Raw genomic sequence first — 55812 nt, 5'->3', positions numbered from 1 at the left:
GGTGTACTCCCGGGCTTCGCGGCCGAGACCGAACTCGAATGCGGTCGTCGCGGGGACGGAGAGCATCGCCTGTCCGAGGCGGGCTTCGATAGAGTCGAACCGGGGCGCACCGAGACCGCGGGGGACGCCGCGGGCCTCGAAGTAGATGCTGCCGCCGATGGAGTCGCCTTCCTCCTGATACGCCTCGATGCGCTCCTGCATCCGCTCGGCGGTCTCTGGATGGGCACAGCGCACGTCGTTCTCCTCGGAGTGGTCCTTGATCTGCTCGAAGGAGACCTCGGGGGCCTCGATGTCGCCGATCTGGTTGACGTGGGCCTTGAGTTCGACGCCCTCGCGGGCGAGCAGTTTCTTTGCGATCGCGCCGGCGGCGACCCAGTTGACGGTTTCGCGGGCCGACGAGCGGCCGCCGCCGCCCCAGTTTCGCGTGCCGAACTTCGCGGAGTAGGTGAAGTCGCCGTGGGAGGGGCGCGGTGCGGTGACGAACGGTTCGTACTTGCCCGAGCGGGCGTCCTTGTTCTGGATGACCATCCCGATGGGCGTGCCCGTCGTGTAGCCGTCCTGCAGGCCGCTCTTGATCGAGACGTCGTCGGGTTCGCCGCGACTGGTGGAGATCATCGACTGGCCGGGCTTGCGGCGGTCGAGATCCGCTTGGATGTCCTCCTCGGAGAGCTCGAGGCCGGCGGGGCAGCCACTGACGGTGACGCCCATCGCCTCGCCGTGGCTCTCGCCGAAGGTGGTCACCTGGAAGAGGCGACCGAAGCTGTTGCCGTTCATTGTCCGCCGGTCGGGTCCCCTGGCATTTGAATGTTGCAGTACGTGCAAGAACGGGCGGACGCAGGAGGCACGGATCGAGCGCGTCGCCCACACGAACCAGGGGTATCACGCGTCTCCATCGTGGAGTTCAGCGAGCCGCACCGCCGCGAACGGGACCAGCATCTCGTGGGGGTGGAGCCCGCCGTGCATCCCGACGAGGTCGAGTTCGCCGGGTTCGGCGTCCCCCCACCAGGTGCCCAGATCGCGGTGCGTGAGCACGAGGTCGCCGCAGCGGCGGCAGAACGTCTCGGACGCCTCCGCGTCGCCGAACAGGCCGCGGTTCAGCGCCGCATCGCGGGTGAACACGCGGGCGTCGAGGGTAGCGTTCAGGTCGTCCCGGACTGCCGTCACGCGGTCCGGCCGAAGCTGGAGGTGGACGTTCCGCGGACTCCCCGAGATCCGGATCGGCGTGCCGTCGGCGTGCTGGCGGAGCGAGTCACCGACGCCGTCGACCGCCGAGAGGTCGACGTTGCGCTCGGGGTCGGTGTCGACGTGGCCGTGGTCGGCGGTGACGAGGAGGAGCGTGTTCTCCGCCGCCGTGCCGTCGAGTCCGTCGACGAGGCCCGCCTGGAGCTGCTCGCAGACTGCCGCGACCGTCTCGTCGTAGGTCGCGGAGTCGGTGCCCTCGGCGTGGGCCGCGTGGTCGACGTGTGGGACGTAGGTGAACACGTACGACGGCGGATCGGCGGATTCGACCGCGTCACGGAGTTTCGGGCCGACCTCGTCGAGGCTCTCGTAGGGGCGCTCCCGGACGCTCGACTGCTGGGCGGCGTGGGGGTCGACCAGCGTCGACTCGATGCCGGCGTCGGCCAGCTCGGGGTACAGCGGCTCGGCGTCGGCCACGTCGTCGCGGGTTAGTCCGGTCGGCTCGTTCCCCGCCTTCGTCCGGAACGGGAGCGCCTCGAACGCCTCGTCGACCGTCGGCTCGTACACGTTCCAGCCGATCACGCCGTGTTCGGCGGGGAGACGGCCGGTGTGAAACGTCGTGACCGCGGCGGCGGTTTCGGAGGGGTAGATGGAAGTCAGCGGCGTCACGACGCCGCGCTCGGTGATGCGGGCGAGGAACTCGGTGTCACCGTGGTGGCGCTTCCAGCCGTCGAGGCCGAAGCCGTCGACGAGCGCGACGACGACGGTGTCGATCCCCGTGGTGTCGACGCCGTCGAAGACATCGGCCGGGAGCGACCGTCCGGTGTCGGCACCCAGTAGCGAGGCGACGGTGTGCGGGACGTTCGCGAAGCAGTAGTCCTCGTACGCCGGAAAGAGGAAGCCGTCCTCGCCGTGGTCGTCCCGGAGCCGTCGCTCGACTGACTCGCGGAGCATATCGATGGGGTCGTGAGAGCGGACAAAGTAGTTGCCGGTCCTGCGGTAACGACTGACACACCGTCGGCGTCGTCACTCGTCGTGCCGCTGCACCGGCGCACCGAGCCCCTCCAGCACGTCGAAGAAGCCGGGGAACGACACGTCGACGTGCTCGCCGCCGCGGATCGTGGTCTCGCCGTCGGCGACCAGCCCGGCGACGGCCAGCGACATGACGATCCGGTGGTCGGCCCGGCCGTCGACGGTCGCGCCGACGAGGTCGGAGTCGCCGCCGTGGACGACCAGTTCGTCCCGTTTCTCGGTCACCGACGCGCCCAGCGTTTCGAGTTCCTCGGCCATCGCGCTGACGCGGTCGGTCTCCTTGTAGCGGACGTGCTCGCAGTCGACGATGCGGGTGTCGCCGTCCGCGACCGCGCCCAGCGCCGCGATGGTTGGGAGCAGGTCGGGCGTGTCGCCGACGCCGACCGTCGTCCCGGAGAGGGCCGACTGCTCGATTTCGATGACCCCTTCGTCGCGGTCCCAGTCGACCGACGCGCCCATGTCCGCCAGCACGTCGACGATGGCGCTGTCGCCCTGTGCGCTCGGGCGTGCCCCCTCGACCCGGATCCCGTCCTCGGCGGCGACCGCGCCGGCGGCGAGCAGGTACGACATCGACGAGAAGTCGCCGGGGACGCGGTACTCGCCGCCCGTGGGGGCGTACGACTGCCCGCCGTCGACGCGAAAGCCGTCCGCGGTCCGTTCGGCGTCGACGCCGAAGTCGTCGAGCACCTCGACGGTGATGTCGACGTACGGCGCGGACTTCAGTTCGGTTTCGAGGTCGACCGCGATCCCCTCGTCGGTGACCGCGCCGGCCATCAGGAGGGCGGTGACGTACTGCGAGGACACGTCGCCGGGGATCGAGACGGTGCCGCCGTCGACGGGGCCGCCGACGACGAGCGGGGCCTGCCCGTTGCCGCGCGTGCTCTCGGCGCGCCCGCCGAGCTGTTCGACCGCGTCCAGCAGCGGCCCCTGGGGGCGGGACCGTAGCGACCCGTCGCCGGTGAGCACCGTCGCGCCGTCGGCCAGCGCCGCGGCGGCGGTGACGAGCCGCATCGTCGTCCCGCTGTTGGCGCAGTCGATCACGTCGTCGGGCACGTCGGGGCGGCCGGCAAAGCCCGCGACCGCGAGTTCGCCGCCGGTCCGCTCGACCGTTCCGCCGAACGCCTCCACGGCGCGGGCCGTCGCCCGGGTGTCGGCGCTCCAGAGGGGGTCCCGAACCGTCGCCTCGTCGGCGTAGCCGGCGGCGAGGACGGCGCGGTGCGTGTAGCTCTTCGACGGCGGCGCGCGGGCGACCCCCGTGACTGCCGACTGGGAGACGGTGACGTTCATGGACGGGCAGTTTCCCCGCACCGGTATCAGGCTACCGGAGGCGGCAGCGCTGGCGCGGCGGCCGACGCCGGCAACCCCCGCGGGGAAACCAGTCACGTTTTGTGGGTTCCTCCCGCAGGGAACCGCATGGAACCGGACCTCTCCGACCTCGACGCGCACCTCGCGGACGTCGACGCGGACGGCTACCTGATCTTCGCGGACGGCGACGAGTCCGACCAGCTCTACCTCGCCGGGTTCGGCGCGCCCGACCCGTTCACGACGCTGTACACGCCCGACGGCACCCACCTGCTCGTCTCCGGGCTGGAGTACGGCCGTGCGGTCTCGGAGAGCCGGGCCGACAGCGTCGCCCGCCTCGCCGAGTACGACGCCCGGGCGAACGTCGAGGAGTACGGTAAGCACGAGGGAGGCTGCCGGACGCGCGCCGCGTTCCTCGCCGACCACGGCGTCGAGCGCGTCGCCGTCCCCGAGGACTTCCCCGTCGCGATGGCCGACACGCTCCGGGACCTCGGCGTCGACGTGGTGCCGGAGACCGACGACGTGATCACAGAGATACGGGCGGTCAAAACCGACGAGGAGGTCGACCACATTCGGACCGCACAGCGTGCCAACGAGGCCGCGATGGCCGCCGCCGAGGAGCTCATCGCCGCGGCGGACGTCGAGGACGGCACGCTCGTCCACGACGGCGAGCCGCTGACCAGCGAGCGCGTGACCGAGGAGATAGAGGTGACGCTGCTGCGCCACGGCTGCGCGCTGGACGAGACGATCGTCGCCTGCGGCGCGGACGCGGCCGACCCCCACGACCGCGGCAGCGGGCCGCTCCGGGCCGACGAGACGATCGTCGTCGACATCTTCCCCCGGGACAAGGCGAGCAACTACCACGCCGACATGACCCGGACGTTCGTGAAGGGCGAGCCGTCCGACGCGGTGCGGGACTACTACGAGGTCACGCTGGACGCTCAGGAGGCGGCGTTCGACGCCATCGAGCCCGGCGTGACGGGCGAGGACGTCCACGACGCCGTCTGTGACGTGTACGAGGACGCGGGCTACCCGACCCTCCGGAGCGACGAGGCGGCCGAGACGGGGTTCATCCACGGCACCGGCCACGGGATCGGCCTCGACGTCCACGAACTCCCGACCGTCTCCCCCAACGGCGGCGAACTCGAACCCGGCCATGTGATAACGGTCGAGCCGGGCCTGTACGACCCCGAGGTCGGCGGCGTCCGGATCGAGGACTTCGTCGTCGTCACCGAGGACGGCTACGAGAACCTCGTCGACTACGAGAAGGAACTGGTCGTCGACTGAGCCGCCGGCACCGCAGTCCGTCCGTCTGAACGGCCAAACCCCTAGCGCCGGCCCGCTGATCGAACCCCTTTTAGGACCGTGCGGGCCTATGACATCGCCATGGAGACGCTGGTCGTCGGCGCTGGCGCGATGGGTCGCTGGTTCGCCCGGACCGTGGACGCCGACGTCGCCTTCGCCGACGCCGACGCGGCGGCCGCCGACGCGGCGGCCGGGGCGGTCGGCGGGCGCGCGGTCCCGCTCGACGCCGACGGTCGGTTCGACGCGGTCTGTGTCGCCGTGCCGATCTCCGCTGCCGAGGCGGCGATCGCCGAGCACGCCCCGCGTGCGACGCGGGCGGTGTTCGACGTGACGGGCGTCATGGCCGGGCCGGTCGCGGCGATGGCCGAGCACGCGCCCGACGCCGAGCGGGCGAGCCTGCACCCGATGTTCGCGCCGGGGAACGCGCCCGGCAACGTCGCCGCGGTGGTCGACGCGGGTGGACCAACCACCGACGCCGTCCTCGCCGACCTCGCGGCTGCCGGCAACGAGGTGTACGAGACCACGCCGGCCGAGCACGACGCCGCGATGGAGTCCGTCCAGGCGAGCGCCCACGCCGCCGTGCTCGCGTTCGCGCTCGCGGCCGACGACGTGCCGGCGGGCCTCCGAACGCCCGTGCACGAGGGCCTGCTCGACCTCGTCGGGCAGGTGACTGGGAACGAGCCGGGAGTGTACGCGGAGATACAGGCGACGTTCGACGGGGCCGACGCCGTCGCCGACGCCGCCCGCCGGATCGCCGAGGCCGACGGCGACGAGTTCGCGGCGCTGTACGAGGCTGCTGGCGAGGCCGCCGACTCGGAGGGGGAGCCATGACCGACCGCCGCGAGGCCGTCCGGTCGAACGCGAAGTACCTGCGGAACGTCCGGCCGGTCGACCCCGAGGAGGTCTGCGAGTACGTCGAGGGCCAGCCCCACCCCGCGGTCGTTCGGCGGATCCTCCGCGAGGAGGCGTTCGACCTGGGGCTAGTCGAGCGCGAGGACGGCACGTTCGTGCCGGTCGCGGACGGCGCGGTCCGGCCGACGTTCCGCGGCGTCGAGGCGTTCCCGGAGTCGTACGCCGGGGCGCTCGACGACCTCCTCGTCGAGCGGTACGGCGCGGACTGGCACGCCGGCGAGCGCGGCGACGAACTCCGGGAGACGATCCGCCGGCTCAAGGACGCCTACTACCGACAGCACCCCGTCGAATACGACGAACGGGCGGCGCTTGGCTACGCCATCTACCACCTGCCCGACTACTACGCCGCCGTCCAGTACGTGCTGGCCGAACTGGGCGAGGCAGACCTGCTCCCTCGCAAACTCCGCGTGCTGGACGTGGGCGCGGGCACCGGCGGGCCGGCGCTCGGGCTCCACGACTTCCTGCCCGACGACGCGCTCGTGGAGTACCACGCCGTCGAGCCGAGCGACGCCGCCGACGTGCTGGAGCGACTGCTCGACGGGACGGGGCGGAACTTCCACGCGACCGTCCACCGGGAGCGGGCGGAGGCGTTCGATCCCGACGGCGAGTTCGACCTCGTGCTGTTCGCCAACGTCCTCTCCGAACTCGACGACCCCGAGGCCGTCGCGCGGCGCTACCTCGACGCGCTCGCCGACGACGGGTCGCTCGTCGGGCTCGCGCCGGCCGACCGGAACACGAGCATCGGACTCCGCGAGGTCGAGCGCTCGCTGACGGACCGCGCGACCGTGTTCTCGCCGACGGTCCGGCTGTGGCCCGGCGCGGAGCCGAGCGACGAGGGCTGGTCGTTCAGGGTCGAGCCGGACCTGGCAACTCCACCGTTCCAGCGCCGGCTGGACGACGCCGCGACGGACCCCGAACACGACCCCGGCGAGTTCGTCAACGCCGACGTCCAGTTCTCCTACGCCGTCCTCCGGACCGACGGGGAACGCCGCTACGACTTCGCCCCCGACCCGGACCGGTTCGCGAAGATGGCCGAGATGGAGCGCCACGTGCCGAACCGCATCGACCTCGTGGCGATCAAGCTGAGCCACGACCTGAGCGAGGGCGACGCCAACCCCCTGTTCCGCGTCGGCGACGGGAGCGAGTCCGTCGACCACTACGCCGTGCTGACCCGGGAGACGACGCTGAACGCCGACCTCGCGACGGCCGACTACGGCGATCTGGTCATTCTGGAGGGTGTGCTGGCGCTGTGGAACGACGACGAGGGCGCGTACAACCTCGTCGTCGACGAGGAGTCGACCGTCGACCGCGTGCCGCCGTAGCCGAACCAGCGGTCTGCCCGCGACGCGGGGGAACGTCGCGGTAAGCGGTGGGCTTTTCGCCCGTGCCTCCTAGTCGGAGCGCATGGACGACCCGCCGGAGATCCTCCTGACGAACGACGACGGCATCGACAGCCCCGGGTTCCGCGCGCTCCACGACGCGCTCTCGGACGTGGGGAACGTCACCGGCGTCGCCCCCGCGACCGACCAGAGCGCGGTCGGCCGCGCCATGTCCGACGAGGTCGGCGTGACCGAACACGAACTCGGCTACGCCGTCGAGGGGACGCCGGCTGACTGCGTGGTCGCCGGCCTTCAGGAACTCGGACCGTATCCGGATCTGGTCGTGTCGGGCTGTAACACCGGCGCGAACCTCGGCGCGTACGTCCTCGGACGCTCGGGGACGGTCAGCGCCGCCGTCGAGGCGGCTTTCTTCGGCGTCCCGGCGATCGCCGCGTCGCTGTACGTCCCGGTCGGCGACGTGACCTGGTCCGAGTTCGAACCCGATCCGGACGACTACGCGGAGGCGGTCCGCGCGACCAGACACCTCGCGGAGGGGGCGCTCGGCGCGGGCGTGTTCGACGCCGCCGACTACCTCAACGTCAACGCGCCGATGCCGGACGGCTCGCCCGCGCCGATGGAAGTGACCCGGCCCTCGCACGTGTACGACATGGACGCGACCCGCGACGACGGCGTCGTCACGCTCCACGACCGGATCTGGGAGCGCATGGCCGAGGGCGACGTGCCGGACCCCGAGGGCACGGACCGCCGCGCCGTCGCCGAGGGCCGCGTGAGCGTCTCGCCGCTGACCGCACCCCACACCGTCGAACACCACCAGTTCCTCGACGCGCTCGCCGCGGAGTACCCCGGCAACGCGTAGGCGGCGTGAGGGCAGGACCGTATCGTTTTGCGGCTCCGGCCCGTACCGTCGCCCATGACACACGTCGAAATCGAGTACTGCGTCCCCTGTGGCTTCCTCGACCGCGCGGAAGACGTCCAGCACGCGCTGCTTTCGTCGCTCGGCGAGCATCTGGACGCCGTCACGCTCCGCACCGGCGACCACGGCGTGTTCCGCGTCGACGTGGACGGCGAGACGGTGTTCGACAAGGCCGACGACGAGTTCGACGTCGACGCCATCGTCCGGGACGTTCGCGAACGGGCCCGATAGCCGCGTTCGTTCCCAAACGGGTCGTTGAAGTGCAGGCGGTGTGACTCCCCTGCCGAACGCGATGCCTCCCGACCTCCCCGATGTCCCCGACGGGTACCGCGACCGGCCGCCGTTCCCCGCGGTGGCCGCCGAGACGGAGCGCTGGCTCGGCGACGACTCCTCCGGCCACGACATGGACCACGCGTGGCGGGTGTTCGACCTCGGCGTCCGCATCGCCCGGGCGGAGGGTGCCGACGACGCGACGGTCGGTGTCGCGGCGCTGTGCCACGACCTCCACCGCGCGATGGGCGACGACGGCGGCGTCCACCCCGCCGAGTCGCTGGAGACGGTACGGGACGTACTGACCACCGCTGGCGTCGACGAGGACCGGATCGGGGACGTGCTCCACTGCGTGAAAGTCCACGACGAGTACGAGTTCCGCGGGGTCGAACACGAGGCCAAAACCCCGGAGGCCGAGGTGCTCCGGGACGCCGACAACCTCGACGCGATGGGCGCGGTCGGCATCGCCCGCACGTTCGCGTTCAGCGGCGTCGCCGGTCACCGCCTCTGGGACCCCGACGGGACGGAGTACGGCGCGCTGGACCACTTCGCGGAGAAACTGCTCCGCCTGCGCGACGAGATGCACACCGACACCGGCCGGGCGCTGGCGGCGGAGCGCCACGAGTACATGGCCGAGTTCGTCGACCGGTTCCGGGCGGAGTGGCGCGGCGAGCAATGAGTCGGAGCGACGGAATCCGACGGCGACCGTCCGTCAGTGTTTGTGCGTGAACAGCAACACGTCGCCGTCGTGGGTCGTCACACAGAGGTCGAGTAGCATGCTGAGTTCGAGGCTGTTCAGCTCGTCCTCGCAGACGACCAGGTCGTCGAACGGGTCGTCGCAGGCCGGGCACGTGATGCTCACGGTGTTGCGGTACGTCGTCACCCCGTCGGCCGACTCGTGGGGCGTCAGCGACGAGACCATCTCGTCGAATTCGTGTTCGTCCATGCTCCCGCGTACCATGACACCCGTCGGGTATAAACGTACAGGCCGGTCGCGATGGCGTACCGACCGGTCCAACTACGTGGACCACGGTGGCGCGTTCGGGTGTCTCGGTTCCTCACAATAGTTCCTTGCTAATGGATAGCAAAGGCTTTAGTCCGGGTGTAGCCAATAATTCCAGTAGTCGTGGCCCACACGGGCCCGGGACCTGCAACTATGACTGACAACGAACTCATCTGGCGAATCGCGGGCGGTTCCGGAGACGGGATCGACTCGACGAGCCAGAACTTCGCGAAGGCCCTGATGCGCTCGGGGCTGAACGTATTCACGCATCGCCACTACCCCTCGCGCATCCGCGGCGGCCACACCTACGTCGAGATCCGGGCCGCTGAGGACGAGGTGAAATCCCGCGGCGACGGCTACAACTGTCTGCTCGCGCTGGGCGACTCCTTCGCACGGAACCCGCAGGAGAACGCCTACTACGGCAACGAGGAGACCAAGCCGCTGTCGGAGAACCTGGACGAACTCCGTGAGGGCGGCATCATCGTCTACGACTCGGGGCTGCTCGACACGGAGGAGATCCCCGACTTCGAGGAACGCGTCGAGGAGAACGACTGGCACGTGTTCGACATCGACCTCCGTGGCATGGCCAAGGAACACGGCCGCGAGGTCATGCGGAACACGGCCGGCGTCGGCGTCACCGCGGCGCTGCTCGACATGGACCTCGACCACATCGAGGACCTGATGGCCGACGCTATGGGCGGAGACATCCTCGAACAGAACCTCCAGATCCTCCAGGACGCCTACGATTACACCAAGGAGGAGTACGAGTTCGAGCACGACCTGCGCGTCCCCACTGGCGACCACGAGGAGGAACAGGTGCTCCTCTCCGGGTCGAACGCCATCGCGTACGGCGCGCTCGACGAGGGCTGTCGGTTCATCTCCGGCTATCCGATGACCCCGTGGACCGACGTGTTCACCATCATGTCCCAGAACCTGCCGAAGTTCGGCGGCATCTCCGAGCAGGTCGAGGACGAGATCGCGGCGGCGGCGCTCGCGGTCGGCGCGAGCCACGCCGGCGTGAAGGCGATGTCCGGTTCCTCCGGCGGCGGCTTCGCGCTGATGAGCGAGCCGCTCGGCCTCGCCGAGATGACCGAGACGCCGGTCGTCCTCGTCGAGGCGATGCGTGCCGGTCCCTCGACCGGGATGCCGACCAAGCCCGAGCAGGGCGACCTCGAACACGTCCTCTACACCAGTCAGGGCGACTCCAACCGCGTCGTGTTCGCGCCCGGCACCGTCGATGAGGCGTACGACCAGACGCGGATGGCGTTCAAGATGGCCTACGAGTACCAGCTCCCGGCCATCGTCATCTTCGACCAGAAGCTCTCCGGCGAGAACACGAACCTCGACGCGAGCTTCTTCGACCGCGAGCCCAACCCCGACCCCGGCAGCGTCATGACGGAGGACGAGATCGCCGAGGCGGCCCACGACGCCTCCGGGAAGTTCCACCGCTTCCAGCACGAGACCGACGACGGCGTCAGCCCGCGCTCGCTCCCCGGCCAGAAGGGCGGCCGCTACCTGGCGACCGGCAACGAACACAACCCGCCGGGCCACATCAGCGAGGACCCCGAGAACCGCGTCTACCAGATGGACCGCCGGATGCAGAAGCTCGAGTCCATCCGGACGGAGCTCGACGAGGAACACGAGACCCAGCAGACGTACCACGGTCCCGACGACGCCGAGTACGGGATCATCACCTGGGGCAGCCAGCAGGGTGCCGTCGAGGAGGCCGTCGACCGGCTGAACGACGCCGGTCACTCGGTCAAGTCCATCGGCGTCAGCGACATGATGCCGTTCCCCGAGGCCGAGATGACGGAGTTCCTCGAGAGCGTCGACGAGGCGCTCGTCGTCGAGATGAACGCCACGGCGCAGTTCCGCGGGCTGACCCAGAAGGAACTCGGCCTGTACGGCGACAAGATGACCAGCCTCCTCAAGTACAACGGCAACCCGTTCGAGCCGGGCGAGATCGTCCAGGGCTTCGAGGCGGAGATCGACGACAGCGCCACGGACCTTGCGACCGGTACCCGGGTCGAACCCGCAGCAGGTGACTAACCATGAGCGCATTCAACGCAATCGGCGACGAACGCGACATCGACCGCGACGAGTACACTCCCGGCCTCGAACCGCAGCCGACGTGGTGTCCGGGCTGTGGTGACTTCGGCGTCCTGAAGGCGCTGAAGCAGGCACTCCCCGAGGTCGGCCGCACGCCCGACGAGACGCTGGTCTGTACCGGCATCGGCTGCTCGGGCAAGCTGAACAGCTATCTGGACACGTACGGCTTCCACACGATCCACGGTCGCTCGCTCCCCGTGGCTCGCGCCGCCAAGCTCGCCAACCCCGGCGTCGAGGTCATCGCCGCCGGCGGCGACGGCGACGGCTACGGCATCGGCGGGAACCACTTCATGCACACCGCCCGCGAGAACCACGACATGACCTACATCGTGTTCAACAACGAGATCTTCGGGCTGACGAAGGGCCAGACCTCGCCCACCAGCCCGAAGGGTCACAAGTCCAAGACCCAGCCCTCCGGCAGCGCCAAGACGCCGATCCGGCCGCTGTCGCTCGGGCTGACCTCCGGCGCGTCGTACGTCGCCCGGACGGCCGCCGTCAACCCGAACCAGGCCAAGGAGATCATCACCGAAGCCATCGAGCACGACGGCTTCGCGCACATCGACTTCCTCACGCAGTGTCCGACCTGGAACAAGGACGCCAAGCAGTACGTCCCCTACGTCGACATCCAGGACAGCGACGACTACGACCACGACGTGACGGACCGCCGCGAGGCCGCCGAGATGATGCACGAGACCGAGGACCTGCTCTACGAGGGCACCGTCCTCACCGGCCGCTACTACGTCGACGACGACCGGCCGTCCTACCAGGAGGAGAAGCAGGCGATCGGCGAGATGCCGGAGGAACCGCTCGCCGAGCGGTACTTCGACGACGACTACGAGTGGGAGCGCAGCGCGGACCTGCTCGACCGCCACAAGTAAGCGCACTGACCGGTTCCGTAGACCGAGGCCGGCCGAACTGCCGAACCTCGACGCACTCTTGCGGTTTTCACGTCTCCGATCGACCGATCACCGCCGCGATCTGACTGTTTTTGGCTTCAAAAGATATTTTTCTGTTGGAGCAAAACATATTCACATGAGTACGCAGTCCACGGAAGACCGTATTCTCTCCGTCCTGGAGGAGGACGCCCAGGCATCCTACGCGGAGATCGCGGACCGGGCGGAGGTGTCGAAACCGACCGTCCGGAAGTACATCGACAAGCTGGAGTCGGAGGGGGTGATCGTCGGCTACTCGGCCGACGTGGACCCGAAGAAGCTCTCCAGCCAGAGCATCGCCATGGTCGGCATCGACGTGGAAAGCGAGCGCTACGTCGAGGCGACCCAGCGCCTCAAGGACCTGCCGGAGGTCGAGGCGCTGTTCACCTCCAGCGGCGACCACATGCTGATGGCCGAGGTGCGCGCCGCGGACGGCGACGAACTCGGCACGATCATCAGCGACGACATCCTCGACATCGACGGCGTGACCGCCGCGCATCCGTCGTTCCTGCAGGAACGGCTTAAATAGAAAGCCCTCGGCGCTCCTTGGCAGTCGCGCCTCGCCGTTTCAATGTCTACCGGAGGACGCTTCGCGTCCTCCGAGCCTCCGCTCACTTCGTTCACGGAGACGCCGCCAGAATCGCTGCGCGATTCTCGCTAAGGTACCGCCAGTTTGCGCGAGTCGCGGCGGTCGCCGCGACACGCTTCGAGCGCCTGCCCTTCCCCGTGCGCTCGGCATGAACGCCAAGCGCGGCCGCGTGGCAATGTCGGATAGCTTCGTCTCGGTGGCTTCCCTGCGAGCGCCGCGACTGTTTTACCGCTGTCGTCCGTAGGATGGGACATGTCCGTCTACCGTCGGGAGACGCGGGTCGCCGCGCCGCTGTCCGAGGTGTGGGAGTTCCACTCCCGAGTCACGGGGCTGGAGGCGCTGACGCCCGACTTCGCCAACCTCCGGGTCGAGTCGGTGACGGGGCCGGACGGCGACCCCGACCCCGACGTGCTGGAAGCGGGGTCGTCGATCCGGATGTCGATGCGGCCGTTCGGCGTCGGGCCGCGCCAGCGCTGGACCTCCGTCATCACGGAGCGCGAGGAGGGCGAGGGGACCGCGACGTTCCGCGACGCCATGGAGGACGGCCCCTTCGACCGCTGGGTCCACACGCACCGCTTTTTCGCGGACGGCGACGAAACCGTGGTCCGCGACCGCGTCGAGTACGAACTCCCCGGCGGGCGGGTCGGCGAGGCCGTCGGCCCGATCGCCTTTGTCGGGTTCGAACCGATGTTCCGGTATCGCCACCGGAAGACGCGGGAGCTGCTGGAGGGGTGACGATGCCCGGAGCCGACCCCGACGCCCGGACCGGCACGGCGCGACGGCGACGCGAGGCGCTCCGCTCGCTGGAGGGCCGCCGGTTCGGCTCCGCGCGGCGGACCGCGACGGGACTGACGCTCGTCGTCCACCTCCACGACGACTGTTCGATGGCCGACCGCCGCGCGGCGACCGTCGCCGCGCGGTCGCTCTCCGAGGGGTTCCGGGACCGGGTCGACGGCTACGCGCTCTCGTGGACGCTCGCCGCGCCGTCGGTCTGGCCCGCCGACCGGGCGACGCTGCGGCGGTGCTGGGCCGACGCGGTCCGGACATACGGCGGCGACGCCGTCCACCTCTTCCTGCTCAACGACCCGGGCGACTACGGCAACGGCTACGGCCACCGCATCGAGCGCGTCGGCGACGGCGACGGGGCGACCGTGGCCAACGTCGGCGCGGCCCGGTACTGGGACGGGTCGGCGGTCGCCCGCAATCTCGTCATTCACGAGGTGCTCCATGCGTTCGACGCCGACCACCGCGACGGCGCCGTCGCCTACGAGCGCCGGGGCGGCGACCGCGTGTACGCCGACGCCTCGCCGATGGCCACCGCCTACGTCCGGTACGCCGGGCCGGAGTGCGGTCAGGGCGTCCGGGCCTGCGCCGACACGACCTGGCCCGGAACCGGGCGGGTCCCGGGAACGTTCTCCGCCGGCACGGCGAACGGCCAGCCGGCCGAGCGCGTGACGGGACACACGGACCGAGTGGCCGACGCGGCGTGGGCGAGCGTGCAGGCGTGGCTCGACGGGAACTGACCGCCGACCGCAACCGGCAAGGGGGTCCAACGGGACCGTCGTGCCATGAACGGGTCGCTTGCGGACCGTGTCCCGCCGATGGGGGCGCTCGCCGTCGCCGTCGTCGCGGTCAGCACGAGCGCTATTCTCGTCCGGTGGAGCGCCGCGCCAAGCACCGTGGCGGCGTTCTACCGCGTCCTGTTCACCGTGGCACTGGTCGCCCCGATTGCGGCCGTTCGCCACGCTGGCGACTTCCGCCGACTGTCGTGCCGGGACGCCCTCTCGGCGGCCGTCGCCGGCGTCGCGCTTGCGGTCCACTTCGCGTCGTGGTTCGAGAGCCTGAACCACACCAGCGTCGCGGCCTCGGTGACGCTCGTCCAGACCCAGCCGGTGTTCGTCGCCGCCGGCGCTGCGCTGTTCCTGAACGAGCGCGTGGATCGGCGCGTCATCGCCGGGATTCTCGTCGCCGTCGCCGGCGCGGCCGCGATGTCGCTGACCGGCGGCGAAACGGCGACAGTCGGCGGGAACGCGACCCTCGGCAACGCCCTGGCCCTGGTCGGCGCTGTGGCCATGGCCGGGTACGTTCTGGCGGGGCGCTCCATGCGGCAGCGCGTCGCGCTGTTCCCCTACGTCACCGTCGTGTACGCCGCCTGTGCGGCGACGCTGTTCGCGCTGGTCGCGGCGGGCGACGCGCCGGTCGTCGACTACCCGCCCCGGGAGTGGTTCCTCTTTCTCGGCATGGCCGTCGGTCCGGGGGTGTTCGGCCACACGGTCCTCAACTGGGCGCTGGAACACGTCGAGTCCAGCGTCGTCAGCGTCTCGTTGCTGGGCGAACCGGTCGGAAGCACGCTGCTCGCCGCCCTGCTCCTCGCCGAGATCCCGACGGCCGCCACGGCGCTCGGGGGCGCGGTCGTGCTCGGCGGGATATACGTGACGACGACGGGCAGGACGGATCCCGGTGGCGGCTAATCGTCGATCTGGTCCTGGAGCCGGTTTTTCGCCTCGGAGCGCTCCTTCCGCGAGACGGTCGGCGCTTCGCAGGTGAGATCAACCGTGATCTCGTCGAGCGTTCGGCGGTACACGTTCGTCCGTCGCCCCTCCTCGGAGAGATTCCGGCCCTCACACTCCAGCAGTCCCGCGTCGACGAGTTCCTCGATCCGACGATAGCACGTCGCGATGGGCACGTCGAGTTCGTCGCTCAGTCGCTGTGCGGAGGTCGGGGTCCGTGTCGCATGCAGGATCTCGACGCTGTACTTGCTCCCCAGCGCCGCGAGAAGGTCACGCGACCCCGTGTCGTCCGGCTTCGATCGGCTGCTCGCCATCCTTTCGAAACCGTTTCAAATTATCACAGTTGAATCTTCCGGGCGACCGTCGTATCGGGACGCGGTCACGATCCGGTAACCGACCGGACCGCCTCACTATCCGTTTATCGAATCCGCGTCGATCCACATCGCGCGATCACCGTCGACGTGGAGGACCCCCTCGACGTGCGGGATCGGGCTCGACGGCCGATGCACGTCCCCGATGTCCGTGCTGACGGCGTCGTACACCTCGTCGACCAGCCAGGCGTCCACCTCGCCGTCGGTCCGCGAGTCGAAGACGACCACGTGTTCCCCCTGCTCTATCTCCTCGCTGTGTCGGACCGAGACGGTCGCGCCGAACAGGTCCTTGAGGTCGACGACCCGGAGTGACTCCCCGTCGACGTCCATTCGGCCGGCGACCGACCCCGACGCGTCCTCCGGGTCGAGCGTCCCGCTGTCGAGGACGTTTCGGACCCGGTCGAGCGCGACGCAGTACCGTTCGTCGGCAAGGTCGAACGCCAGCATCCGACGGTGTTCGCTCATGGCCGGGATTGAGCTGTGCGGTGCGGTTAAGTTTACTCAATCCCGAGCGGTCAACGAACCCCTCGACAGGTGAACGTTTTTGTGTCTGTCCGCGAAAGGCGAAGCAACGAATGTCTACGGAGCTGCCGGAGGAGTTACTCGGCATCGACGACGTCGGGTTCGACGAGGAGGGACGAGACCCGGAGGGTGACGGGGACGAAGAGGAGGAGCCGGAGGAACAGGAGCGCGTTCTCGTCTTCCGTCTCGGGGACCGGACGTTCGGACTCGACGTCGGCGACGTGCGAAGCATCGTCGAACAGGGCGACCTGACGCGACTGCCGCGCTCGGGCGACGCGATAGACGGCATCATGGACCTGCGCGGGGAGATCACGGCGGTGATCGACCCCCGGAAGCTGCTCCCGGTGCCGGTGGCGGACCGGGAGACGAAACAGCGCGTGATCGTCTTCGACCGCTCGTCGGACGACCAGAGCGCCGGCATCCGGGTCGACGCGGTCGAGGGCGTCAGGTCGTACCCGGTGAGCCAGATCAAGCGCGACGACCCGGCGTTCGAGATGCCCGCCGGGAACCTCGTGAAGGCGGTCGTCGAGGTGCCGGCCGAGGACGAGTCGGCCGACGAGGTGGCAGAGCGCACCTCGATCATCGACGTCGACACGCTGGTTCGTTCGGCGAACTGACGCGTCGTCTCCCCGGATTGGGGCGTGTGTCCTCCGCATACCCGCATTATCGCTGGTGATAACCGGGCGACAGCATTTATGGTCGTACTGTCTGTAGCGGTTGCTGGTGAATCAAATGTCGACAGGGGTGCTCATCGTGGACGACTCTCATTTTATGCGGAATCTACTCCAACAGATTCTCGAAGACGACTACCACATCGTCGGGGAGGCGTCCAACGGCGCGGAAGCGGTGAAACTGTACAAGGAGAAGAACCCGGACATCGTGATGATGGACATCGTGATGCCGAAATGTAACGGGATCAAGGCGACGGCCGCGATCAAGAAACTCGACCCCGACTCGCGGGTCATCATGTGTACCAGCGTCGGCCAGCGCGAGAAGATGAAACTGGCAGTCAAGGCCGGCGCCGACGGCTACGTCACGAAACCGTTCGAGGAACCGAGCGTCAGGAAGGCGCTCACGGACGTCGTCCCGGCATGACCAGCGTCCTCGTTGTCGATGACTCAGCGTTCGTGCGGACGGTGATCGGCAACGCCCTGTCGGACCACGGCTACGAGGTCCAGGAGGCGGCCGACGGCGAAACCGCAGTCGAGATGGCCCGGGTGCACGACCCCGACCTGATCACGATGGACGTCGTGATGCCGGGGATGGACGGGATCGAAGCCGTCGAGCGCATCATGTCGACCGCACCGACGCGGATCCTCATGCTGTCGGCCCACACCGAGGCCGGCGCGGACGCGACCCTCGAAGCGCTCTCGAAGGGCGCGGTCGACTTCCTCGCCAAGTCCGGCGAGTCCGTCCCCCGGGACGCCGCGGACCTCGCCGAGCGACTGGTCGAGAAGGTACAGGAGGTCGAGCAGGTCGACCTCTCGTCGGTCGTCGCACAGCGGGCGGCCGACCGCGCCGCCGCCGCGGCACAGCAGACTGCGGCCGCCGCGACCGGCGGCACCGTGACCGGCGGCGCAGCGCCGGTCGACGGGCCGACGGTCGACCCGACGGCGTCGCCGTCCCCGATCGACGGGGACCTGTCCGCGCGGCTGGGCGACGAGCATCCGGAGCACCCCACCGTCGTCATCGGCGCGTCGACCGGCGGGCCGAAGGTCGTCGAGCGGATCCTCCGCGAACTCCCGCCCGAACTGAACGCTCGCGTGCTCGTGGTGCAGCACATGCCCGCGAGCTTCACCAGCCGACTCGCGGCCCGGCTGGACGACCTCTCGCCGTACGACGTACGAGAGGCGGTCGACGGCGACAGCGTCGGTCCCGGCGAGGCCGTGGTCGCGAAAGGCGAGTACCACATGCGCGTGGCTCCGACGGACGGGGACGACCTCCGGGTCCGGCTCACGGAGGACCCCCGTCGCCACGGCGTCCGCCCCGCTATCGACGTGACGATGGAATCGGCGGCCGAGGCCGTCGACGAGGGGCTGGTCGGCGTCGCGCTCACCGGCATGGGCAAAGACGGCGCGGCCGGCATCGAGTCGATACACCGGGCCGGCGGAACGACGATAGCCCAGGACGAGGCGTCGAGTCCCGTGTTCGGCATTCCGCGGAAGGCGATCGAGACGGGAGCCGTCGACGCCGTGCTCGACGCGGCGTCGATCCCGGCAGGGATCGTCGACGCAACGACAGCGGACGGTGATACCAATGGATGAGTACGTCAGGGACTTCGTTCAGGAGAGCGAGGAGGCGATCACGACGCTGAACAACGCGTTGCTTGACCTGGAAAGCGACCCGGACGACGACGAGGCGATGGACGAGATATTCCGGACCGCCCACACGCTCAAGGGGAACTGCGGCGCGATGGGCTTTACCGACGCGAGCGACCTCGCCCACGCGATGGAGGACCTCCTCGACGCGGTCCGGGCCGGCGAGGTCGAGGTCACGCCGTCGCTGATGGACCAGGTGTTCGAGGGGGTCGACCGCCTCGAAGCGATGCTCGACGAGACCCGGCGGCACGGCGAACCCCAGTCGGACCCGACGCCGGTCATCGAGTCGCTCCGGGCGTACGTCCCCGACTCCGCCGACACGCGGATCGAGGAGCCGACCGACGACGCCGTCGAGTCGCTGCTGTCGGCGGCGGACCGCCCGACCGACGGGGCACACGACGTGTACCACGTCCGCCTCGACATCGCGGGCGGCGACGACGGTATCCTCGTCGTGGAGGCGCTCCGGGACGCGTTCGACCTGCTCGGCACGGACCCGCCCGAGGACGACATCGCCGACGGCGAGTTCGGCGGGGCGTTCGACGCCGCCTTCGCCAGCCCGGTCGGTGAGGCGGCGATCAGCGCCGCGCTCGAACCGGTCGACGCCGTCGAGGCCGCGATCATCACGGACGCGACGGACCTCTCGGACGGCATCGCCGAACCGACGGCCGAGCCGGCGACCGGGGAGCCGACCGCCGACCCGGAAGCCGCTTCGGCGGCCGCGGCCGACGCGGAACCCGACCCGGACGACGTCTCCGTCGACGAACTGCTGGACGACGACGAGGTCGACCAGTTCGAGGACCTCGATTCGATGGTCGACGAGGTCGACGACGTGGAGGGGCTGGACGACCTCGGCGACGCCGGCTCGTTCGAGGGGATCGAAGCCGAGCCGGAGGTGTCCTCGCTCGACGAGGCGGCGGACGACGACCCGTCCGTCGACGACGTCCTCGACGAGGCCGAGGACGCGGTCGACGCGGCCGAGACGGAGTCCGACTCCGGCGAGACGGCGGACGACGGCGACGAACAGGTCGAGGACGCGTCCAGCACGTTCGCGGAGCTACAGGACGAGGTCGACCCCGTCGGCTTCGACGAGTTGCAGGACGAACTCGACGAGCTGGAGTTCGACGAGTACGAGGACGAGGAGGAGGTCGGCTTCGACGAACTGCTCGGCGACGAGGCCGAGGCGGACGACGACGCGTTCGAGGACGCACTCGACGACGTCGACGCGGCGCTGGCCGAGGAAGAGGAGAGCGACGACACGGTCGACGCGACCGCGGAGGACGCGACCGCCGACTCGGACGACGCGCTCGAAGCCGAGAGCGACGCGTTCGACGACCTCGTCGCGGACGACGGCGAGACGGCCGACGACCCGTTCGGCGACGACGAAATCGACGGGGGCGACCCGTTCGGCCAGACAGCCGACGCCGCCGCTGATGCGGACACCGTCGACGCCGACAGTACCGCCGACCCCGATGCGGACACAGCAAACGCCGACACCGCTGCCGACGAGACGGTCGACGACGTGCTCGACGAGGTCGGCTTCGGCGAGGAGTCGACCGCGACGGCGGACGAGGCTGGTGTGACGGCCGACGAGGCGGAGGGAGAGGCTGCGAGCGCCTCCGCCGACGACGCGACCGACGACACGAGCACCGTCGAGTCCAGCGACTTCGGGGACGTCGACCTCGACACCGGGTCGACCGTCGACACGACGACCGACGTCGGCGAGTTCGAGGGGTTCGACGCGCCGGCAACGGAAGACGCCGAGGAGACCGACGAACCCGCCGAGGAAGCGTCCGCCGACGACGCCGCCGCAGCGGACGCCGTTGCAACGGCCGACGCGGCGACGACCGCCGACGCGACGGCGGACGACGCCGCGCCGTCCGACGACACGGCGGCGAGTTCCCGGTCGGCGATCGACCAGAGCGGTCCGACCGGGCGGTCCGAGGAGATCCAGTCCGTCCGGGTCGACGTGGAGAAGGTCGACCGGCTGATGAACCTCGTCGAGGGGATGGTCACCAGCCGCGTTCGGCTCCGCCGGGCGATCGAGCGGGGCGACTCGCTGGCCCTGCTCGACCAGGAGCTGGACGAACTGGAGGACATCACGACCGAACTGCAGGACACGGTGATGGACATCCGGCTCGTCCCCCTGTCGACGGTCGCCAACCGGCTCCCCCGGACCGTCCGGGACATCGCCCGCGAGCAGGGCAAGGAGGTCGACTTCGAACTGCTCGGCGGCGACGTGGAGCTCGACCGGAGCGTCCTCAACGAGATCGGCGACCCGCTGGTCCACATCGTGCGCAACGCGGTCGACCACGGGGTCGAGCCGCCCGAGGAGCGCGAGGCCGCCGGGAAGGACCCGGAGGCGTCGGTCGAGCTTCGGGCGCGCCGCGAGCGCGACCGCGTCGTGATCGAGGTCGAGGACGACGGGCGCGGCCTCGACGCGGAGCGGCTCCGCGAGACCGCCGTCGAGGAGGGGATCCGGACCCGGGGGGAGGTCGAGTCGATGGACGACGAGGACGTGTACGACCTCGTCTTCACCGCCGGCTTCTCGACCTCCGACGAGGTCACCGACGTCAGCGGGCGCGGCGTCGGGATGGACGTGGTCGCGAGCACCGTCGAGGACCTCGACGGCGACGTGGCGGTCGAGAGCGAACCGGGCGAGGGGACGACGGTCCGGCTGACGCTGCCGGTGACCGTCGCCATCGCCGACGTGCTGTTCGTCGCGGCCGGCGAGGAGGAGTACGGGATCCCGATCAAGGACGTCCAGGAGATCGGCCCGCTCGACGACGTGTCGACGGCCGACGGCGAACCGGTCGTCCGCCGGGACGACGAGGAGTACCCGCTGCTGGACCTTGCCGACGAACTGGACGCGCCGGGGCCGCGGCGGAGCGGCGAGAACATGCTCGTCCGGGTGCGCGACGACGTTCGCCCGGTCGCGATAGAGTGCGACGAAGTCCGCGGCCAACAGGAGGTCGTGGTCAAACCCTACGAGGGCGTCCTCGGCGACATTCCCGGGCTCTCCGGCGCGACGGTGCTCGGCGAGGGCGACGTGGTCAACATCCTGGACGTGGAGTCACTATGAACGGAGACAGACGGAGGCAACTATGAGTCTGATGGTCGACATCCGGAAGTTGAGCTTTATCAACGAGATGGCGAAAGTCGGGACGAACGGCGTCGCCGACAACATGAGCAAACTCACCGGCGAGGACGCTCAGATGGAGGTGACGAAGACGAACTTCGTCGACATCGAGGACATCACCGCCCAGCTCGACGAGGGGCGACGGGTCGGCGTCCGGGTCCGGCTCATGGAGCCGCCACACGGGCACATCCTCATCCTCTTCCCGGAGGCCAGCGCCAAGAAGATCACGGCGCTGATGCTGTCGGACATGGTCGACGACCTCTCGTCGGTCTCCGGCGAGATGGCCAGAAGCGCCGTCGAGGAGCTTGGCAACATGATGGCCAGCGGCTTCATCGACGGCTGGGCCGACGTGCTCGGGCGCACGATAGACATCGCAACGCCCCAGCTCGTCTACGCCGAGGCCGACGAGGTCGTCGAACGGACGGCCGGGCTCGGCGGGGACGACCTGGCGCTGTTTTTCGACTCGCAGCTACACGTCCCCTCCTACGAGGTCGAGGCGGAGATATACGCGTTCCCCGACCTGGAGGAGTTCGTCGAAATGATCAACAGCATCGAGGCACAACCCGCATGAAACTGGATGTCAACGCCCTCGGCACGTTCTACCGCATGGCTCGCGAGGGATCCGGGCTGGCGGCCGGCCGACTCACCAGCATGACCGGCGTCGGCACTCGCGTCGGCGTCACGAAGCTGAACTTCATGCGCGGGTCGGAGATCCGCTCGGAGATAGACGACGGCCGCGACAAGGTCGGCATCCGGGTGGAACTCACCGCCGGGCTGGAGGGCCACTCGGTCATCATCTTCGACCGCGAGGCCGCCGAGGAGGTCGTCCGGACGCTCATTCAGGACGAGGCGACCGGCGAGTTCACCGGGATGGACCAGAGCGCCGTCACGGAGGTCGGCCAGATCATGACCAACGGGTTCATCGACGGCTGGGCCGACGTGCTCGGCATGGTCATCGACGTGTCCACGCCGGAGTTCGTCGAGGGCCAGACCGCCGAGCCGTTCTTCGGCGACCTGGACACCGCCCCGAGCGAGGACGACCTCGCGCTCCTGTTCCGCAGCCAGATCGAGGCCGTCGACACGGAGATCGGCTACAAGCACTACCTGCTCCCCGACCACGACTCCATCGCCGAGATCCTCGACCGCCAGCGCGGCGACCGCGAGGGGATCGAGTACGACAAGCTCGTCGGCTTCGACAAGCTCGCACAGCAGGGCGCGACGGAGGTCGCAAACGCCGTCACGACGCTGACCGGCATCGAGACGACCGTCGAGATCCGGCGGCTCAACTTCGTCTCGCTGGAGACGATCCCCGAGGAGCTGGCCGACGAACCGCTCGTCGGGGTCGCGTTCTCGTTCGACGGGACGCCGTCGGGCTACCTCCTCTTCCTGTTCGACGAGGACTCGGCCCGGGAGGTCGTCGAGGCGACGGTGCCGTCGCCACCGGACGACGAGTTCGGGGAGATGGGCACGTCGGCGATCAAGGAACTGGGCAACATCATGGCCAGCGGCTTCCTCGACGGCTGGGCGAACGTGCTCGACACGACGATCGACCACTCGACGCCGGAGTTCGTCCACGACGTCGGGCCGGCCGTCATCGACCCCGTCGTCATCGACCTCGGCGAGAACCAGGACTACGCCTTCGTCTTCGACACGCAGATCGAGGCCGACGACCGCGAGTTCGACTGCGACATCTACGCCATCCCCAACGAGGAGGACCTGGAACGCGCGCTGAACGACCTCGACGTGGACCGGGTCGAGGACGCGAAAACGACCGCGGAGTTCCCGGTCGACGAGGCGAAGTCACAATGAAGACGTACGGCAGCGAGCCCGGCACGCCGACGACCGACCCCATTCAGGTCGGCATCTCGGAGTTCTACATCACCGAGGAGGACGTGACGCTGAAATCCTACGGGCTGGGGTCGTGTCTCGCCGTCGCGCTGTACGACCCCGAGTCGGGGATCGCCGGGCTCGCACACGTTATGCTCCCGGACGGCGACGCGAACGACTCCAGCGACGAAAACCCGGGCAAGTTCGCCGACACCGCGATCCGCGCGATGCTCCGCCAGATGGTCGAGGCGGGCGCGACCTACACCGGCGTCGAGGCGAAGCTCGCCGGCGGCAGCGATATGTTCGAGTTCGACAGCTTCGGCGAGGCGGTCGGCAAGCGCAACGTCGTCGCGGCCCGGGAGGAACTCGACAAGCTCGGCGTCCCCATCGCCGCCGAGGAGGTCGGCGGCCAGCGCGGACGAACCGTCGAGTTCGACGCCGGGACGGGGACGCTCAGCATCCGCACGTCCGACGAGGAGGCGGGCGGCGTCACCGAACTGTGAGCGCCGAGCCGTCGTACGACGAGCTCGCGACGTTCATCGAGGAGGAGATGGCGTTCGCGACGAGTCACTACAACGACAGCTACCTCCAGCGCCGGCTGGCCTCCCGGATGCGTCGGACCGGCTGCGACGGGTACGACGAGTACCTCGAAACCCTGCGGGGCGACCCCGACGAGCAGCAGGCGCTGCTGGACGCCCTGAGCATCAACGTCACCGGCTTCTTCCGGAACGAGGACGTCTGGGACGGTATCCGCGGCGTCCTGCAGGACCTCACCGAGGAGCAGGACCGGATTTCCGTCTGGAGCGCGGCGTGTGCCGACGGCCGCGAGCCGTACTCGCTGTCGATGCTCGCCGCCGACGACCCCCGGATCGACGAGTCGTCGCTGTCGGTACTCGCCACGGACATCAACGACGCGGCGCTCGACGCCGCCCGCGAGGGCGTCTACGAGAGCAGCCAGACCGTCGACATCGACGACCAGCTCAGCTACCTCTCGAACTACCACCGCTTCATCGACCGGAGCGGCGACACGTTCGCGGTGCGGGACTCGGTCAAGGACCGCGTCGCGTTCGAACACCACGACCTCATCAACGACGACCCGAAGGATGGGTTCGACCTCGTCGTCTGCCGGAACCTCTTCATCTACATCGACGGCGAGTACAAGCGTCCGATCCTCCGGACGCTGGCCGAGTCGCTCCGTGCGGACGGCTACCTCGTCATCGGCAAGGCCGAGACGATCCCGCCGCAGTTGAAGTCCGCGTTCTCGGTGCTCGACGGCCGGCTCAGGATATACCGCCGCGAGTAGCTCCCGCTGGATCCGCTTTTCGTCGCCAAAAACCGCTTGGCATCCGCCATCGACCCGAGAGAACGATTCATCGGGAAAAACGTTGGTTCGCGGCACAGTCCGAACAGGCCGCGAACCAGTACCGGACTACGGCGGCCGGTTCAGTCCTCGTTCGGCTCGTCCTGGACGAACGAGAACATGTCGTCCTCGTCGCCGTCGTCCGGCTGATCGTCGTCCTCGGCGTCGTCGGCGTCCGCGTCGGGTTCCGCGTCGCCGTCGGTCGCCTCGAACGACAGGCCGCTGGCGTCGTCGACTGCCTCGCCGTCCTCGGCCGCCCCACCCTCCTCAGCGTCGTCGCCGAGCGCGAGCGGGTCCTCGTCGCTGCCCGCCTCCTCGTCGGTCGCATCGCCGCCGGTCTCGGCAACTACCGCGTCGTCGTCGGTCCCGGACGCCGCTTCGTCGTCGAGGGCAGTCTCGTCGCCCGTATCGTCGTCGCTCTCGACCAGGTCGTCGGACTGGATGTCGTCGTCCGCGGCCGGCGGAGCGAGCGGGTCGTCTTCGGTCCCGCCATCGTCCGCCTCACCGGTCTCACTGTCGTCTCCCGCCGGCGGAGCGAGCGGGTCCTCCGCGTCCTCGGCAGCGTTGTCCTCGTCCGCGTCGGCGGTCTCGGCGAACGGCACGTCGTCGTCGCCGATGTCGAGGTCCGGCTGGGTGAGACCCTCGTCGGCGTCTTCCGGGCCGCCGGCGTCGGCGTCCCCGGTCGGCTCCGGCGCGGCGAGCGCGTCGTCGGCGTCCGCGGGCTCGTCCTCGTCGAACGTCGCCGCGTTGCTGCCGAGCGAGCCGTCGTCCCCGCCGTCGTCTATCTCGTCGGGGAACTCGAGGTCCGTGTCCTCGATCCCGTCGACGACCGCGGGGTCGTCGTCGATCCCGGTGTCGTCTAACGCCATGCCGTCTCCGGCGTCGGGTTCGTCGGTGTCGTCCAACGCCGCACTTTCGTCCTCGTCGGTCTCCGCCGCCTCGTCCGCGTCGCCGCCCAGCAGGCTCTCGGGGTCGGTCACGTCGAAGCTGGCGTCCGCGTCGGTGTCGAAGCGGTCGAGGGCCTCGGAGAGGCGGGACGCCTGTCCGGCGAGGTCGCTGGCGCTCCGGGACACCTCCGTCAGCGCGGTCGTCTGCTCCTCGGCCGCGGCCGCGACGTTCTCGGCCTCCGCCGTCGTCTCCTGGCTGATCGTCGCCGCCTCGTCGACCATGGCGACGACCTGCTGTGTCGAGGCGGCCTGCTGCTCGGTCGCCGCGCTGATCTCCTGAACGCCGGTGTTGGTCTCCTGAGCGTAGCCGGCGATCTCCTCCAGCGCGTCGACCGCGTTCTCGACGGAGTCGGTGTGTTCGGCCACCTGGTCGCTGGCGTTCTGCACCTCCGCGGCGGTCCGCTCGGTCTGCTCGCGGATCCGTTCGAGGCGTTCCTCGACCTCCTCGGCCGCCTCCTTCGTGTCCTCGGCCAGGTCCTTGACCTCGCCGGCGACCACCGAGAAGCCCTCGCCGGACTCGCCGGAGCGGGCGGCCTCGATGTTGGCGTTCAGCGCGAGCATGTTCGTCTGCTCGGCGATCTCGCCGATGAAGTCGATCAGTTCGTCGATCTGCTCCATCTCGGCCTCCAGCTGTTCGATCTCCTCGACGGCCTGCTCGGACTCGTCCTCGATCTGGCGCATCCCCTCGATGGCGGCCTCGGCTGCTTCACGACCTTCACGGCCGGTTTCGGCGGTGCGCTCCGCGATGTCGGCGACCTCGTTCGACGAGGACGCGATCTCCTCGACCGTCGTCGACAGGCCGGACATCTCGCTGGACACCGACTGGAGCTGGTCGTTCTGGCGCTCGGCCCCGTCGGAAATCTCCTGAATGGACTCCGTCACCTGTTCGCTGGCCGACCGGACCTCCTCGGAACTGGCCGTCACCTCCTCGCTGGAGGTGGCCACCTCGTTCGCGAAGTTCTTGAGCTGCTCGGTCGTCTCCTCTATCTGCCCGATCATCTCGTTGAACTCCGCCGCGATGTCGTCCATCGCCTCGTTCGCGGGGTCGGGCTCCATCCGCCGGGTGAAGTCGCCGTCGGCGGCGTCCTGCATGACCTCGCTGTACTCGTCGGCCTTCGATTCGAGGTGCTGGTTCATCTCCTCCGCACGGGCGCGTGCCTGCTCGGCCTCCTCGCGGGCCTCCTGTGACTCCTGTATCTGGTTTTTCAGGGCGTCACGCATGCTCCCAAACCCGGTGTAGAGACGACCGATGTTGTCGATACGCTGGGTCTCGAAGTCGACATCCAGGTTCCCCTGCTCCATCTGCTCGGTCTTGCTCGTCAGGCGGTCGATTGCGGTCGCCGTGTTCCGCCCCAGCACCGCGCCGACGAGACCGATGAGGAGGACTCCGCCGATCGTCGCCAGCGTCCCGTACTGGGAGACGCTGCCGGCGAACCCGTACGCGCTGTCGCTCGGCTCGTGAACGAGCACGACCCACTCGGTGTCGAGGTCGTCGACCTGTGCGTAGCCGACGACGTACTCGCCGCCGTCGCGGTTGTAGGGACCGGACGGTCCTTCCTCGTTCCAGTTGATGACCTCGGTGGTCCCGGACGTGGTCGCGTTCGCGATCAGCGAACTGTCCTGAGAGTATCGCTGGCCGAACGTGCTGGTGGCCGACTGACCCTGCACGTCGTCGAAGAGGATCCTTCCGTTCTGGTTGGTGACGACCGTCAACACGTCGTCGTTGTCCGCGCTCTGGAACCGACTGGAGTAGACGTCGAGGTTAAACGTGTACGCGATCGTGTGATTGGGATTGAGCGGGACCGAACGGAGGTAGGTCACCATCGTCGTCCCGTCGTTCGTGTACACCTCGGAGATTTTGACGTCCTCTCCCATATCTGAGGTCACGTTTGCGGTCCACGGTTCGTTGAGTTCCGAAAACGCTACGTTGCGCCGTTCGGCATCAGAACTCGCCTCAACCCGGTTATCAGCTGCGTTGACGTAGTCGATATTGACGACCCCTCTGATTTCGCTCTCACGGTTGTTGAGTTGTGTATTGATAAAACTCGGGTTCCCGTTCTGGACCGTGTCGGACGAGGCCAACGATTCGGTCAGGATCTTGTTCCGTTCGTTCCAGTTATTGAGGTTTTCGGCCTCCTGCTGGACGGTGTCGGCGTAGTCCTGGTTGATGTTCTGTGTGACCTCGCTCTGAATCTGTGCTGTCCCCACGTAGCCGATGGCACCGACGGAAAGACCGAGTATCAGGAGCGCGATCCCGAACTTGAGCGCGTATCGTTTCCTGATAAACGTCGGTACGATCCGCCGAAGACCGCCTATCATACCTTCGAAGCGAAGCTACCTTCACATAAATCCTCACCGACCGTTATCATCACTGATACCGACGGACTGAACGTGGATCGATGTGGCGGGTCCGAGAGTACGTGACGGACAGGTTACCTGTAGGGGAACTGTTTTGGTAGCCCGACACACAGCCCCGGAGGATGACGTTCGTCAACGGATCGGACTGCCCCGACTGCGGAACCGTCGTCGAAACCGCGAACGGCACCGATTACGAGTGTCCGGAGTGTGGCAGAGCCTTCGACCACGCCGACCTGTTCTATCCGTAGCTACTACTACGACTGACCGCAAAGCACAGTTCGATGACCGACCCGGACCTCGAGGCGTTCGTCGAGCGGGCGCGAGCGTCGGTCGCCGGATCCGACGACCTGTCGGTTCGGAACACGGAGCTACGGCTCGTCCAGCCGTTTCTCGCGGCGCTTGGCTGGGACGTTCACGGCCAGGAGATGACGGCCGGCGTCACCGTCGAAGCCGACCGCGACCCGGTGAACTACGCGCTCGCCGTCGACGGGCGGCCGGCGGTGTTCGTCGACGTCGTCGCCTGCGAGGACCCGCTCCGCGAGGCCGACGCCGACCGCCTCGCCGCGGCGCTCGACGCGGCCGGCGTGTCCCACGGAGTCCTCACGAACGGGCGGTCGTTCGTCTTCCTCGCCCGCGGCGACGACCGTCTCCAGTGTCGCCTCGACGAACTCCCGGACCGGACGGACGCGGTCGCGATGTACTCCCGCGCGGCCGCCGCCTCGCGAGTCGGGGACGAGGCGGAGCGCCGCACCGCGGCGGAACGGATCGCGGCACAGCGCGGGCCCGTGGCGGACGACGTGACCGCGCGTCTCGTCGCGGCGGCCGACGGCGCTGCGGCCGACGACATCGCCGCCGCAGTCGACGAGTTCCTCGACGACCTGACCGCCGCGTGGGGCGACGACGCCCCGGACGGAAGCCCGTCCGATCAAGACGGGGGTTCACGGGACGACAGTGGCCCCCCGGACGTGAACGCGGACAGACCGAAGGCGAGCGCCCCGGAACCGGTTGACGAGCCGGCGGAGGAGACCCGCGAAGACGGCCCGGAGGAATCGGACGGCGATGACGAGGGGCAAGGGCCGGACGACGACGGCGAGACGACAGCCCCCGACAGTACTGAGGAAGCGGACGACGACGGAGCAGGGGAGTACGTCGTCCGTTTCTTCGACGGTCGCACGTCGGTCGGGGCGATCGGGACGGACACACCCATCGGCGCGACTGCGGCCGCGGTCGAGTATCTGATCGAGCAGCACGCGCTCGACGCCGGTCTCTCGCTGCCGTGGCGGCCGGACGCCGCGGACGACGACGGCCGTGCCGTACTCGCTCACGACCCCGTCCATCCGAACGGGACGCCGATGCGGGCGGCCGAACCGCTCTCGAACGGTTCCCACCTCCTCGCGACGCTCGATGCCCCGTCGGCGAGGACGGTCGTCGAGGAACTCGCCGGAGAAGCCGGCCTTCGGACGATGTTCCAGGGGGACTGGTAGTAGGACCGTTGAAGCGGGTAGCTGGTGGTCGCTGTGTCCGGACTCCACCAGTCCGTTTCAGGCGAGCGCGATAACGAGAATGCCGATCATGGGCGCGAGCACCAGGAGCACGCCGATGATCGCTTTGAGGCTCAGCATCGTCCCGATCCATCCTCCACCGTGTCCCGGAATTGTTATTCGTCCTATAACTCGGGTGCCGCGAACGGTATTCGCTGTTTACCGCCGGTCTGGCCGGTGCTGAAGGACTGTCCCCTCGGGAACGGATGCCGGCCGTCAGTGCCGGCGTCACGGGGTATAACCGTCGTGAGCGCCAACTGCGGGTATGAACATGCTCGTCGACGGCGAGTGGCGCACGGACGCCTACGAGTCCACGAACGAGGAGGGAGAGTTCGAGCGACAGGAGACCGCATTCCGGGATTGGGTCGAGGCCGACCCGAACGCCGAGTTCCCCGCCGAGGCGGGCCGGTATCATCTCTACGTCTCCTGGGCGTGTCCGTGGGCACACCGGACGCTCGTCACCCGCGCGCTGAAAGGGCTGGAGGACGCCATATCCGTCGACGTCGTCGACCCCCACAGGAAGAACGACGGCTGGGAGTTCGCGCCCGAGAAGGCGGGCTGTACGCCCGACTCGATCCACGGGTCCGACTACCTCCGCGAGGTGTACACCGCGGCCGACCCCGTCTTCACCGGCCGCGTTACGGTCCCGGTGCTCTGGGACAGGGAACGCGAAACCATCGTCAACAACGAGTCCGAGGAGATCATGCGGATGCTGGACGTTGCCTTCGACGAGTACGCGACCAACGACGTGGATCTGTACCCCGAAGGGTACCGCGACGACGTGGACCGGATCATCGACGAGATCTACGACCCGATCAACAACGGCGTCTACCGCGCTGGCTTCGCGAGTTCACAGGCTGCGTACGACGAGGCCGTCACCGACCTGTTCGACGCGCTCGACCACTGGGACGACGTGCTGGCCGACCAGCGGTACCTCGCGGGGGACCGGCTCACCGAGGCCGACGTGGCGATGTTCACCACCCTCGTCCGGTTCGACGCCGTCTACCACACCCACTTCAAGTGCAACGTCCGGCAGATAGCGGACTACGACAACCTGTGGCCGTACCTGCGCGAACTGTACCAGCTCCCGGGGGTCGCCGACACGGTGAACATGGACCACATCACGGAGCACTACTACCGGTCCCACACCGACCTCAACCCGTCCGGGCTGGTGCCGGCAGGGCCGGACGTCGACTTCACCGCGCCCCACGACCGTGACCGGATCCCCAGCGATCCGCCGGTGTCACTATAAAAATGTGATACTACTGTTCATTTATGATCTGCGGTAAATTTATTATATATACCGTTGACTGACTTGTAAGAACTCGACATGCTGGCAGATTCAGGATCCGATAACCGGGGGGTGTCGAACACGGTGGGGATAATCCTGCTGTTCGGCATGGTCCTGACCGGTGCGACGCTCGTGTTCCTCGTCGGAGGTATGGCACTCGACGCAACCGAGAGACAGAGCGAGATGCGCTCGGCCGAGATGTCGATGCAGGAGGTCCGGTCCGACCTCTCCTCGCTGGCGGCCAGGGGCGAGGGGTCGACCCGGTTATCGGTCGGCGGGAGCGACGACGGCTCGATCCGAACGGACGGGTCGATGTCGTTCACGATCCGTGGACAGACCAAGGCCGGGACGACGCGGGCCTGTACGACGGATCTCACACTCAGTTCGCTCCGCCACGACGACGGCGACGGCCAGCACGTCGCGTACCAGGCCGGCGGCGTCTGGCGGATGAGCGAGGACGGCGAGAGCACGACGATAGTCTCCCCGCCCGCGCTCTCGTACCGGACCGAGGAGATAAACGGGGTGGAGTACCGGACGTTCGACTTCGACGTCGCCAATCTCACCGGCAGCGTCGACACCGACGGCGAGACGACCGCCTCGGTGAACCAGACGCGCTCACAGGAGCGTCGGAAGCAGATCACCGACGAGATGTTCTGCAGGGACGACGACGAGGGGGACCTCCGGCAGATCCGGAGCCTCACGATCGTCGTCCGGAACAGCACCTACTACGACGCGTGGGGACGCTACCTGCGGGACCGGATGGGCGACGCCGGGAGCGTCACCGTCTACGACAACCGGACCGTGGTCGCCAGCGACATCCCCCTCGGTCGACAGGTGAACGGCAGTACACCGCGGCTCGCGTCCGACGACCTGCTCATCGCCGTCAACGACACGGCGGGGGCCGAAACCAGCCACAAACTGCGGTTCGACGTCAGTGAGGATGCCGAAGGGGACACGCTGGAGTCGGTCAATATCACCTACAATGACGACGAGACCGACCTCTCGCGGCTCGCCGGCAAGGGATCGGGGGCCAGGGGCCATACCAACCCGGACCAGACGAAGGTCCACCGTGCGGACGGCGACGTGGTGGACCTGAAGAAGCATCTGGAGAGCTACGAGGTGGACACGGACGACGGCACGATCGAGTTCCAGTTCGACGAATCCGTCGAGCTCTACTCCAACGACACGGTCACAGTGGAATACGGGAGTCAGACCCGCAACGGCAAGGACGGGAAGGTCACGAACCCCGGCTCCCCCGGCCAGTACAACGTTACTGCGACGCTGAACGGCGACGATGACTCACGCCGAACAGGCACGCTGAGCATCGGCGACGTGAACGACGGCATCCCGGGGAACGGCACCGACAGCGACGACGACGGCGTCCCGGACCACGCCGACCGCTGTCCCGACACGGAAGGCGACGGCCGATACGGCTGCGGCGTCGTCTCCGAGGACGAGGACGCGAACGCGCTCCGCGTGAACAGCTCGTCGGCGACGCTGGAACTCGTCGGGACGCAGGTCGCGGAGGAGCGGATCGTCAACGAGAGCGTCGCGGAGCGACAGCCCCTCGACGTGATGTTCGTGCTGGACAGGTCAGGGTCGATGCGTGGGTCCTGTAGCATCGAGAACGTGGAGGGGAGCTGGCAGGAGGTCTCGGCCGATAGCTTCGACTGGGCACATGCTGACAGCACCGAGTACGTGGTTCCGAGGGGCAAACTGGTCCGAATCGAGACGTGGGGCGGTACGAACTACTACACTCCTGGTAGTGTAATCTCCCATCCAATAATCGGTGACATAGCCGCTATCGATGTCGAGCTGTCTTGTTCCGGGAGCGACCCCGACAACAGGCGAGTCGACGCCACCAGAAGCTTCGTCGGCGCGCTCAACGCCTCCGCTGGCGACAGAGCCGGCGTGGTCGAGTTCAATTCGGACTCGAAACTGCTGAGCGGACTCACAGACGACCTCGACGACGTGAACGACAGCGCGACAGGCGCGGCGGACGGCGGCACGGATATGGGGTCGGGTCTCTACGAAGCGGTCGACCAGTTCGACGACGACGCAGGGAACGAACGCGTCGCCGTCCTGTTGAGCGATGGGCGAAACGACGGGCCTGGCAACCTAAACAAACGGACCCGTCGGGCAGCCGAGGAGGCCGCCGAAAACAACGTCACCGTCTACACCATCGGTCTCGGATCGGGCGCGGACGAGGACCTGCTCACCGATGTCGCCGACGAGACCGGCGGGGAGTACTACTACGTCGACGACGACAGCGAACTGGAGGAGCAGTTCGAAGCGATCGCCGGGAACGTCACCAGAAACCGCGTCCGGCAGGTCGAGCACAAGGCAGTCGAAGCATCGGTCAAGATCGGCGGCAGCAGCTACCCGCTTAATCTGAGTGCCGGCAACAGCAGGGTCGACCCGAACGACACCGCGTCGGCGATAAACGACCCGACGACCAGTGACCCGGTGGCGTTCGACATCAGCGGGGTCACCCCCGGCTCGCTCCTGTCGTTCAACGCGACATCGGTCGACTGTACGAACTCGACCGCGAGCGGGACGCCGGCGGACAATCTGAACGCCACGCACGACGGCGAGACGTACGACCACACCAGTTGTACGGGGACGGCCGACGGCCGGATCGACAGCACCACCAACGCGACGAACGACCACGAGATCTACACCGACGGGGACGACCTGCCGACGCTCGACACGGCGTGGTGGCAGCCAGGCATCGAGGCGGTGCTCGACACCAGCGACGAGGACCTCTACAGCGGCGACGAGTTCACCCTGGACGACAGCCAGGCGGTCGTGGTCGTCGAACTCGACGGCAACGGGGACCATACCGACTACGCGGTGTTCCTGTACGACGCCGACGCGGGCGACCGCGGCGGCTACGGCGACCCCGACGAGGACGAGTCGACCGACGGGACCAACCGCTACGTGATCGACATCACGCCGACGCAGGTCGAGGTCGGCGACGAGGAGTAGCGGGGCGACATGCTGACTCCCGGGCGGGCGGCTACTCGGTGACGACGATCGTCCCGACCATACTGCTGTTCTCGTGGGGCAGGCAGACGTAGCCGTACTCGCCGGCGACCTCGAAGGTGTGCTCGTACGTGTCGCCGGACGTGAGCAGCCCCTCGCTGCTCCGCCAGCCGTCGCGGGCGGCGGACTCGGAGTCGAACCCGCCGGAGGCGAAGTAGTCGGCGTCGTCGGGGATCTGGTTCTCGTAGGCGGTGACGGTGTGGCCCTTCGAACTCGTGTTCTTCCAGACGACGGTGTCGCCGACGCTCACCTCGTACTCCTGTGGGTCGAAGTCCATCGCGGTCATCCCGATATCACAGTTCCCGTCACAGGACTCGCCGGCGGAGCCGAGGCTCGCGAGACAGCCCGAGAGGCCGGCAGCGCCTCCGGCGCTCAGGGTAGCGAGGTACGTGCGGCGCTTCATAGTCCCGACTCGGGACGGCGGGGACAAAGGCTCGCCGGTTCGGCGGCGGGGAGAACATAAAAACGTAAGGACGGCCCCTGCAACCCCGAGCATATGCAACCCCGGTTCGTCGGGCGACTCTCCCTCGCCGACGCGGTGACCGTGACGAACGCGATGGTCGGGTTCGTCGCCGTCGTCGTCGCCGGGGGGAACCCGGATCTCGCGGCGCGGCTCGTCCTGCTCGCCGCCGTCGCGGACGGGTTAGACGGCGTCGTCGCGCGGTGGGCCGGGAGCTCCGCCGCCGGCGAGTATCTGGACTCGCTCGCGGACGTGGCATCCTTCGCGGTCGCGCCGGCCGTCGTGGTCGTCGCCGTCGTCCGCGAGTCGTGGGGGCTGTCGCTCGGCGACCCGACCGCGCGGACCGCACTCACTGTCGGCCTGCCGGCGCTGTTCGTCGCCATGGCGGTGACGCGGCTCGGGATGTACACGGCGTACGACACCGCGGCGAAACACACCGAAGGGGCACCGAGCACGCTTGCGGCGACGATCCTCGCATCGACGGTGCTCGCTGGCATCACCGCACCGCAGGTGTTGCTCGCAGGGACCGCAGTGTTCGTCTACCTGATGGTGTCGACCGTTCGGTACCCGGATCTCCTCGCCCGTGACGCGCTGCTGATGGGCGTGGTCCACTCGCTCGCGGTTCTCCTCCCGAACGTCGCCGGTATGGCGTTTCCGTACGCGCTGCTCACGCTCGGCCTCGCGTACCTGACGCTCAGCCCGTGGTTCTACTGGCGGGACGACGACCCGGCCGCGAACGGAAACGCTTAGGGGGCGTAGGAACGCAGTTCCCGGTATATGAACCGGAGTGCGCCGTCGGCGGTCGCCCCGCGCCGCGAATTCGGCCGGAACGCCCGTCAGGAGGTGGAAGGATGAGCGAGGACGGTGACGACGAGACGTCCGAGGAGACGGAACTGACCGAGGCGGTCACCGTCGAATCGCTCCGCGAGCGCCTCGACGCGATCGAGGAGCGACTCGACGAGGCCGAGACCGAGGACGACCTGGACGAGGTCGAGGCCGAGATCGAGGAGCTGGAGGCCGACCTCGAGGCGGCCGACCTGCCGGAGCCGGACGACGAGGACGAGGAGCCGCCGGCAGAGGAAATCGCGGACGAAAAGGAGGACCTCGAATCCCATCTCGAGGAAGCCCGCGGCCCCTACGCCGAGGACGTCGTCGCGGAGATAGAGGACGCCGAATCCACCGTCGCCGACACCGAGTGGACCGAGGACGGCGAAGCGGCGGTCGCCGAGGCGGTCGAGTCGTTCGTCGACACGGTCGGCGAGACGCTCGACGAGTCGCTGAGCGTCGACGACGAGTCGATCGAGGGGCTGACCGACGCGCTGGCGGAGACCGCGACGGCCGTCGAGGCGGCCGACCTCGACGCCGACGACGACGCGGAGACCATCGCCGACCTGCTCGACGCGACCGGCGAACTGGCCGACGACCTGGAGGCCGCGGAGACGTGGGACGACCTCTCCGTGCGCGAACAGCTCCAGGCCCAGGGCTACTACGACGTGCTCGACCACCGGAAGGACTACCCGCCGGAGTGGGGTGCGATGAAGGTCTGGATGAAGCGCGGCCGCGCCGACATGGTGTTGCTCGCGCTGGAGACGTTCGACTCGGACTTCATGGAGGAGCACGCGCTCGACGCCCTCAAGCGCATGGCACCCGAGGAGGCCGTCGACCCGATGCTCCAGCGCGCCGGCAAGCGCGACCAGGACGCCATCGAGATCCTCGGCAAGATCGGCAGCGAGGAGCCGGTCGACACGCTCGTCGACTACGTCGACGACGAGGGCAACCCCGGGCTGCAGACGGTGACGATGAAGGCGCTCGGCGAAATCGGCAGCGAGGAGGCCACCCAGCCCATCGCGGACAACCTCGCATCCGACAACGAGACCATCCGGAGCCACGCCGCCCGTGCGCTGGGGCTGCTCGGCGACACCCGCGCGGTCGAACCGCTGGCGGACGCCCTGGAGAACGACGACTCCGACACCGTCCGGGCCAGCGCCGCGTGGGCGCTCAACCAGATCGGCACCGAGCGCGCGCTTGAGGTCGTCGCCGACTACGCCGACGACCGTGCGTACCGCGTGCAGTCCGAGGCGGAGAAGGCGGTCTGATCCTGCAGGTTTAAATCGGAGGGGGCGGCCAGCCCCGCTGTGTTCCGGCACGCGCTGGCCGTCGCCTGTGTGGTCGCGTTACTCACCCCGGCCAGCGGCGTCGCTGGCGTGGCGGCGTCGTCCGCCGCCCCGAACCCCGACCACTCTCCGGCGGCCGATCCCCGGATCGCCGCCGTCTACCCGAACCCCGTGCCGGACGGCGACCGCGGCGAGTACGTTGCGGTCGAGTTCCCCACCGAGACGGACCTGTCCGGCTGGTCGATCGCGGACGACGACGCGACCGTCCGGCTCCCGAACCGGACCGTCTCGGGCCGGGTCGCATTCAGCGCCGCCCCAGCAACGGCGCGGAACGTCACCGACACACCGGTCCTGCCGCTCCCGGACGGTCTCACCCTCGCCAACGGCGGCGAGACGGTCGAACTCCGTCGCGGGAACACCACCGTCGACAGCGCGGCGTACCGCGACGCGCCCGAGGGAGAGCGACGGATCGACGGGGAGTGGGTCCCGTTCGGCGCGACCGACCACGCCCCCGTCGGCGTCGGTGGGACGGCCGTCGAGGCGTTCGCCCTCCCCGACTCGCCGCGCGTTCCGCGCCGCGCGCTGACGAACGCCGACGACCGGATCCTGCTGGCGGGCTACACGCTCACCTCGGACCGCGTCGTTCGGACGCTCCGGCGTGCCGCCGACCGCGGCGTGGAGGTCCGCGTCCTCGTCGACGGCGCGCCGGTCGGCGGCACGTCCGCGCGGCAGGTTCGTGCGCTCGACCGCCTCGCCGAGAGCGATGTCACCGTGCGGGCGGTCGGCGGGGACTACGCTCGCTACCGGTTTTACCACGCGAAGTACGCGGTCGTCGACGACCGCGCGCTGGTGCTGACGGAGAACTGGAAGCCCGCGGGTACGGGCGGCGGTTCGAGCCGTGGCTGGGGTGCGGTGGTCCGGGACGGCGAGTTCGCAGCCGAACTGGCGACCGTGTTCCGGTCGGACTGGCGAGCGCGGGACGCGCGTCCGTGGACCGACTACCGCGACACCGTCGACCCAGTGGCAGGCGAGGCCGACCGCTCGTCGTATCCGGAGCGATTCGCGCCGCGGAACCTGACGGTGGACCGCGTGCGCCTGCTGACTGCGCCGGACAACGCCGAGTCGGGGATCACCGGCGAGATCGCGGCGGCCGAGGAGTCGGTACTTGTCCAGCAGGCGTCGCTCGGCGGGCTGGACACGCCGCCGGTTCGGGCCACGGTCGCGGCCGCGCGTCGTGGCGTCCGCGTCCGGATCCTGCTTTCCAGCGCGTGGTACGCCCGCGAGGAGAATCGGGCTACGGTCCGTCGGCTGAACGACCTGGCCGACCGTGAGGGACTGGATCTGGCGGCCCGGATCGCCGAGCCACGCTCGCGCTACGGGAAGATCCACGCCAAGGGCGTCGTGATCGACCAGCGGCGGGTGGTCCTCGGGAGCATCAACTGGAACAACAACTCGCTGCGGGCGAACCGGGAGGTCGCCGTCGTCCTCGTCGGCGACGAGGTCGGAGGGTACTACGCCCGGCTGTTCCGGGCGGACTGGCGGGGCGGCGCGTGGCGGCTCCCGGTCGGCGTTGCCGGCGGGGTCGCGGCGGCGACGCTGGGGGCATCGCTGTACGCGCGGCGAAAAGTCGAGTTCGGCTAGTCGCGCTGGAGCGTGCTCGACAGCTCCTCGTCGATGTCCGCGGCGGCCATCTTCTCGACGAGCGAATCCAGCACCTCCTCGCGACGGCCCTGGACGAACTTGATCGAGCCGACGACGAGGTGGCCGCCGCCGCTGACGCCGCCGCCGACGATCCCCTCGTCGAGTTCGGAGACCATCGTCGGGATGTCGAGGCGGACGCCGTCCGAGCGCAGGACCGCGAAGTCGGGGCCGTAGCCGATGGTGATGACGGGGTCGCCCGTCTCCTCGACCTTGCGGTCGTGGATCTCGCCGGTCGTCTTGCCGGGCGCGGGGTAGGTGAAGCGGTGAGCGTGGTTCTCCACGTCGACCCGGTAGAGGTGCGCGCCGTTGTCCAGCTCCTCGTGCTTGACGTGGGACATGGCGGCGTCTAGCTGGTCGGCCACGTCCTCGCGGGCGCGGTCGGCGAGGAAGTCGACCAGCTCGCGGTGGCGGTCCTCGTCGTCGCAGTCGACGTTCAGCACGTCGTTGATGAGGTGGCGGCCGTCGTCGTAGCGGAGCCAGTGGGCCTCGTAGTCCAGCGCCTCGCTGATGTCGCGCAGGGTGTCCTCGTCGTACCCCTCCTCGGCGGCGAGTTCGAGGTAGTCGTCCATCGCGTCGGCCTTCGAGCGGTCCGAGAGGCCGGCGACGGCGGGGACGTGGTTGAGTTCGTCCTCGATGTCCGGGTAGATCATCCGCGCGAGCTCGACGCACATCATCCCTGTCGTGATGCGGTAGTCCTCGTCGTGGAGGTACGGGTTGACGTGGGCGTCGAGCAGGTCCTCGACGGCGTCGGGGTCGGGATGGTGGTGGTCGACGACGGCGATGGGGATGTCGTAGTGCGCGAGGTTCTCGTAGGCGGGCACGTCCTCGGCGGTGCTACCGTTGTCCAGCATCAGGAGCAGGGGGAGCTTCTGCCCGTGGCGGGCGCGGTCCTCCAGCGCGAAGTTGAGGTCGCGGGTGGCGTCCTCCATCTCGTAGAAGGGAGCCTTGCTCGGCAGGCGCTTGAGGAGGTGGCGCGGGGCCTCGGGGTCCTCGTGAGTCTCCGCGATGAACTGCTCCAGGGCGTACTGGACCGGGACGGAGGCACACATCCCGTCGCCATCGGCGTGGTGGCGGACGCGGATGGGGCGGCTCTCCAGCACGGTTTCGCGGAGCAGCTGCGCGACCTCGCGGAGGTTCGGGTGGAGCTTCTCGAAGGCCGGCCAGTCGACGAGCGGGTCGACGTCGTGCGGTTCGGCGCGTTCGGCCATCGCGGCGTCGAGGCGGTCGCGAACGTCGGCGGCAGCGTCGCCATCGAGTTCGTCGAGTTCGTCGACCTCGACCTGAATCGCGTCCTCGCGGCGCTCCACGTCGCCGCCGACGCGGACGAGGTCGTCGACGTCGATCTCGGGGTGGGCGCGGACGCCCGCCTCCTCGAACGCCGCACAGGGGACGGTCCCGGTCTCGTCGCGCACGTGGAAGATCGTCGGGCCGCCGGTCTGTTTGACCTGGACGACCTCGCCCTCCAGCGTCACCGTCTCGCCGACGCGCTCCTCCAGCGACCCGGCGTCGGCCACGTCGTACTCGTGGTCGACGGACTCGACCTCGTACTCGTCGAGGGTGACGGCGTCGAACGCGACGTCGCCGTTCTCGCGGACCTGTTCGAGTTCGACGACGAGTTCGTCGCCGACTGCGAACGTGCCCGAGAGGTTCGACTCGTGGACGAGCCCCGAGACGTGGTCCGAGAGGTCGACGAAGACGCCGTAGTCGACGACCCCGTTGACGGTGGCGAGGTATCGGTTGCCCTCCTCGACATCCGCGATCGTACAGCCCGGCGCGAGATCGTAGACAGTGGTGCCGGCGGAATCGCCGGCGTCGTCGGTAGTCATCTTGCGACAACGTTCGGAACGGCCGGGTTTAACCCTTGTCAAGACACACGACGCCGTGCGCCGCCCCGCATCCGGAACGTTTAGCATCCGGAGTCCCCGAGTGGCGGACATGGGCCTGTTCGGGTCGCTGTTCCGGTCGAGCGAACTGCTCGGCATCGCGTCCGAGACGCTCGAGTTCGCGCTGGAGGCCTCGGAGGACGCGCACCCGAACGAGTACATGGGCTTTCTCCGGGGGACCGACGCCCGCGACCTCGGTCTCGACCGCGACGGGACCGTCATCACCGACGTGGTCGTTATCCCCGGCACCGAGTCGAACCCGGTCAGCGCGACCGTGAAGACGAGCATGAAACCGAACGACATGAAGTCGCTCGGATCGGTCCACTCGCACCCGAACGGCGCGCTCCGGCCGAGCGACGCGGACCTGGCGACGTTCGGGTCGGGCGACGTACACATCATCATCGGCGCGCCGTACGGCCGGACCGACTGGCGCGCCTTCGACCGCAACGGCGACCCCCGGGACCTCGACGTGCTGGACGTCGCGGTGCCGGACGCCGAGGACTTCTTCGATTTCACACAGATGGACATCGACGACGAACTGCGCCGCGACGACGACCTGAGACGATGAGCGCGCACACGACCACCGTGATCGCACAGGGCACGTTCGACGTGCTCCACCCCGGCCACGTCCACTACCTGCGGGAGGCGGCCGAACTGGGCGACGAACTCCACGTCATCGTCGCCCGCCGGGGGAACGTCACGCACAAGGAGCCGCCCGTCCTTCCCGACCGGCAGCGGCGGGACATGGTCGACGCCCTGGAGGTGGTCGACCGCGCCCGCCTCGGCCACCGCGAGGACATCTTCGTCCCCATCGAGGAGATCGCGCCCGACTACATCGTGCTGGGCCACGACCAGCACCACGACGAGGACGCCATCGCCGACGAACTCGCCCGACGCGGGATCGACTGCGAGCTCCGCCGGGCCTCCGCCCGCGAGCCGCGGTTCGAGGGCGAACTGCTGTCGACGGGCGACATCTACGAGAGGGTCGTCGAGGAGCGCGGGTAGCGCCGCGCGACGGGGCAACCGTGCGAACTGTTTTGTCGGCTCGCGGAGACGCCTGCCACGTGACTGAACATGGGGACGGAACGACGGTGGGACGGCGACGGCTCCTCGCGCTGACCGGCGTCGGTCTCGCCGGAGCCACGGCGGGGTGTCTCTCGGGGACGGACGACGACGGGGCAGAGACGCCGGACGAGGCGACGGTGACCGTCGGCATCAGGAACCGCGACGACGCCGAGCGCGAGTACGAGGTCGTCGTCCGGCAGGGCGGGCGCACGACGAACAGCTTCTCGGGCGTCCTCCCGCCGGAGTCGGACCGGTACGAGATGGTCGCGACGCTCCGCCCGACCGACGAGCAACACGAGGTCACGGTCAACACCCCGGCCGGACAGCGCGGCCGCACGTGGGACCCCCTGGAGTGTGGCGACTTCCTCGTGGAGGCGACGGTGGAGAACGGCGACCCCGCGTTCGAGGCGGAGTGCCGGAGCGGCTGACTCGTGGCGGCCGGCCGACCGGCGCGTTCTATTAGGCCGGCCCGACAGGTGACGCGCATGGACAAGCAGGAGCTTCGCGAGCGCGTCTGGGACGACCTGGAGGACAGCGGCGAGGCGCGGTTCCCGTTCCCGCCACACGGCCGGATCCCGAACTTCGCGGGCGCGAAGGAAGCAGCCGACCGCCTGACCGAACTGGCGGCGTGGCGGGATGCCGACGCGATCAAGGCGAATCCCGACTCGCCGCAGCGCCCGGTCCGCCGCCGCGCGCTGGACGCCGGGAAGACCGTCTACGTCGCGGTCCCGCGGCTGGCCGACGAGCGGCCGTTCCTCGAACTCGACCCGGACCGGATCGACGACTACGACGAGGCGACAACCATCTCGGGGGCCGACGAACTCGGCGTGCAGGTCCTGCCCGAGGAGATGGCTGCAGTCGACCTGATCGTCTCCGGCAGCGTTGTCGTCGACGATCGCGGCGCGCGGATCGGCAAGGGCGAGGGGTACAGCGACCTGGAGTTCGCGCTCCTGCGCGAGGTGGGGCTGGTCGACGACGACACGACCGTCGTCACGACGGTCCACGAGTTACAGGTCGCCGACGAGGGGCTCCCGCGGGACGCCCACGACGTGCCGATGGACCACGTCGTGACGCCCGAGCGGACGATAGCGACGGGGACCGGATACGAAAAACCGGACGGCGTGGACTGGGCGGCGCTGGACGACGAGAAGATAGCCGAGATACCGATACTGCAGGAAAAACGGCCCTGAGCCGGCGGCGTCGAAGCCTTACAGATACCCTTCCGCCGCCAGGCGGTCGACGGCCTCGCGGAGTCGCTCCTTGCTGTTCGCGTAGGAGATGCGGGCGTAGCCCGGCGTGCCGAAGGCGCTGCCCGGCACCGTGGCGACGTGGGCGTCCTCGATGGCACCCTCACACCACGCGGTGTCGTCGTCGTCCACGGGCAGCATCATGTAGAACGCGCCGTCGGGCGTGGCCACGTCGACGCCGTGGTCGGCGAACAGGTCGACCAGCATGTCCCGGCGCTCCTCGAACGCCTCGGCCATCTCCGCGACGGCCTCGTCGGTGTTTTCGATCGCCTCGACGCCGGCGTGCTGGACGAAGTTGGTCGCACACGAGACCGAGTGGGAGTGGAGCTTGCCGGCCTGGTCGATCAGCGCCTCGGGCGCGGCGACGTAGCCGAGCCGCCAGCCGGTCATCGAGTAGGCCTTCGAGAAGCCGTTTATCGTGACCGTGCGCTCGGCCATCCCGTCGAAGGTGCCGAGGCTGGTCGGCTCCGCACCGTACGTGATCTCGCGGTATATCTCGTCGGAGATGACCGTGATGTCGTGTTCGACGGCCAGGTCGCGGACGCCCTCTAACGCAGCGTCGGAGTACACTGCACCGTGGGGGTTGCCCGGCGAGTTGACGACGAGCAGTTCGGTGTCGTCCGACACCGTCTCGGCGAGGTCGTCGAGCGCGGGTTCGAGCTGGAAGTCGTGGGCGGCGGTGTCGACGCGGGAGACCGACCCGTCCGAGAGCTTCACCATCGCCTCGTAGGACACCCACGCCGGGTCGAGCAGGACGACCTCGTCCCCATCGTCGATCAGCGACTGGAACGTCTCGAACAGCGCCTGCTTGCCGCCGGGCGTGACGATGACGTTGTCCGCGTCGTAGTGCAGGCCGCAGTCGTCCCGCAGGTAGTCGGCGATCGCCTCGCGAAGCTCGGGGATGCCCTTCGAGGGCGTGTAGCCCGTGTGGCCCGCGTCCATCGCGTCCTTTCCGGCCTCGACGATGTTCTCGGGCGTCGGGAAGTCCGGTTCGCCGACGCTCAGGTCCACCACGTCGACGCCGTCGGCCTCCAGCGCGGAGGCCTTGTCGCTGATGGCGAGCGTCGCGCTCGGTTCGACTCGTTGTACTCTGCTGGCGAAGTCCATGCTCATAGTTCCTCGGCGAGTTGGACGGCGCTCTCGACCGCCTTCGCGCCGTTGTCGGTACGCGCTCGGGCCTCGTCGGCGCTCATGCCGGGACCGGAGACACCGAGGGCGACGGGCGTGTCGCGGTCGAGGCTCACGTCGGTGAGCCGCCCGTACGCCGCGTCGGCGATCTTCTGGTCGTGGTCGGTGTCGCCGGTGATGATCGCGCCGACCACCGCCACGGCGTCAACCTCGTCCCGGCGAGCCAGCCGGTCGGCGGCCAGCGGCGTGTCGTACGCGCCGGGGACGCGGAGCGTCTCCACGACCTCGGCGTCGGCCGCGTCGGCCGCCTCGCGCGCCGACCGCTCCATCTCCTCGGTGACGGGAGCGTTGAACTCCGCGACCACCAGTCCGAGCGTTACCATACCAACCGGTTCCGGGAGCACCGACTAAAGGACTGCCGTTCGGGGCGAGGCTGACGCCGGCCGGAAGATAAAGAATTTCAACCCGGGGCCACCGTGAGGGAACCGATGGCAGACGGATCCTCCGCCCGCGACGCGCTCCGCGACCGGACCGTGGGTGCGGTCGTCGGACTGGCCGCCCTCGCGCTGCTCGTCCGCCTCGTCGGCCTGGGCTCGCGGATCGCCCACTGGGACGAGGGACGACTCGGCTACGCCGTCCTCAGCTACGCCGACACGGGCGCGTGGACGTACGACCCCGCGCTGCACGGCCCGTTCCTCTTTCACGTCAACGAGTTCCTCTTCGGCCCCCTCGGCCCGACCGACTTCGCCGCGCGGCTCGTCGTCGCGCTGGTCGGCGGCCTGCTCCCGCTCGCCGCCCTGCTCTTTCGGTCGCGGCTCGACGACGACGAGACGGTCGCGCTCGGGCTGTTTCTCGCGCTGAACCCGGTCCTCGTCTACTACTCGCGGTTCATGCGCAACGACGTGCTGGTCGCCGGGTTCATGCTGTTCGCCCTCGGCTTTTTCGTCCGGGCGTACGACCGGGGATCGCCGTGGTCCCTCTACGCCGGCGCGCTCGCGCTCGGCCTCGGGCTGACGACGAAGGAGAACGCCCTGCTGTACCTGCTCGCCTGGGCCGGGGCGGGGCTGCTCGTGGTCGACCACCGGATCCTGCGAGCCACGGAGCCGACCGGATCGGCCGCCACCGACGGGGGCGAACCGGCCGACGCCGGCGAGCCGGCGGACGCGACCGACGCCCCGAGCGAGGCCGCCGGATCAACCGACCCGGTCACCCGCATCCGGGCGGCGGTCGAGGCCCGCGCCGACGACCTGCGGTACTGGAGCGGGCCGGTCGCGCTGGCGTTCGTGCAGGTGGTCCTCGTGCTCGTGCTGTTCTACGCGCCGCGGGGTGACGCCGCCGCGACGAATCTCGGCGACGCGCTGGCGAACCCGGCGCTGCTGCCCGCCGTCGTCGACACGGCGCTTTCCGGCACCTGGGACCGGGTCGGCTTCTGGACCAGCGGCGTCCAGTTGAGCCATCCGTACATCTCGTGGCTGCTGTACTACGTACGGACGCTTGCGGTCGCGGCCGCCCCCGTGACGGTGCTCGCGGTGGTCGGCTTCCTCGCCGACCGGTACGCCGAGAACGGCCCCCGTGCCCTGGTCGGACTCGGCGCGTACTGGGCCGGCATGAGCATCGTCTTCTACCCCATCGTCAGCGCGACGAAGGCCGCCTGGACGCTCGTCCACTTCGTCGTCCCGCTCGCGCTCCCCGCGGCGGTCGGCCTCGCGCTGGTGTACCGGAAGGGGTCGGCCGCGATCGCCGCCGACGACGCGGTCCGGACAGGGCTGTCCGCGCTCGTCCTCGTCGCCGTCGTGGTGGCGATGGTCGGCTCCGGCGTCCACTACGCTCACGCCGCCCCGCAGTCCGCGGACAACCCGATGGTGCAGTACGGCCAGCCGGCCGGCGAGATGCGCGGGACGCTGGCGGATATCGACGCGGTCGCCGGCGGAAACGACGGCGTCGACGTGCTGTACTACGGCGACTTCTTCCACGTCGATAACGAGAGCCGGACCGCCAGCCTCCCGGTCGAGAACGCTACCGACGAGAATGGGGTGCTGGTGGAGAACAACGCCAACTGGTACCACCGGCTGCCCCTGCCGTGGTACTTCGAGGCCGCGGACGCCGAGTCGACCAGCGTGGCGGAGGCGGACGCGCTCGAAACCGCGATGGCCGACGAGTCGCCGCCGGTCGTGGTCACGCGGGCGAACAACTCCGCGACCGTCGCCGAATACGCCGAGGGATACGACGCCCGGACGTACGAACTCACGGCCCCCGGGACCGAGGTCGTGGTCTTCGTCGACCGCGCGGCGCTGAACGAATCGACGTAGTTAAACGACGACGCGCGGAACCCCCGCCCACATGACTTCGCCGCTGTCGACGCCCGGACCGACGCTCGGGGTGGTCGGCGGCGGCCAGCTCGGCCGGATGCTCGGCGAGGCCGCCGCGCCGCTCGGCGTCGAGCTGGTCGTCCTCGACCCGACGCCCGACTGTCCCGCATCGCCGGTCGCCCGCGACCAGATCGTCGCCGAGTTCGACGACGAGGCCGCAGTCCACGAACTGGCCGAGCGGGCCGACTACCTCACCTTCGAGATCGAACTGGCCGACCCCGACCTGCTCGCCGCCGCGAGCGAGGCGGCCGGCGTGCCGGTCCACCCCGACCCGGGGACGCTGCGGACGATTCAGGACAAACTCGTCCAGAAGCGGACGCTCGCGGACGCCGGGATCCCCGTGCCGCCGTTCCGCGCAGCCGACGACGCCGACGACCTGCGGGCCGCGCTCGACGACCTCGGGACGCCCGCGATGGTGAAGGCACGGACCGGCGGCTACGACGGCCGCGGCAACGCGCCGATCGACGACCCGGACGACGCCGAGGACGTACTCGCCGCGGTGGGCGCGGACGACGGGGGTGCGATGGTCGAGTCGTTCGTCGACTTCGAGCGCGAGGTGTCCGTCATCGGCGTCAAGGGCGACGACGAGGTCGCGACCTTCCCCGTCGGAGAGAACGTCCACGAGGACGAGATCCTCCGGGAAACCGTCGTCCCGGCGCGGACGAGCGACGCCGTCCGCGAGCGCGCGCAGTCGGTCGCCCGCGACGTGCTGGAACTGCTCGACGGGCGTGGGACCTACGGGATCGAGCTGTTCGAGACCGAGGACGGCGACATCTCGGTCAACGAGATCGCGCCGCGCCCGCACAACTCCGGCCACTGGACGATCGAGGGCGCGCTCACCTCGCAGTTCGAACAGCACGCCCGGGCGGTCACGGGCCGGCCGCTCGGCGCGACCGACCTGCGCGCGCCGACGGCGATGGCGAACGTGCTCGGCGACGTGGCCGAGCGCCAGCGGGCCGAACTCCGCGGCGTCGACGACGCGCTCTCGACGCCCGGCGTCGGCTTCCACTGGTACGGCAAGCGCGAGGTGTACCCGCTCCGGAAAATGGGCCACGTGACGGCTGTCGGCGACGGCGACGACCCGGCCGAGGCGCTCGAACGGGCCCGTGCGACGCGCGACGAACTGACCTTCGAGTGAGTCCATCACCAATGACACAGGCAGACTCCGTCTCCGACCTGATCGCATCGCTCGAAGCCGAGGCCGAGCGGGACCGCGACCCCGCCGAGACGCCCGACGTGGGGATAATCATGGGGAGCGACTCGGACCTCGACGTGATGATGGGGACCGACGACGACCCCGGCGCGTACGACGCGCTCCGCGAACTCGGCTTCCAGGAACTGACCGACTACGACGACCCGCCGGACGTTCGGTTCACGTTCGAGACGTACGTCGTCTCGGCCCACCGGACGCCGGAACTGATGTACGCCTACGCGGAGACGGCCGCCGACCGCGGCGTCGACGTGATCATCGCCGGGGCGGGCGGGAAGTCCGCCGACCTCCCGAACATGACCGCCTCCATCGCCTACCCGGTCCCGACCATCGGCGTCCCGGTTCAGGAGAAGTCCGTCGACAGCGTCATCGGGATGCCGACCGGCGCGCCGCTGGTCGCCGTCGACGCGGGCAAGTCGTTCAACGCGGCGCTGTCGGCGGTCCAGATCCTCGCGCGCGAGCACGAGGTGCTCCGCGACCGCCTCGTCGCGTACCACGACGGCCTCCAGCAGGAGGTCGGGGAGGTCTCCCGGGACCTCCACGAACTCGGGACGCCCGGGTTCCGCGACCGGGACGGCTGATCGGCCTGCGACTCACGACCTCTGGGGGCCGGCGAACCGCACAGTACCCGGATCGGCCCGACACGAATCGCCGTGGAATCGAATCCCGGCAAAACGGCAAGAATCAACCCTTATATGGGTGCGTTTCTAACCTGCGCACGTTACGGAGAATGAACCAGTGGATAGCAGTCGGCGCGCTGGGTCTGGTGGGACTCCTCATTCCGCTCGGAATGATGGGCGTTTCGAGTCTCCTCCGGCCGAGCGTCCCGGAAGACAGCAAACGCGCCACCTACGAGAGCGGCGAGATCCCGACGGGGGGGACCAAGATCCGGTTCAACATCCAGTACTACATGGTCGCCCTGCTGTTTCTCGTCTTCGATATCGAGACCGTCCTCATCTTCCCGTGGACGGTCATGTACCGCTCGGCACTGGAGAACGGGGCGAGCCTGATGCAGGTGCTGGCTCCGATGCTCGTGTTCGTCGGTGTTCTCGTCGTCGCACTCGCGTGGGCGTGGCGCAACGGCGCAGTCGAATGGGCGCAAAGCCCTGAGCAAACACGGAGGGTAACCAATGAGCAGCGATAACCCGCGGGAGTCGATCGTCGACAGTACAGCCCCACAGACCAAGACGCGAGAGGCCCGCATGGGCGAGGGCGTCGACGACCGCTTCAACTCGAAGCTCCGCGAGGCGTTCGGTGCCTCCCCCTTCATCCTCACCAAGTTCGACAAGTTCATGAACTGGGTGCGGGGGTCGTCGATGTTCATGCTGCAGTTCGGGATCGCCTGCTGCAGCATCGAGATGATGCACACCTACGCGGTCAAGCACGACCTGGACCGCTTCGGCGCGGGCGTCCCCCGTGCCTCTCCGCGCCAGGCCGACGTGATGATCGTCCCGGGGACCATCGTCTCGAAGTTCTCGCCGCGGATGAAGCGCGTCTACGACCAGATGCCCGAGCCGAAGTTCGTCGTCGGCATGGGGTCGTGTACCATCTCCGGCGGCCCGTTCCAGGAGGGGTACAACGTCGTGAAGGGGGCCGAGGAAGTCATCCCGGTCGACATCCACGTCCCGGGCTGTCCGCCCCGCCCCGAGGCGCTCGTCTACGGCGTCGCGAAGCTGCAGGAGCGCGTCGCCAACGGCGAGTCCGCGCCGGTGACGGTCAAGCCCTACGAACTGGAGCAGTTCGCCGACCTCGAACGCGACGAGATCGTCGACGAACTGGCACAGGAGATAGACGAGGAAACCCTCGTCATGCGCTACAACTGGGCTGATTCACCATGAGCAAGCAGGAAGAGCCCCCCGCGCCGGTCACCGAGGGCGTCGACTACGACGCGCTCGCAGACCTGCTCGGGGAGACGGCGATCGACCGCGAGTCCCACCGCAACGCCGAGGGGTTCGTCGTCCGGCCCGACGAGGTGCAGGACGCGCTGTCGACGCTCCGGGACGAGGCCGGCTTCGACCATCTCGCCTGCCTCACGGCACAGGAGTACGAGGACCGCTACGAGTCGATCTACCACCTGCGGAAGTACGACGACCCGACCGAGGAGGTCAGCGTCGTCGTGCCGACGCCGCGCGACGACCCGGTCAGCGAGTCCGCCGAACCGGTGTTCCGGACCGCCGACTGGCACGAGCGCGAGGCGTACGACCTCGTGGGGATCGACTATCAGGACCACCCCGACCTGCGCCGGATCCTCCTGCCCGAAACGTGGCAGGGGCACCCGCTGGGTCGGGACTACGACCAGGACAAGCCCCAGATCGTCCCCTTCGAGGAGCACGCCAACCCGCTGGAGGAGGACCACAAGGATGCCGAGTCCGACACGATGTTCGTCAACATCGGCCCGCACCACCCGGCGACCCACGGCGTCCTCCACCTGGAGGCGACGCTCGACGGCGAGACCGTCGCCGACGTGAAGCCGGACATCGGCTACCTCCACCGCTGCGAGGAGCAGATGGCCCAGCAGGGCACCTACCGCCACCAGATCATGCCGTACCCGGACCGCTGGGACTACGCCTCGGCGGGGCTGCTGAACGAGTGGGCGTACGCGCGCACCGCCGAGGACCTCGCGGACCTGGACGTCCCGGAGTACGCGCAGGTCATCCGGACGATGGGCGCGGAGCTATGCCGCATCGCGGCCCACATGCTCGCGGTCGGCACGTTCGCGCTCGACGTGTACGGCGACTTCACCGCCATCTTCATGTACGCCATGCGCGACCGGGAGAAGACCCAGACGATCCTGGAGGACCTGACCGGCCAGCGCATGATGTTCAACTACTTCCGGCTGGGCGGCGTCGCCTGGGACCTCCCGGAGCCGCGCGACGAGTTCTTCGAGAAGACCCGGGACTTCCTCGACGACCTGCCGACCGCGCTGGAGGAGTACCACGACCTCCTGACGGGCAACGAGATCTTCCAGTCGCGCTGTCTCGACACGGGGATCCTCGACCCCGAGACCGCAAAGCAGTACGGCGCGACCGGTCCGGTCGCCCGCGGATCGGGCATCGACTACGACCTGCGGCGGGACGACCCGTACGGTTACTACGACGAACTCGACTGGGACGTCGTCACCGAGGACGGCTGCGACAACTACTCGCGCGTGCTCGTCCGCCTGCAGGAGGTCGAGGAGTCCGCGAAGATCATCGAGCAGTGCGTCGACCTGCTGGAGGACTGGCCGGAGGACGACCGCGAGATCCAGAGCAACGTCCCGCGGACGCTCAAGCCGGACCCCGACACGGAGATCTACCGCGCCGTTGAGGGCGCGAAGGGCGAACTCGGCATCTACATCCGCAGCGACGGGACGGACAAGCCCGGCCGCTTCAAGATCCGCAGCCCCTGCTTCCACAACCTCTCGACGCTGCCGGAGCTGGCAAACGGCGAGTACGTCGCCGACATGATCGCCTCGCTGGGTAGCCTCGACATCATCCTCGGGGAGGTGGACCGCTGATGTACGCGGTCGCACAGGTGGGCGACGGCCCGCTGCTCCCCCAGCGCGTCAGCGACCTGCTGGGCCTCGGCCAGTTCGGCGTCGCGGGCGACCTGCTCGCGGCGTTCCTGGCCGCCTTCCTCGTCGGCAACCTGATGCTGGCGATGACCGGCGTCGCCGGGCCGTGGGCAAAGCGGAAGATCACCGCCGCGTTCACGGACCGCATCGCGGTGAACCGACACGGGCCGTTCGGCCTGCTCATCATCGTGGCCGACGCGGTCCGCCTGCTGTCGAAGGAACTGATCGTCCCCGAGAACGTCGACCGCCCGGCGTGGGACCTCGCGCCCATCGTCGTCGCGTCGTCGGCGCTGCTCGGCTTCGCGGTGATCCCGATGGGCAGCGGCGTCCAGCTGGCCGACCCCGAGGTCGGCCTCGCGTACGTGTTCGCCGTGGCCGGTATCGCAAGCGTCGGGCTGGCGATGGGCGGCTACGCGTCGGCGAACAAGTTCTCGCTGCTCGGCGGTCTGCGCGCCATCGCGCAGAACATCGCCTACGAGATCCCGCTGGTCATCACTGCGGCGTCGGTCGTCATCTTTACCGGCTCGCTCCAGACCTCGGTCATCGTCGAGCAGCAGGCCGAGCCGCTGGTGACGCTCGCCGGGATCACGATCCCGTCGTGGTTCGCGTTCGTCAACCCCTTCGCGTTCGTGCTGTTCGTGGTGGCGAACCTCGCGGAGGTCGGCCGCAACCCGTTCGACACGCCGGAAGCGCCGACCGAGATCGTCGCGGGGTACCAGACGGAGTACTCCTCCGCGTACTTCGTGCTGTTCTACCTCGGCGAGTTCCTCCACATCTTCCTCGGCGGTGCGATCATCGCGACGGTGTTCCTGGGCGGTCCCGCAGGGCCCGTCCTGCCGGGACTCGTCTGGTTCATCATCAAGATCTGGGCGGTGTTCCTGTTCACGCAGTGGTGCCGCTCGGCGATCCCGCGCGTTCGTATCGACCAGCTCATCGAGATCGGCTGGAAGGGGATGCTCGTGCTCTCCTTCGCTAACCTGGTGCTCACGGCCATCATCGTGGGAGTGATAGCATGATCGGACTGCTCAAATCCATGGCGACGACGATGAAACACGCGCTCGACGGCAACACGTTCACCGTCGAGTACCCCGAGACCGCGCCCGAAGTCAGCCCGCGGTTCCGGGGCGTCCACAAGTTCAGTCAGGAGCGGTGCATCTGGTGTCGGCAGTGCGAGAACGTCTGCCCGAACGACACCATCCAGATCGTCACCGACGACAAGCGCAACGGCGAGCAGTACAACCTCCACATCGGCCAGTGCATCTACTGCCGGCTCTGCGAGGAGGTCTGCCCCGTCGACGCCATCCTGCTGACCCAGAACTTCGAGTTCACGGGCGACACGAAGGACGACCTGGTGTACAACAAGGAACAGCTGAAGAACGTTCCGTGGTACAAGGACATCGACCCGCTCGAATCGCGCGAACCGGACCGCGGTGCGTGGATCGGCGAGGGCGAGGGCGAACTGGACTACCAGTAGTCGGCTCCCGGTAACCGACTGCGTTTTTTGTTGTTCGGGGTCTGAGAGACCCTCGTCTCGTGATCGGGTTTTTTATCGCCCATGTAAATTCTGGAAGCATGGTCGATATTGATCGAATAACCCCCGATCGGATCGCACCGGGTGCTGTCGGAGCTACCGGCCTCAGTATAATCGTCTATACGCTCTACCGCAGGCAGGTGCTCATCGAACGAGCCCGCTGTGACGGGTGTGCGCCGAATCATCCGCTGTTTACGATCACGCCGCTGCTCGTCGGGACGGTACTCCTGCTGATATCACTCTATTTATACAAACGGTAGCGTCTTGCCGGCGTGGCGACTGAACCCCGCCCGGATCGCACCGATCTGCCTCGATGTCTCGCAACAGTCTCGAAATCTTGAAAGGGCGTCCGGAAAGAGAGTGTACCAATGGCACCTTACGAGACCATCGCGTTCGCGCTGTTTGCCGCCATCACGGTGGCGAGCAGTCTCGGCGTCGTGCTGATGCGGGACGTGTGGCACTCCGCACTACTGCTCGGCGTCGCGCTGCTCAGCGTCGCGGTGCACTACGTGATGCTGCAGGCCGAGTTCCTCGCAGCGATGCAGGTCCTCGTCTACGTGGGCGGGGTCCTCATCCTCGTCACGTTCGCCGTGATGTTCACGCGCGAGACCGACGCCCAGGAGGTGGTCGAGACATGACCACGAAGCCGGAGCTACGGCTGGGGAAGCACCTCCTGCCGGGGGTGGGGGCGGTCGCGCTGTTTGCCGTCCTCGCGTACACGTTCGTCACCGCCGAGTTCGGCGACCCGGCGGGGTTCCCCGGCGGCGAGAGCATCACCGAGAACATCGGGCTGGCGATGTTCGACCTCGCGTCGCTCCAGACGATCCCGGCCGAGGGCTTTCTGGTCTCGTTTATCCTGATCGCCGTCGCGCTGGACGCTGCGCTTGAGGGGTCGATCATGCTCGCCAAGCGCGAGGACGAGGGGGACGTGGTCAACCCGCTCCGCTCCGACGCCGAGGACGAGCCGACGGCCGCGGACGGCGGCCGTCAGGGGGGTGAGAACTGATGGCGGTTGCGGTCGAGTACTATCTGCTCCTGTCGGCCGCGGTGTTCTGTATCGGTCTCTTCGGCATCCTCACCCGCCGGAACGCGCTCATGTTCCTGATGTCGGTCGAGCTCATGCTGAACGCGGCCAACATCAACTTCATCGCGTTCTCACACTACCACGGCAACCTCACCGGCCAGGTGTTCAGCCTCTTTACGATGGCGCTGGCCGCCGCCGAGGTCGCCGTCGGTATCGGCATCATCCTCGTCCTCTACCGGAACTTCCGGGACGTGGACGTGACGAAGGCGACGACGATGAGGTGGTAACAGCATGTACGAATACGCACCCGCGATCTCGCTGCTTCCGTTCGTATCGTTCCTGATCGCCCTGTCGGTCGGGAAGTACATGCCCAAGAAGGGCGCGTTCGCCGGGATCGCCGCGACGGGCGGCTCCCTGCTGCTGTCGGTCTGGGCCTTCGTCACCGTCGCGACCGGCGACCCGTACAACGCGCCGGACCTGTACACCTGGGTCGCCGCCGACGGGATCAGCCTCCAGTTCGGCATCCTCATCGACCCGCTGTCGGCGCTGATGCTCGTCATCGTCAGCCTGGTCGCGCTGCTGGTCCACGTGTTCAGCCTGGGCTACATGAACGACGAGGGCGAGACCGGGCTGCCGCGCTACTACGCCGAACTCGGCCTGTTCACGTTCAGCATGCTCTCGTTCGTGTACGCGAGCAACCTGCTGATGGCGTTCATGTTCTTCGAGCTGGTCGGGCTCTGCTCGTACCTGCTCATCGGCTTCTGGTTCCGCACCGAGAGCGCGGCCAGCGCCGCCAAGAAGGCGTTCCTGGTCACGCGCTTCGGTGACTACTTCTTCCTCATCGGCGTCGTCGGGGTCATCGCGACGTTCGGCACGGCGCAGTTCGCCGGGCCGGAGTCGTTCCCCGTCATCGCCGAACAGGTGCTCGTCGACGGCGAGGGCTCGTTCACCACGTTCCTCGGCCTGAGCGAACAGGCCTGGGTCACGGTGCTGGGGCTGCTCGTGCTGGGCGGCGTCATCGGCAAGTCCGCGCAGTACCCGCTCCACACCTGGCTCCCCGACGCGATGGAGGGTCCGACGACCGTCTCCGCGCTCATCCACGCGGCGACGATGGTCGCTGCCGGCGTCTACCTCGTCGCGCGGATGTACGGCTTCTACGCGCTCTCGCCGACGGCGCTGGCGCTCATCGCCTTCGTCGGCGGCTTCACGGCGCTGTTCGCCGCGTCGATGGGCGTCGTCAAGGACGACATCAAGCAGGTGCTCGCCTACTCGACCATCTCGCAGTACGGGTACATGATGCTCGGCCTCGGCGCGGGCGGCTTCGTCGCCGGGACCTTCCACCTGATGAACCACGCGTTCTTCAAGGCGCTCCTGTTCCTCGGTGCCGGGTCGGTCATCGTCCTGATGCACCACGAGCAGGACATGTGGGAGATGGGCGGGCTGAAGTCGAAAGCGCCCGTCACCTACTACACGTTCCTCGCCGGCGCGCTGGCGCTCGCCGGCATCGTCCCGTTCTCCGGGTTCTGGAGCAAGGACGAGGTGCTGTACGAGGCGATCCACTACGGGCTCGGCAGCCAGCCGCTCCTGCTCGGCGCGTACGCGATGGGGCTCATCGCCGTGTTCTTCACCGGCTTCTACACCTTCCGGATGGTGTTCCTGACGTTCCACGGCGAACCCCGCAGCGACGACGCGCGCGACCCGCACCCGGTCGGCTGGTCGATCAAGCTGCCGCTGGTCGTGCTCGGCCTGCTGGCGACGTTCGTCGGCTTCGTCAACATGGTGCCGGTCGCGGAGCTAACCGGGGCCGACATCGAGTTCCTCCACCAGTGGCTCGATATGGGCCCGTCGTCCGTCTCGGTCCACCACTACGAGGCGCTGGTCCACGACGCCGCGGGCTACACGGCCGCCGACCTCGCTCCGTACCTGCCCGCCGCGCTGTCGCTCGGCCTGGCGCTTGCCGGGTCGGGGCTGGCGTACAAGCTGTACAACGTCCCCGACCCCGAGCCCCACACGGAGAAGCTCGGGAGCATCAAGACGCTGCTCGAACACAACTACTACCAGGACGAGTACCAGGTCTGGCTCGCGGAGGGCGTCACCCAGCCCATCTCGCGGGCGGCCAACAAGTTCGACCAGACCGTCGTCGACGGGGCGGTCAATGGCATCAGCCGCGCCAGCCTCGCCGCGGGGAGCCGCGTCAAGCGGATCCAGACGGGGGTCGTGTCGAACTACGCGGCCCTGATCACGCTGGGGCTGGTCGCCCTGCTCGTCATCGTCGGCATCCAAGGAGGGTGGTTCTGACATGTTGATAGAGACGCTCATCGCGGTCACGTTCGTCGGGTCGCTGGTCGCCTTCGCCGCGCCGAACCGCTACGCCGGCGAGCTGGCGGCGGCGATCAGCGTGCTCCCCCTCGTCGG

The 55812-nt window shown here is 68.7% G+C and carries 56 protein-coding genes (2 of these 56 running past the window's edge); 45 read left to right on the top strand and 11 right to left on the bottom strand.

The window, feature by feature from the left end; all coding sequences use genetic code 11:
- The 3 genes from aroC to aroA form a co-directional block, all read right to left on the bottom strand.
- Window positions 1-774, bottom strand: the 5' portion of a protein-coding gene (gene aroC / locus D8896_RS14225; RefSeq protein ID WP_121822777.1) for a chorismate synthase. 378 nt of this gene lie to the left of the window's left edge; the window shows 774 of its 1152 coding nt (coding positions 1-774); its start codon is at window positions 772-774; its stop codon lies beyond the left edge, outside the window.
- A 105-nt stretch (window positions 775-879) separates the two neighbouring features.
- Window positions 880-2133, bottom strand: a complete 1254-nt coding sequence (locus D8896_RS14220) for an alkaline phosphatase family protein (RefSeq protein ID WP_121822776.1) — start codon at window positions 2131-2133, stop codon at window positions 880-882.
- A gap of 72 nt (window positions 2134-2205) precedes the next feature.
- Complete coding sequence (aroA, locus tag D8896_RS14215; RefSeq protein WP_121822775.1) at window positions 2206-3498, bottom strand: 3-phosphoshikimate 1-carboxyvinyltransferase; 1293 nt, start codon at window positions 3496-3498, stop codon at window positions 2206-2208.
- Between the two features lie 126 nt (window positions 3499-3624).
- On the opposite strand from aroA, the gene D8896_RS14210 reads away from it, so the two are divergent.
- The 6 genes from D8896_RS14210 to D8896_RS14185 all read left to right on the top strand — a co-directional run bounded on the left by D8896_RS14210 (window position 3625) and on the right by D8896_RS14185 (window position 8932).
- Window positions 3625-4800 carry a M24 family metallopeptidase gene (locus tag D8896_RS14210; RefSeq protein ID WP_121822774.1) on the top strand — a complete coding sequence of 392 codons (1176 nt, stop codon included), beginning with the start codon at window positions 3625-3627 and terminating at the stop codon, window positions 4798-4800.
- 99 nt (window positions 4801-4899) lie between these two features.
- Window positions 4900-5649 carry a prephenate dehydrogenase/arogenate dehydrogenase family protein gene (locus D8896_RS14205; RefSeq protein WP_121822773.1) on the top strand — a complete coding sequence of 250 codons (750 nt, stop codon included), beginning with the start codon at window positions 4900-4902 and terminating at the stop codon, window positions 5647-5649.
- Entirely contained in the window at window positions 5646-7052 is a 1407-nt protein-coding gene (locus D8896_RS14200) for a small ribosomal subunit Rsm22 family protein (RefSeq protein ID WP_121822772.1), read from the top strand. The genes D8896_RS14205 and D8896_RS14200 overlap by 4 nt, the downstream gene beginning before the upstream one ends.
- Before the next feature lie 82 nt (window positions 7053-7134).
- Entirely contained in the window at window positions 7135-7926 is a 792-nt protein-coding gene (surE, locus tag D8896_RS14195; RefSeq protein WP_121822771.1) for a 5'/3'-nucleotidase SurE, read from the top strand.
- Between the two features lie 54 nt (window positions 7927-7980).
- Complete coding sequence (locus D8896_RS14190) at window positions 7981-8214, top strand: SelT/SelW/SelH family protein (protein WP_121822770.1); 234 nt, start codon at window positions 7981-7983, stop codon at window positions 8212-8214.
- Window positions 8215-8254: 40 nt separating this feature from the next.
- Window positions 8255-8932 (top strand): HD domain-containing protein, encoded by a 678-nt coding sequence (locus D8896_RS14185; protein WP_240452035.1) that lies wholly within the window; start codon window positions 8255-8257, stop codon window positions 8930-8932.
- A gap of 33 nt (window positions 8933-8965) precedes the next feature.
- On the opposite strand, the gene D8896_RS14180 is transcribed toward D8896_RS14185, so the two are convergent.
- Window positions 8966-9199: a DUF7385 family protein gene (locus D8896_RS14180; RefSeq protein WP_121822768.1), complete on the bottom strand. Its 234-nt coding sequence runs from the start codon at window positions 9197-9199 to the stop codon at window positions 8966-8968.
- Window positions 9200-9409: 210 nt separating this feature from the next.
- Here D8896_RS14180 and D8896_RS14175 point away from each other — a divergent pair, with 210 nt between their 5' ends.
- The 6 genes from D8896_RS14175 to D8896_RS14150 all read left to right on the top strand — a co-directional run bounded on the left by D8896_RS14175 (window position 9410) and on the right by D8896_RS14150 (window position 15357).
- Window positions 9410-11305 (top strand): 2-oxoacid:acceptor oxidoreductase subunit alpha, encoded by a 1896-nt coding sequence (locus D8896_RS14175; RefSeq protein ID WP_121822767.1) that lies wholly within the window; start codon window positions 9410-9412, stop codon window positions 11303-11305.
- Window positions 11306-11307: 2 nt separating this feature from the next.
- Window positions 11308-12243, top strand: a complete 936-nt coding sequence (locus D8896_RS14170) for a thiamine pyrophosphate-dependent enzyme (protein ID WP_121822766.1) — start codon at window positions 11308-11310, stop codon at window positions 12241-12243.
- Between the two features lie 154 nt (window positions 12244-12397).
- The gene (gene lrpA1 / locus D8896_RS14165) at window positions 12398-12826 is read left to right on the top strand and encodes an HTH-type transcriptional regulator LrpA1 (RefSeq protein ID WP_121822765.1); all 429 of its coding nucleotides are present in this window, start codon (window positions 12398-12400) and stop codon (window positions 12824-12826) included.
- Window positions 12827-13138: 312 nt separating this feature from the next.
- Entirely contained in the window at window positions 13139-13621 is a 483-nt protein-coding gene (locus tag D8896_RS14160; protein ID WP_121822764.1) for an SRPBCC family protein, read from the top strand.
- Between the two features lie 2 nt (window positions 13622-13623).
- Window positions 13624-14409 (top strand): hypothetical protein, encoded by a 786-nt coding sequence (locus D8896_RS14155; RefSeq protein ID WP_121822763.1) that lies wholly within the window; start codon window positions 13624-13626, stop codon window positions 14407-14409.
- Between the two features lie 45 nt (window positions 14410-14454).
- Complete coding sequence (locus tag D8896_RS14150; RefSeq protein WP_121822762.1) at window positions 14455-15357, top strand: DMT family transporter; 903 nt, start codon at window positions 14455-14457, stop codon at window positions 15355-15357.
- On the opposite strand, the gene D8896_RS14145 is transcribed toward D8896_RS14150, so the two are convergent.
- Together D8896_RS14145 and D8896_RS14140 are read right to left on the bottom strand one after the other, a co-directional pair.
- Window positions 15354-15710, bottom strand: a complete 357-nt coding sequence (locus D8896_RS14145) for a winged helix-turn-helix domain-containing protein (RefSeq protein WP_121822761.1) — start codon at window positions 15708-15710, stop codon at window positions 15354-15356. The genes D8896_RS14150 and D8896_RS14145 overlap by 4 nt on opposite strands.
- Before the next feature lie 96 nt (window positions 15711-15806).
- Complete coding sequence (locus tag D8896_RS14140) at window positions 15807-16232, bottom strand: chemotaxis protein CheW (RefSeq protein ID WP_121822760.1); 426 nt, start codon at window positions 16230-16232, stop codon at window positions 15807-15809.
- Window positions 16233-16342: 110 nt separating this feature from the next.
- On the opposite strand from D8896_RS14140, the gene D8896_RS14135 reads away from it, so the two are divergent.
- The 8 genes from D8896_RS14135 to D8896_RS14100 all read left to right on the top strand — a co-directional run bounded on the left by D8896_RS14135 (window position 16343) and on the right by D8896_RS14100 (window position 24873).
- Window positions 16343-16906, top strand: a complete 564-nt coding sequence (locus D8896_RS14135) for a chemotaxis protein CheW (protein ID WP_121822759.1) — start codon at window positions 16343-16345, stop codon at window positions 16904-16906.
- Window positions 16907-17021: 115 nt separating this feature from the next.
- Entirely contained in the window at window positions 17022-17384 is a 363-nt protein-coding gene (cheY, locus tag D8896_RS14130; RefSeq protein ID WP_121822758.1) for a chemotaxis protein CheY, read from the top strand.
- Window positions 17381-18553 carry a chemotaxis-specific protein-glutamate methyltransferase CheB gene (gene cheB, locus D8896_RS14125; RefSeq protein ID WP_121822757.1) on the top strand — a complete coding sequence of 391 codons (1173 nt, stop codon included), beginning with the start codon at window positions 17381-17383 and terminating at the stop codon, window positions 18551-18553. The genes cheY and cheB overlap by 4 nt, the downstream gene beginning before the upstream one ends.
- Window positions 18546-21686 (top strand): Hpt domain-containing protein, encoded by a 3141-nt coding sequence (locus D8896_RS14120; RefSeq protein ID WP_121822756.1) that lies wholly within the window; start codon window positions 18546-18548, stop codon window positions 21684-21686. The genes cheB and D8896_RS14120 overlap by 8 nt, the downstream gene beginning before the upstream one ends.
- Window positions 21687-21708: 22 nt before the next feature.
- Window positions 21709-22314: a chemotaxis protein CheC gene (locus D8896_RS14115; protein WP_121822755.1), complete on the top strand. Its 606-nt coding sequence runs from the start codon at window positions 21709-21711 to the stop codon at window positions 22312-22314.
- Complete coding sequence (locus D8896_RS14110; RefSeq protein ID WP_121822754.1) at window positions 22311-23552, top strand: chemotaxis protein CheC; 1242 nt, start codon at window positions 22311-22313, stop codon at window positions 23550-23552. Before D8896_RS14115 ends, D8896_RS14110 begins: the two co-directional genes overlap by 4 nt.
- The gene (locus D8896_RS14105) at window positions 23549-24073 is read left to right on the top strand and encodes a chemotaxis protein CheD (protein ID WP_121822753.1); all 525 of its coding nucleotides are present in this window, start codon (window positions 23549-23551) and stop codon (window positions 24071-24073) included. Before D8896_RS14110 ends, D8896_RS14105 begins: the two co-directional genes overlap by 4 nt.
- Window positions 24070-24873 carry a CheR family methyltransferase gene (locus tag D8896_RS14100; RefSeq protein WP_121822752.1) on the top strand — a complete coding sequence of 268 codons (804 nt, stop codon included), beginning with the start codon at window positions 24070-24072 and terminating at the stop codon, window positions 24871-24873. The genes D8896_RS14105 and D8896_RS14100 overlap by 4 nt, the downstream gene beginning before the upstream one ends.
- A 140-nt stretch (window positions 24874-25013) precedes the next feature.
- Here the strand turns inward: D8896_RS14100 and D8896_RS14095 are convergent, their stop codons facing one another.
- Window positions 25014-28196, bottom strand: a complete 3183-nt coding sequence (locus D8896_RS14095; RefSeq protein ID WP_205596834.1) for a methyl-accepting chemotaxis protein — start codon at window positions 28194-28196, stop codon at window positions 25014-25016.
- 161 nt (window positions 28197-28357) lie between these two features.
- Between D8896_RS14095 and D8896_RS20005 the strand changes: the two genes are divergently transcribed.
- The 4 genes from D8896_RS20005 to D8896_RS14080 all read left to right on the top strand — a co-directional run bounded on the left by D8896_RS20005 (window position 28358) and on the right by D8896_RS14080 (window position 34055).
- Entirely contained in the window at window positions 28358-28483 is a 126-nt protein-coding gene (locus D8896_RS20005) for a C2H2-type zinc finger protein (protein ID WP_259372648.1), read from the top strand.
- Between the two features lie 33 nt (window positions 28484-28516).
- On the top strand, window positions 28517-29719 hold the full coding sequence (locus tag D8896_RS14090) for an ICP22 family protein (protein WP_121822751.1): 1203 nt from the start codon (window positions 28517-28519) through the stop codon (window positions 29717-29719).
- A 322-nt stretch (window positions 29720-30041) separates the two neighbouring features.
- The gene (locus D8896_RS14085) at window positions 30042-31028 is read left to right on the top strand and encodes a glutathione S-transferase family protein (RefSeq protein ID WP_121822750.1); all 987 of its coding nucleotides are present in this window, start codon (window positions 30042-30044) and stop codon (window positions 31026-31028) included.
- Between the two features lie 78 nt (window positions 31029-31106).
- Entirely contained in the window at window positions 31107-34055 is a 2949-nt protein-coding gene (locus D8896_RS14080; protein ID WP_162991572.1) for a DUF7289 family protein, read from the top strand.
- A gap of 31 nt (window positions 34056-34086) precedes the next feature.
- Here D8896_RS14080 and D8896_RS14075 read toward each other — a convergent pair whose 3' ends face one another.
- Entirely contained in the window at window positions 34087-34515 is a 429-nt protein-coding gene (locus tag D8896_RS14075; protein ID WP_121822748.1) for a cupredoxin domain-containing protein, read from the bottom strand.
- Between the two features lie 93 nt (window positions 34516-34608).
- Here D8896_RS14075 and D8896_RS14070 point away from each other — a divergent pair, with 93 nt between their 5' ends.
- The 3 genes from D8896_RS14070 to D8896_RS14060 all read left to right on the top strand — a co-directional run bounded on the left by D8896_RS14070 (window position 34609) and on the right by D8896_RS14060 (window position 38327).
- A complete protein-coding gene (locus D8896_RS14070; RefSeq protein ID WP_121822747.1) occupies window positions 34609-35322 on the top strand; it encodes a protein sorting system archaetidylserine synthase in 714 nt (237 codons plus the stop codon).
- Between the two features lie 101 nt (window positions 35323-35423).
- The gene (locus D8896_RS14065; RefSeq protein WP_121822746.1) at window positions 35424-36668 is read left to right on the top strand and encodes a HEAT repeat domain-containing protein; all 1245 of its coding nucleotides are present in this window, start codon (window positions 35424-35426) and stop codon (window positions 36666-36668) included.
- 39 nt (window positions 36669-36707) lie between these two features.
- Window positions 36708-38327: a phospholipase D-like domain-containing protein gene (locus tag D8896_RS14060; RefSeq protein ID WP_240452034.1), complete on the top strand. Its 1620-nt coding sequence runs from the start codon at window positions 36708-36710 to the stop codon at window positions 38325-38327.
- Here the strand turns inward: D8896_RS14060 and D8896_RS14055 are convergent.
- Window positions 38324-40213 (bottom strand): DHH family phosphoesterase, encoded by a 1890-nt coding sequence (locus D8896_RS14055; RefSeq protein ID WP_121822745.1) that lies wholly within the window; start codon window positions 40211-40213, stop codon window positions 38324-38326. The genes D8896_RS14060 and D8896_RS14055 overlap by 4 nt on opposite strands.
- 109 nt (window positions 40214-40322) lie before the next feature.
- Between D8896_RS14055 and D8896_RS14050 the strand changes: the two genes are divergently transcribed.
- From D8896_RS14050 to D8896_RS14035, 4 genes are read left to right on the top strand one after another with little or no spacing between them, the layout of a single operon-like run.
- On the top strand, window positions 40323-40838 hold the full coding sequence (locus D8896_RS14050; RefSeq protein WP_121822744.1) for a Mov34/MPN/PAD-1 family protein: 516 nt from the start codon (window positions 40323-40325) through the stop codon (window positions 40836-40838).
- Entirely contained in the window at window positions 40835-41275 is a 441-nt protein-coding gene (locus D8896_RS14045) for an adenylyltransferase/cytidyltransferase family protein (RefSeq protein WP_121822743.1), read from the top strand. The genes D8896_RS14050 and D8896_RS14045 overlap by 4 nt, the downstream gene beginning before the upstream one ends.
- Window positions 41276-41334: 59 nt before the next feature.
- On the top strand, window positions 41335-41763 hold the full coding sequence (locus D8896_RS14040) for a hypothetical protein (RefSeq protein WP_121822742.1): 429 nt from the start codon (window positions 41335-41337) through the stop codon (window positions 41761-41763).
- A gap of 57 nt (window positions 41764-41820) precedes the next feature.
- A complete protein-coding gene (locus D8896_RS14035; protein ID WP_121822741.1) occupies window positions 41821-42525 on the top strand; it encodes a 5-formyltetrahydrofolate cyclo-ligase in 705 nt (234 codons plus the stop codon).
- Between the two features lie 18 nt (window positions 42526-42543).
- Here D8896_RS14035 and D8896_RS14030 read toward each other — a convergent pair whose 3' ends face one another.
- Window positions 42544-43695, bottom strand: coding sequence for a pyridoxal phosphate-dependent aminotransferase (locus tag D8896_RS14030; protein WP_121822740.1), 1152 nt, complete (start codon window positions 43693-43695; stop codon window positions 42544-42546).
- Window positions 43692-44093, bottom strand: a complete 402-nt coding sequence (gene ribH, locus D8896_RS14025; protein ID WP_121822739.1) for a 6,7-dimethyl-8-ribityllumazine synthase — start codon at window positions 44091-44093, stop codon at window positions 43692-43694. The genes D8896_RS14030 and ribH overlap by 4 nt, the downstream gene beginning before the upstream one ends.
- A gap of 105 nt (window positions 44094-44198) precedes the next feature.
- Between ribH and D8896_RS14020 the strand changes: the two genes are divergently transcribed.
- The 14 genes from D8896_RS14020 to D8896_RS13955 form a co-directional block, all read left to right on the top strand.
- Window positions 44199-46019, top strand: a complete 1821-nt coding sequence (locus tag D8896_RS14020) for a flippase activity-associated protein Agl23 (protein WP_121822738.1) — start codon at window positions 44199-44201, stop codon at window positions 46017-46019.
- Window positions 46020-46050: 31 nt separating this feature from the next.
- Entirely contained in the window at window positions 46051-47217 is a 1167-nt protein-coding gene (locus D8896_RS14015) for a 5-(carboxyamino)imidazole ribonucleotide synthase (RefSeq protein WP_121822737.1), read from the top strand.
- Window positions 47218-47228: 11 nt separating this feature from the next.
- Window positions 47229-47870 (top strand): AIR carboxylase family protein, encoded by a 642-nt coding sequence (locus D8896_RS14010; protein WP_121822736.1) that lies wholly within the window; start codon window positions 47229-47231, stop codon window positions 47868-47870.
- A gap of 149 nt (window positions 47871-48019) precedes the next feature.
- Complete coding sequence (locus D8896_RS14005) at window positions 48020-48433, top strand: NADH-quinone oxidoreductase subunit A (RefSeq protein ID WP_121822735.1); 414 nt, start codon at window positions 48020-48022, stop codon at window positions 48431-48433.
- Window positions 48420-49127, top strand: a complete 708-nt coding sequence (locus D8896_RS14000) for an NADH-quinone oxidoreductase subunit B (protein WP_121822734.1) — start codon at window positions 48420-48422, stop codon at window positions 49125-49127. The genes D8896_RS14005 and D8896_RS14000 overlap by 14 nt, the downstream gene beginning before the upstream one ends.
- Complete coding sequence (locus tag D8896_RS13995) at window positions 49124-50785, top strand: NADH-quinone oxidoreductase subunit D (protein ID WP_121822733.1); 1662 nt, start codon at window positions 49124-49126, stop codon at window positions 50783-50785. The genes D8896_RS14000 and D8896_RS13995 overlap by 4 nt, the downstream gene beginning before the upstream one ends.
- Window positions 50785-51858, top strand: a complete 1074-nt coding sequence (locus D8896_RS13990; RefSeq protein WP_121822732.1) for a complex I subunit 1/NuoH family protein — start codon at window positions 50785-50787, stop codon at window positions 51856-51858. Before D8896_RS13995 ends, D8896_RS13990 begins: the two co-directional genes overlap by 1 nt.
- Window positions 51855-52316 (top strand): NuoI/complex I 23 kDa subunit family protein, encoded by a 462-nt coding sequence (locus tag D8896_RS13985; RefSeq protein ID WP_121822731.1) that lies wholly within the window; start codon window positions 51855-51857, stop codon window positions 52314-52316. The genes D8896_RS13990 and D8896_RS13985 overlap by 4 nt, the downstream gene beginning before the upstream one ends.
- A gap of 98 nt (window positions 52317-52414) precedes the next feature.
- Complete coding sequence (locus D8896_RS13980) at window positions 52415-52633, top strand: hypothetical protein (RefSeq protein WP_121822730.1); 219 nt, start codon at window positions 52415-52417, stop codon at window positions 52631-52633.
- A 108-nt stretch (window positions 52634-52741) separates the two neighbouring features.
- A complete protein-coding gene (locus tag D8896_RS13975; protein WP_121822729.1) occupies window positions 52742-53011 on the top strand; it encodes an NADH-quinone oxidoreductase subunit J in 270 nt (89 codons plus the stop codon).
- Complete coding sequence (locus D8896_RS13970) at window positions 53008-53379, top strand: NADH-quinone oxidoreductase subunit J (protein ID WP_121822728.1); 372 nt, start codon at window positions 53008-53010, stop codon at window positions 53377-53379. The genes D8896_RS13975 and D8896_RS13970 overlap by 4 nt, the downstream gene beginning before the upstream one ends.
- Window positions 53379-53684 carry an NADH-quinone oxidoreductase subunit NuoK gene (gene nuoK / locus D8896_RS13965; protein ID WP_121822727.1) on the top strand — a complete coding sequence of 102 codons (306 nt, stop codon included), beginning with the start codon at window positions 53379-53381 and terminating at the stop codon, window positions 53682-53684. Before D8896_RS13970 ends, nuoK begins: the two co-directional genes overlap by 1 nt.
- 4 nt (window positions 53685-53688) lie before the next feature.
- Entirely contained in the window at window positions 53689-55695 is a 2007-nt protein-coding gene (gene nuoL / locus D8896_RS13960; RefSeq protein WP_121822726.1) for an NADH-quinone oxidoreductase subunit L, read from the top strand.
- A 1-nt stretch (window position 55696) separates the two neighbouring features.
- Window positions 55697-55812, top strand: the 5' portion of a protein-coding gene (locus tag D8896_RS13955; protein ID WP_121822725.1) for a complex I subunit 4 family protein. It continues 1423 nt past the right edge of the window; the window shows 116 of its 1539 coding nt (coding positions 1-116); its start codon is at window positions 55697-55699; the stop codon falls past the right edge of the window.

It is taken from the genome of Halostella salina, from assembly GCF_003675855.1.
GTDB lineage: Archaea > Halobacteriota > Halobacteria > Halobacteriales > Natronoarchaeaceae > Halostella > Halostella salina.
The sequence above is the reverse complement of the archived record's forward strand: the minus strand, read 5'-3'. Positions and strand labels throughout refer to the sequence as shown.

Bases quoted from the DNA above. Each gene is read 5' to 3' on its own strand.
- D8896_RS14220 (WP_121822776.1), bottom strand. From the start codon at position 2,133: ATGCTCCGCGAGTCAGTCGAGCGACGGCTCCGGGACGACCACGGCGAG.
- aroA (WP_121822775.1), bottom strand. From the start codon at position 3,498: ATGAACGTCACCGTCTCCCAGTCGGCAGTCACGGGGGTCGCCCGCGCG.
- D8896_RS14210 (WP_121822774.1), top strand. From the start codon at position 3,625: ATGGAACCGGACCTCTCCGACCTCGACGCGCACCTCGCGGACGTCGAC.
- D8896_RS14205 (WP_121822773.1), top strand. From the start codon at position 4,900: ATGGAGACGCTGGTCGTCGGCGCTGGCGCGATGGGTCGCTGGTTCGCC.
- D8896_RS14200 (WP_121822772.1), top strand. From the start codon at position 5,646: ATGACCGACCGCCGCGAGGCCGTCCGGTCGAACGCGAAGTACCTGCGG.
- surE (WP_121822771.1), top strand. From the start codon at position 7,135: ATGGACGACCCGCCGGAGATCCTCCTGACGAACGACGACGGCATCGAC.
- D8896_RS14190 (WP_121822770.1), top strand. From the start codon at position 7,981: ATGACACACGTCGAAATCGAGTACTGCGTCCCCTGTGGCTTCCTCGAC.
- D8896_RS14180 (WP_121822768.1), bottom strand. From the start codon at position 9,199: ATGGACGAACACGAATTCGACGAGATGGTCTCGTCGCTGACGCCCCAC.
- D8896_RS14175 (WP_121822767.1), top strand. From the start codon at position 9,410: ATGACTGACAACGAACTCATCTGGCGAATCGCGGGCGGTTCCGGAGAC.
- D8896_RS14170 (WP_121822766.1), top strand. From the start codon at position 11,308: ATGAGCGCATTCAACGCAATCGGCGACGAACGCGACATCGACCGCGAC.
- lrpA1 (WP_121822765.1), top strand. From the start codon at position 12,398: ATGAGTACGCAGTCCACGGAAGACCGTATTCTCTCCGTCCTGGAGGAG.
- D8896_RS14160 (WP_121822764.1), top strand. From the start codon at position 13,139: ATGTCCGTCTACCGTCGGGAGACGCGGGTCGCCGCGCCGCTGTCCGAG.
- D8896_RS14155 (WP_121822763.1), top strand. From the start codon at position 13,624: ATGCCCGGAGCCGACCCCGACGCCCGGACCGGCACGGCGCGACGGCGA.
- D8896_RS14150 (WP_121822762.1), top strand. From the start codon at position 14,455: ATGAACGGGTCGCTTGCGGACCGTGTCCCGCCGATGGGGGCGCTCGCC.
- D8896_RS14145 (WP_121822761.1), bottom strand. From the start codon at position 15,710: ATGGCGAGCAGCCGATCGAAGCCGGACGACACGGGGTCGCGTGACCTT.
- D8896_RS14140 (WP_121822760.1), bottom strand. From the start codon at position 16,232: ATGAGCGAACACCGTCGGATGCTGGCGTTCGACCTTGCCGACGAACGG.
- D8896_RS14135 (WP_121822759.1), top strand. From the start codon at position 16,343: ATGTCTACGGAGCTGCCGGAGGAGTTACTCGGCATCGACGACGTCGGG.
- cheY (WP_121822758.1), top strand. From the start codon at position 17,022: ATGTCGACAGGGGTGCTCATCGTGGACGACTCTCATTTTATGCGGAAT.
- cheB (WP_121822757.1), top strand. From the start codon at position 17,381: ATGACCAGCGTCCTCGTTGTCGATGACTCAGCGTTCGTGCGGACGGTG.
- D8896_RS14120 (WP_121822756.1), top strand. From the start codon at position 18,546: ATGGATGAGTACGTCAGGGACTTCGTTCAGGAGAGCGAGGAGGCGATC.
- D8896_RS14115 (WP_121822755.1), top strand. From the start codon at position 21,709: ATGAGTCTGATGGTCGACATCCGGAAGTTGAGCTTTATCAACGAGATG.
- D8896_RS14110 (WP_121822754.1), top strand. From the start codon at position 22,311: ATGAAACTGGATGTCAACGCCCTCGGCACGTTCTACCGCATGGCTCGC.
- D8896_RS14105 (WP_121822753.1), top strand. From the start codon at position 23,549: ATGAAGACGTACGGCAGCGAGCCCGGCACGCCGACGACCGACCCCATT.
- D8896_RS14095 (WP_205596834.1), bottom strand. From the start codon at position 28,196: ATGATAGGCGGTCTTCGGCGGATCGTACCGACGTTTATCAGGAAACGA.
- D8896_RS20005 (WP_259372648.1), top strand. From the start codon at position 28,358: ATGACGTTCGTCAACGGATCGGACTGCCCCGACTGCGGAACCGTCGTC.
- D8896_RS14090 (WP_121822751.1), top strand. From the start codon at position 28,517: ATGACCGACCCGGACCTCGAGGCGTTCGTCGAGCGGGCGCGAGCGTCG.
- D8896_RS14085 (WP_121822750.1), top strand. From the start codon at position 30,042: ATGAACATGCTCGTCGACGGCGAGTGGCGCACGGACGCCTACGAGTCC.
- D8896_RS14080 (WP_162991572.1), top strand. From the start codon at position 31,107: ATGCTGGCAGATTCAGGATCCGATAACCGGGGGGTGTCGAACACGGTG.
- D8896_RS14075 (WP_121822748.1), bottom strand. From the start codon at position 34,515: ATGAAGCGCCGCACGTACCTCGCTACCCTGAGCGCCGGAGGCGCTGCC.
- D8896_RS14070 (WP_121822747.1), top strand. From the start codon at position 34,609: ATGCAACCCCGGTTCGTCGGGCGACTCTCCCTCGCCGACGCGGTGACC.
- D8896_RS14065 (WP_121822746.1), top strand. From the start codon at position 35,424: ATGAGCGAGGACGGTGACGACGAGACGTCCGAGGAGACGGAACTGACC.
- D8896_RS14055 (WP_121822745.1), bottom strand. From the start codon at position 40,213: ATGACTACCGACGACGCCGGCGATTCCGCCGGCACCACTGTCTACGAT.
- D8896_RS14050 (WP_121822744.1), top strand. From the start codon at position 40,323: ATGGGCCTGTTCGGGTCGCTGTTCCGGTCGAGCGAACTGCTCGGCATC.
- D8896_RS14045 (WP_121822743.1), top strand. From the start codon at position 40,835: ATGAGCGCGCACACGACCACCGTGATCGCACAGGGCACGTTCGACGTG.
- D8896_RS14035 (WP_121822741.1), top strand. From the start codon at position 41,821: ATGGACAAGCAGGAGCTTCGCGAGCGCGTCTGGGACGACCTGGAGGAC.
- D8896_RS14030 (WP_121822740.1), bottom strand. From the start codon at position 43,695: ATGAGCATGGACTTCGCCAGCAGAGTACAACGAGTCGAACCGAGCGCG.
- ribH (WP_121822739.1), bottom strand. From the start codon at position 44,093: ATGGTAACGCTCGGACTGGTGGTCGCGGAGTTCAACGCTCCCGTCACC.
- D8896_RS14020 (WP_121822738.1), top strand. From the start codon at position 44,199: ATGGCAGACGGATCCTCCGCCCGCGACGCGCTCCGCGACCGGACCGTG.
- D8896_RS14015 (WP_121822737.1), top strand. From the start codon at position 46,051: ATGACTTCGCCGCTGTCGACGCCCGGACCGACGCTCGGGGTGGTCGGC.
- D8896_RS14010 (WP_121822736.1), top strand. From the start codon at position 47,229: ATGACACAGGCAGACTCCGTCTCCGACCTGATCGCATCGCTCGAAGCC.
- D8896_RS14005 (WP_121822735.1), top strand. From the start codon at position 48,020: ATGAACCAGTGGATAGCAGTCGGCGCGCTGGGTCTGGTGGGACTCCTC.
- D8896_RS14000 (WP_121822734.1), top strand. From the start codon at position 48,420: ATGAGCAGCGATAACCCGCGGGAGTCGATCGTCGACAGTACAGCCCCA.
- D8896_RS13995 (WP_121822733.1), top strand. From the start codon at position 49,124: ATGAGCAAGCAGGAAGAGCCCCCCGCGCCGGTCACCGAGGGCGTCGAC.
- D8896_RS13990 (WP_121822732.1), top strand. From the start codon at position 50,785: ATGTACGCGGTCGCACAGGTGGGCGACGGCCCGCTGCTCCCCCAGCGC.
- D8896_RS13985 (WP_121822731.1), top strand. From the start codon at position 51,855: ATGATCGGACTGCTCAAATCCATGGCGACGACGATGAAACACGCGCTC.
- D8896_RS13980 (WP_121822730.1), top strand. From the start codon at position 52,415: ATGGTCGATATTGATCGAATAACCCCCGATCGGATCGCACCGGGTGCT.
- D8896_RS13975 (WP_121822729.1), top strand. From the start codon at position 52,742: ATGGCACCTTACGAGACCATCGCGTTCGCGCTGTTTGCCGCCATCACG.
- D8896_RS13970 (WP_121822728.1), top strand. From the start codon at position 53,008: ATGACCACGAAGCCGGAGCTACGGCTGGGGAAGCACCTCCTGCCGGGG.
- nuoK (WP_121822727.1), top strand. From the start codon at position 53,379: ATGGCGGTTGCGGTCGAGTACTATCTGCTCCTGTCGGCCGCGGTGTTC.
- nuoL (WP_121822726.1), top strand. From the start codon at position 53,689: ATGTACGAATACGCACCCGCGATCTCGCTGCTTCCGTTCGTATCGTTC.